This is a genomic window from Kushneria sp. AK178, assembly GCF_053903105.1.
Map to the genome: position 1 here is coordinate 2,177,202 of NZ_CP096381.1, position 56,970 is coordinate 2,234,171.

52 protein-coding genes and 5 tRNA genes (2 of these 57 running past the window's edge) are annotated in these 56,970 nt (G+C 63.8%); 30 read left to right on the plus strand and 27 right to left on the minus strand.

Going from position 1 to position 56,970, the window contains the following annotated elements:
* The 7 genes from lptB to mgtE form a co-directional block, all read left to right on the plus strand.
* Positions 1-200, plus strand: the end of a protein-coding gene (gene lptB / locus M1D97_RS09900; RefSeq protein ID WP_456267575.1) for an LPS export ABC transporter ATP-binding protein. It extends 526 nt beyond the left edge of the window; 200 of the gene's 726 nt are visible here — the last part of the coding sequence; its start codon lies off the left edge, out of view; its stop codon occupies positions 198-200.
* A gap of 119 nt (positions 201-319) precedes the next feature.
* A complete protein-coding gene (locus M1D97_RS09905; RefSeq protein ID WP_456267576.1) occupies positions 320-1,732 on the plus strand; it encodes an RNA polymerase factor sigma-54 in 1,413 nt (470 codons plus the stop codon).
* 164 nt (positions 1,733-1,896) lie between these two features.
* On the plus strand, positions 1,897-2,208 hold the full coding sequence (hpf, locus tag M1D97_RS09910; RefSeq protein ID WP_115853448.1) for a ribosome hibernation-promoting factor, HPF/YfiA family: 312 nt from the start codon (positions 1,897-1,899) through the stop codon (positions 2,206-2,208).
* A gap of 3 nt (positions 2,209-2,211) precedes the next feature.
* Positions 2,212-2,685 carry a PTS sugar transporter subunit IIA gene (locus M1D97_RS09915; RefSeq protein WP_456267577.1) on the plus strand — a complete coding sequence of 158 codons (474 nt, stop codon included), beginning with the start codon at positions 2,212-2,214 and terminating at the stop codon, positions 2,683-2,685.
* An 11-nt stretch (positions 2,686-2,696) separates the two neighbouring features.
* The gene (rapZ, locus tag M1D97_RS09920; protein WP_456270207.1) at positions 2,697-3,593 is read left to right on the plus strand and encodes an RNase adapter RapZ; all 897 of its coding nucleotides are present in this window, start codon (positions 2,697-2,699) and stop codon (positions 3,591-3,593) included.
* Positions 3,580-3,849, plus strand: coding sequence for an HPr family phosphocarrier protein (locus M1D97_RS09925; protein WP_456267578.1), 270 nt, complete (start codon positions 3,580-3,582; stop codon positions 3,847-3,849). Before rapZ ends, M1D97_RS09925 begins: the two co-directional genes overlap by 14 nt.
* Positions 3,850-3,937: 88 nt before the next feature.
* The gene (gene mgtE, locus M1D97_RS09930; protein WP_456267579.1) at positions 3,938-5,290 is read left to right on the plus strand and encodes a magnesium transporter; all 1,353 of its coding nucleotides are present in this window, start codon (positions 3,938-3,940) and stop codon (positions 5,288-5,290) included.
* A gap of 45 nt (positions 5,291-5,335) precedes the next feature.
* Here the strand turns inward: mgtE and pmbA are convergent, their stop codons facing one another.
* Positions 5,336-6,673, minus strand: coding sequence for a metalloprotease PmbA (gene pmbA, locus M1D97_RS09935; protein ID WP_456267580.1), 1,338 nt, complete (start codon positions 6,671-6,673; stop codon positions 5,336-5,338).
* A gap of 121 nt (positions 6,674-6,794) precedes the next feature.
* Here pmbA and yjgA point away from each other — a divergent pair, with 121 nt between their 5' ends.
* The gene (gene yjgA / locus M1D97_RS09940; protein ID WP_456270208.1) at positions 6,795-7,328 is read left to right on the plus strand and encodes a ribosome biogenesis factor YjgA; all 534 of its coding nucleotides are present in this window, start codon (positions 6,795-6,797) and stop codon (positions 7,326-7,328) included.
* 16 nt (positions 7,329-7,344) lie between these two features.
* On the opposite strand, the gene tldD is transcribed toward yjgA, so the two are convergent.
* From tldD to M1D97_RS09975, 7 genes are all read right to left on the minus strand, one after another.
* Entirely contained in the window at positions 7,345-8,814 is a 1,470-nt protein-coding gene (tldD, locus tag M1D97_RS09945) for a metalloprotease TldD (RefSeq protein ID WP_456267581.1), read from the minus strand.
* Positions 8,814-12,692 carry a YhdP family phospholipid transporter gene (locus M1D97_RS09950; RefSeq protein ID WP_456267582.1) on the minus strand — a complete coding sequence of 1,293 codons (3,879 nt, stop codon included), beginning with the start codon at positions 12,690-12,692 and terminating at the stop codon, positions 8,814-8,816. Before M1D97_RS09950 ends, tldD begins: the two co-directional genes overlap by 1 nt.
* 2 nt (positions 12,693-12,694) lie before the next feature.
* Positions 12,695-14,155: a ribonuclease G gene (gene rng, locus M1D97_RS09955; RefSeq protein WP_456267583.1), complete on the minus strand. Its 1,461-nt coding sequence runs from the start codon at positions 14,153-14,155 to the stop codon at positions 12,695-12,697.
* Positions 14,152-14,766, minus strand: a complete 615-nt coding sequence (locus M1D97_RS09960) for a Maf family protein (protein ID WP_456267584.1) — start codon at positions 14,764-14,766, stop codon at positions 14,152-14,154. The genes rng and M1D97_RS09960 overlap by 4 nt, the downstream gene beginning before the upstream one ends.
* Positions 14,767-14,850: 84 nt before the next feature.
* Positions 14,851-15,327, minus strand: coding sequence for a rod shape-determining protein MreD (mreD, locus tag M1D97_RS09965; RefSeq protein WP_456267585.1), 477 nt, complete (start codon positions 15,325-15,327; stop codon positions 14,851-14,853).
* The gene (gene mreC, locus M1D97_RS09970) at positions 15,324-16,193 is read right to left on the minus strand and encodes a rod shape-determining protein MreC (protein WP_456267586.1); all 870 of its coding nucleotides are present in this window, start codon (positions 16,191-16,193) and stop codon (positions 15,324-15,326) included. The genes mreD and mreC overlap by 4 nt, the downstream gene beginning before the upstream one ends.
* Before the next feature lie 103 nt (positions 16,194-16,296).
* Positions 16,297-17,334 (minus strand): rod shape-determining protein, encoded by a 1,038-nt coding sequence (locus M1D97_RS09975; protein ID WP_456267587.1) that lies wholly within the window; start codon positions 17,332-17,334, stop codon positions 16,297-16,299.
* Between the two features lie 222 nt (positions 17,335-17,556).
* Here M1D97_RS09975 and gatC point away from each other — a divergent pair, with 222 nt between their 5' ends.
* From gatC to gatB, 3 genes are all read left to right on the plus strand, one after another.
* Positions 17,557-17,844 (plus strand): Asp-tRNA(Asn)/Glu-tRNA(Gln) amidotransferase subunit GatC, encoded by a 288-nt coding sequence (gene gatC, locus M1D97_RS09980; RefSeq protein ID WP_456267588.1) that lies wholly within the window; start codon positions 17,557-17,559, stop codon positions 17,842-17,844.
* 87 nt (positions 17,845-17,931) lie between these two features.
* On the plus strand, positions 17,932-19,383 hold the full coding sequence (gatA, locus tag M1D97_RS09985; protein WP_456267589.1) for an Asp-tRNA(Asn)/Glu-tRNA(Gln) amidotransferase subunit GatA: 1,452 nt from the start codon (positions 17,932-17,934) through the stop codon (positions 19,381-19,383).
* 6 nt (positions 19,384-19,389) lie between these two features.
* Positions 19,390-20,844, plus strand: a complete 1,455-nt coding sequence (gene gatB / locus M1D97_RS09990; protein ID WP_456267590.1) for an Asp-tRNA(Asn)/Glu-tRNA(Gln) amidotransferase subunit GatB — start codon at positions 19,390-19,392, stop codon at positions 20,842-20,844.
* Between the two features lie 135 nt (positions 20,845-20,979).
* Here the strand turns inward: gatB and M1D97_RS09995 are convergent, their stop codons facing one another.
* Positions 20,980-21,678: an SDR family oxidoreductase gene (locus tag M1D97_RS09995; RefSeq protein WP_456267591.1), complete on the minus strand. Its 699-nt coding sequence runs from the start codon at positions 21,676-21,678 to the stop codon at positions 20,980-20,982.
* Positions 21,679-21,975: 297 nt separating this feature from the next.
* Here M1D97_RS09995 and M1D97_RS10000 point away from each other — a divergent pair, with 297 nt between their 5' ends.
* The 5 genes from M1D97_RS10000 (at position 21,976) to M1D97_RS10020 (ending at position 27,909) form a co-directional block, all read left to right on the plus strand.
* The gene (locus M1D97_RS10000) at positions 21,976-22,896 is read left to right on the plus strand and encodes a polyprenyl synthetase family protein (RefSeq protein ID WP_456267592.1); all 921 of its coding nucleotides are present in this window, start codon (positions 21,976-21,978) and stop codon (positions 22,894-22,896) included.
* The gene (crtI, locus tag M1D97_RS10005) at positions 22,893-24,362 is read left to right on the plus strand and encodes a phytoene desaturase family protein (RefSeq protein ID WP_456267593.1); all 1,470 of its coding nucleotides are present in this window, start codon (positions 22,893-22,895) and stop codon (positions 24,360-24,362) included. The genes M1D97_RS10000 and crtI overlap by 4 nt, the downstream gene beginning before the upstream one ends.
* A complete protein-coding gene (locus M1D97_RS10010; RefSeq protein WP_456267594.1) occupies positions 24,359-25,291 on the plus strand; it encodes a phytoene/squalene synthase family protein in 933 nt (310 codons plus the stop codon). Before crtI ends, M1D97_RS10010 begins: the two co-directional genes overlap by 4 nt.
* On the plus strand, positions 25,288-26,424 hold the full coding sequence (locus M1D97_RS10015) for a lycopene cyclase family protein (protein WP_456267595.1): 1,137 nt from the start codon (positions 25,288-25,290) through the stop codon (positions 26,422-26,424). Before M1D97_RS10010 ends, M1D97_RS10015 begins: the two co-directional genes overlap by 4 nt.
* Positions 26,425-26,523: 99 nt before the next feature.
* Complete coding sequence (locus M1D97_RS10020; protein ID WP_456267596.1) at positions 26,524-27,909, plus strand: glutamine synthetase family protein; 1,386 nt, start codon at positions 26,524-26,526, stop codon at positions 27,907-27,909.
* A gap of 19 nt (positions 27,910-27,928) precedes the next feature.
* Here the strand turns inward: M1D97_RS10020 and M1D97_RS10025 are convergent, their stop codons facing one another.
* The 13 genes from M1D97_RS10025 to hemA form a co-directional block, all read right to left on the minus strand.
* The gene (locus M1D97_RS10025) at positions 27,929-28,771 is read right to left on the minus strand and encodes an EamA family transporter (protein WP_456267597.1); all 843 of its coding nucleotides are present in this window, start codon (positions 28,769-28,771) and stop codon (positions 27,929-27,931) included.
* A 31-nt stretch (positions 28,772-28,802) separates the two neighbouring features.
* Positions 28,803-30,110 (minus strand): NAD(P)/FAD-dependent oxidoreductase, encoded by a 1,308-nt coding sequence (locus tag M1D97_RS10030; protein WP_456267598.1) that lies wholly within the window; start codon positions 30,108-30,110, stop codon positions 28,803-28,805.
* A gap of 41 nt (positions 30,111-30,151) precedes the next feature.
* Positions 30,152-31,243: a polyamine ABC transporter substrate-binding protein gene (locus M1D97_RS10035; RefSeq protein WP_456267599.1), complete on the minus strand. Its 1,092-nt coding sequence runs from the start codon at positions 31,241-31,243 to the stop codon at positions 30,152-30,154.
* A 53-nt stretch (positions 31,244-31,296) separates the two neighbouring features.
* Positions 31,297-32,664: a glutamine synthetase family protein gene (locus M1D97_RS10040; protein ID WP_456267600.1), complete on the minus strand. Its 1,368-nt coding sequence runs from the start codon at positions 32,662-32,664 to the stop codon at positions 31,297-31,299.
* Between the two features lie 74 nt (positions 32,665-32,738).
* Complete coding sequence (locus tag M1D97_RS10045) at positions 32,739-33,809, minus strand: ABC transporter substrate-binding protein (protein WP_456267601.1); 1,071 nt, start codon at positions 33,807-33,809, stop codon at positions 32,739-32,741.
* Between the two features lie 64 nt (positions 33,810-33,873).
* Positions 33,874-34,668 (minus strand): ABC transporter permease, encoded by a 795-nt coding sequence (locus M1D97_RS10050; RefSeq protein ID WP_456267602.1) that lies wholly within the window; start codon positions 34,666-34,668, stop codon positions 33,874-33,876.
* Positions 34,669-34,677: 9 nt separating this feature from the next.
* Complete coding sequence (locus M1D97_RS10055) at positions 34,678-35,592, minus strand: ABC transporter permease (protein WP_456267603.1); 915 nt, start codon at positions 35,590-35,592, stop codon at positions 34,678-34,680.
* Positions 35,589-36,764: an ABC transporter ATP-binding protein gene (locus M1D97_RS10060; protein ID WP_456267604.1), complete on the minus strand. Its 1,176-nt coding sequence runs from the start codon at positions 36,762-36,764 to the stop codon at positions 35,589-35,591. The genes M1D97_RS10055 and M1D97_RS10060 overlap by 4 nt, the downstream gene beginning before the upstream one ends.
* Positions 36,765-36,832: 68 nt before the next feature.
* On the minus strand, positions 36,833-38,104 hold the full coding sequence (locus M1D97_RS10065; protein ID WP_456267605.1) for an NAD(P)/FAD-dependent oxidoreductase: 1,272 nt from the start codon (positions 38,102-38,104) through the stop codon (positions 36,833-36,835).
* Between the two features lie 223 nt (positions 38,105-38,327).
* Complete coding sequence (locus M1D97_RS10070) at positions 38,328-39,077, minus strand: HesA/MoeB/ThiF family protein (protein WP_456267606.1); 750 nt, start codon at positions 39,075-39,077, stop codon at positions 38,328-38,330.
* 19 nt (positions 39,078-39,096) lie between these two features.
* Positions 39,097-39,963 (minus strand): peptide chain release factor N(5)-glutamine methyltransferase, encoded by an 867-nt coding sequence (gene prmC / locus M1D97_RS10075; protein WP_456270209.1) that lies wholly within the window; start codon positions 39,961-39,963, stop codon positions 39,097-39,099.
* A 10-nt stretch (positions 39,964-39,973) separates the two neighbouring features.
* Positions 39,974-41,065, minus strand: coding sequence for a peptide chain release factor 1 (prfA, locus tag M1D97_RS10080; protein WP_456267607.1), 1,092 nt, complete (start codon positions 41,063-41,065; stop codon positions 39,974-39,976).
* Positions 41,062-42,333 (minus strand): glutamyl-tRNA reductase, encoded by a 1,272-nt coding sequence (gene hemA / locus M1D97_RS10085; protein ID WP_456267608.1) that lies wholly within the window; start codon positions 42,331-42,333, stop codon positions 41,062-41,064. Before hemA ends, prfA begins: the two co-directional genes overlap by 4 nt.
* 265 nt (positions 42,334-42,598) lie before the next feature.
* Between hemA and M1D97_RS10090 the strand changes: the two genes are divergently transcribed.
* The 10 genes from M1D97_RS10090 to M1D97_RS10135 all read left to right on the plus strand — a co-directional run bounded on the left by M1D97_RS10090 (position 42,599) and on the right by M1D97_RS10135 (position 50,794).
* Positions 42,599-44,404 carry a tetratricopeptide repeat protein gene (locus M1D97_RS10090; RefSeq protein ID WP_456267609.1) on the plus strand — a complete coding sequence of 602 codons (1,806 nt, stop codon included), beginning with the start codon at positions 42,599-42,601 and terminating at the stop codon, positions 44,402-44,404.
* A complete protein-coding gene (gene lolB, locus M1D97_RS10095; RefSeq protein ID WP_456267610.1) occupies positions 44,401-45,033 on the plus strand; it encodes a lipoprotein insertase outer membrane protein LolB in 633 nt (210 codons plus the stop codon). The genes M1D97_RS10090 and lolB overlap by 4 nt, the downstream gene beginning before the upstream one ends.
* Positions 45,030-45,935, plus strand: coding sequence for a 4-(cytidine 5'-diphospho)-2-C-methyl-D-erythritol kinase (ispE, locus tag M1D97_RS10100; RefSeq protein WP_456267611.1), 906 nt, complete (start codon positions 45,030-45,032; stop codon positions 45,933-45,935). Before lolB ends, ispE begins: the two co-directional genes overlap by 4 nt.
* A 33-nt stretch (positions 45,936-45,968) precedes the next feature.
* A tRNA-Gln gene (locus tag M1D97_RS10105) sits at positions 45,969-46,043 on the plus strand.
* Between the two features lie 73 nt (positions 46,044-46,116).
* Positions 46,117-47,058, plus strand: coding sequence for a ribose-phosphate pyrophosphokinase (locus tag M1D97_RS10110; RefSeq protein WP_456267612.1), 942 nt, complete (start codon positions 46,117-46,119; stop codon positions 47,056-47,058).
* 106 nt (positions 47,059-47,164) lie between these two features.
* The gene (locus tag M1D97_RS10115; RefSeq protein WP_456267613.1) at positions 47,165-47,839 is read left to right on the plus strand and encodes a 50S ribosomal protein L25/general stress protein Ctc; all 675 of its coding nucleotides are present in this window, start codon (positions 47,165-47,167) and stop codon (positions 47,837-47,839) included.
* A gap of 128 nt (positions 47,840-47,967) precedes the next feature.
* Complete coding sequence (gene pth, locus M1D97_RS10120; protein ID WP_456267614.1) at positions 47,968-48,555, plus strand: aminoacyl-tRNA hydrolase; 588 nt, start codon at positions 47,968-47,970, stop codon at positions 48,553-48,555.
* A gap of 34 nt (positions 48,556-48,589) precedes the next feature.
* The gene (locus M1D97_RS10125; protein ID WP_456267615.1) at positions 48,590-49,468 is read left to right on the plus strand and encodes a DMT family transporter; all 879 of its coding nucleotides are present in this window, start codon (positions 48,590-48,592) and stop codon (positions 49,466-49,468) included.
* 95 nt (positions 49,469-49,563) lie between these two features.
* A complete protein-coding gene (gene ychF, locus M1D97_RS10130; protein ID WP_456267616.1) occupies positions 49,564-50,655 on the plus strand; it encodes a redox-regulated ATPase YchF in 1,092 nt (363 codons plus the stop codon).
* A gap of 62 nt (positions 50,656-50,717) precedes the next feature.
* Positions 50,718-50,794, plus strand: a tRNA-Met gene (locus tag M1D97_RS10135).
* Between the two features lie 75 nt (positions 50,795-50,869).
* On the opposite strand, the gene M1D97_RS10140 is transcribed toward M1D97_RS10135, so the two are convergent.
* Positions 50,870-52,177: a M18 family aminopeptidase gene (locus M1D97_RS10140; RefSeq protein WP_456267617.1), complete on the minus strand. Its 1,308-nt coding sequence runs from the start codon at positions 52,175-52,177 to the stop codon at positions 50,870-50,872.
* A 140-nt stretch (positions 52,178-52,317) separates the two neighbouring features.
* Between M1D97_RS10140 and M1D97_RS10145 the strand changes: the two genes are divergently transcribed.
* Positions 52,318-54,525 (plus strand): carboxy terminal-processing peptidase, encoded by a 2,208-nt coding sequence (locus M1D97_RS10145; RefSeq protein ID WP_456267618.1) that lies wholly within the window; start codon positions 52,318-52,320, stop codon positions 54,523-54,525.
* A gap of 126 nt (positions 54,526-54,651) precedes the next feature.
* Here M1D97_RS10145 and M1D97_RS10150 read toward each other — a convergent pair whose 3' ends face one another.
* Positions 54,652-54,846 (minus strand): hypothetical protein, encoded by a 195-nt coding sequence (locus tag M1D97_RS10150; protein WP_456267619.1) that lies wholly within the window; start codon positions 54,844-54,846, stop codon positions 54,652-54,654.
* Between the two features lie 162 nt (positions 54,847-55,008).
* Between M1D97_RS10150 and M1D97_RS10155 the strand changes: the two genes are divergently transcribed.
* Complete coding sequence (locus tag M1D97_RS10155) at positions 55,009-55,308, plus strand: hypothetical protein (RefSeq protein WP_456267620.1); 300 nt, start codon at positions 55,009-55,011, stop codon at positions 55,306-55,308.
* 26 nt (positions 55,309-55,334) lie between these two features.
* Here M1D97_RS10155 and M1D97_RS10160 read toward each other — a convergent pair.
* The 3 genes from M1D97_RS10160 to M1D97_RS10170 form a co-directional block, all read right to left on the minus strand.
* Positions 55,335-55,410: transfer RNA gene (locus tag M1D97_RS10160), tRNA-Asn, on the minus strand.
* Positions 55,411-55,432: 22 nt separating this feature from the next.
* Positions 55,433-55,508, minus strand: a tRNA-Asn gene (locus M1D97_RS10165).
* A gap of 103 nt (positions 55,509-55,611) precedes the next feature.
* Positions 55,612-55,688 (minus strand) — tRNA-Met (locus M1D97_RS10170).
* Positions 55,689-55,947: 259 nt separating this feature from the next.
* Between M1D97_RS10170 and betI the strand changes: the two genes are divergently transcribed.
* Together betI and betB are read left to right on the plus strand one after the other, a co-directional pair.
* Complete coding sequence (betI, locus tag M1D97_RS10175) at positions 55,948-56,544, plus strand: transcriptional regulator BetI (protein ID WP_456267621.1); 597 nt, start codon at positions 55,948-55,950, stop codon at positions 56,542-56,544.
* A gap of 50 nt (positions 56,545-56,594) precedes the next feature.
* Positions 56,595-56,970, plus strand: partial view of a betaine-aldehyde dehydrogenase gene (gene betB / locus M1D97_RS10180; protein WP_456267622.1) — the start only. It continues 1,094 nt past the right edge of the window; only the first 376 of its 1,470 coding nucleotides appear in the window; the start codon lies at positions 56,595-56,597; its stop codon lies off the right edge, out of view.

A 56,970-nucleotide genomic window follows, 5' to 3' on the forward strand; every position in this document is an offset into this window, starting at 1 on the left:
TCAAGGGCATCATCCGCCAGCTCCGCACCCGCGGCATCGGCGTGTTGATTACCGATCACAACGTGCGTGAAACGCTCGACATCTGCGATAACGCCTATATCGTCGGCAGCGGCCTGATCATTGCCGAAGGCGATGCCAACGCCGTGCTGAACAACCAGCACGTCCGCGATGTCTATCTGGGCCACGAGTTTCGCCTTTGACCTCATCGGCTTACCGACCGATGGCACGGTATTTGCAACATGTAACGCCTTCAGCACTTGCAAGGTCGCCGCGGACTGGATAGCGTGGCATCAAACGTTGGCGACCGGGCGTTATAACCATGATGAAACCCGCCTTACAGCTACGCACTGGCACCCAGCTCACCATGACGCCGCAGCTGCAGCAGGCCATCCACCTGCTGCAGCTGTCCACGCTGGATCTGCAGCAGGAGCTTCAGATGGCGCTGGAGAGCAACCCGCTGCTGGATGTCGAGGAAGAGCAGAGCATCGAACCGCCGGAAACGCCGGCAGACCGGGAGGACTGGGCCGACAGTATCCCCGAGGAGCTGCCGCTGGATGCCCGCTGGGACGATGTGTATACCAACGGCCCCGCGCCGGGCGCCGCGGAAGACGGCTGGAATATCGAGCACAACGCCGTGGCCACCGATCTGGCCTCGCACGTGCGCGAGCAGATCGCGCTGATGGACATGGACGCGCGCGAGCAGCTGATCACCGATACCCTGCTGGACGCACTGGCGCCCAGCGGCTATCTCGGCACGGACCTGGAGGAGCTGGCCGGCGGGCTGCGTCAGCAGGGCCTGAACGATCTCGTCCAGACCGAGATGGAGCACATGCTGGCGCGACTGCAGCAGTGTGACCCCACGGGCGTCTTTGCCCGTGATCTGCGCGAGTGTCTGCTGCTGCAGCTCGATCAGTTACCCGCTGACACGCCCTGGCTTGCCCAGACCCGCCGCATGGTCCGCCAGTTTCTCGAGCCGCTGGGACAGAATGATCGCCGCCTGCTCAAGCGTCGCCTGAACCTCGACGACCAGGCGCTCGATGACGTGATCGCCACCATACGCGCGCTCAATCCGCGTCCCGGCGCGGCCTTTGAAGATGTCGATCAGCATCTTGTGACCCCGGATCTGATCCTGCGACATCACCCCCGCCACGGCTGGCAGGTCGAGCTCAATCAAAACGCCCTGCCGCGGCTTCGTATCCAGCCCGACTATGCCGCCCTGGTGCGCCGCGCCGACAAAAGCGAGGACAACACCTTTCTCAAGCAGCATCTTCAGGAGGCGCGCTGGCTGCTCAAGAGCCTGTCGAGCCGCAATGATACCCTGCTGCGCGTGGGCCAGGAGATCATGACGCGTCAGGCAGACTTTATCGAACACGGGGATGAGGCCCTCAAGCCCATGGTTCTGGCCGATATTGCCCGGGCCGTGGACATGCATGAATCCACCATTTCGCGCGTGACAACCCGCAAATACATTCATACCCCGCGCGGCGTCATGGAGCTCAAGTATTTCTTCTCGAGCCATGTCGGCCAGGAGGGTGATGCTCACGCCAGTACGGCCATTCGCGCCCGGATACGCAAGCTCATTGGTGATGAAACACCGCGACGTCCGCTGTCCGATGCCCGGCTGGTACAGCTGCTGGCCGACAGCGGCATCATGGTGGCCAGACGCACCGTGGCCAAGTATCGCGAGGCGATGGGTATTCCCTCCTCCAGCGAGCGCAAGCGACTGGCCTGAATCACGTGATATGACATGTCCGACAGTCCTGGAACAAATAACGCCACGATTCAGGGTTTGCGCCAACGGGAAAAGCGTTACAATCTGATGGTAGCCGGAGAGGCTTGCAGGTCCGGCAGCCTGGCCAGGCTGTCGGTTATCCGTTTCGATTCAGGGAGCATGCCATGCAGGTAAATATTACCGGGCACCACGTCGAACTGACCGATGCACTGCGCGAGCACGTCAATCAAAAGCTTGCCAAACTGGAACGCCACTATGACAACATCACCAACGTCCAGGTGACCCTGTCTGTCGAAAAGGAGCGCCAGCAGGCTGCGGCCACGCTCCACGCCGCCGGTGCCGAGCTTCACGCCCAGGCCGAGCAGGAAGACCTTTATGTTGCCATCGACGCCTTGACCGAGAAGCTTGATCGTCAGCTGCTCAAGCACAAGGAAAAAACACAGGCCCGCTCCCAGGGCAACGGCAAATACCTGTAACCCATGACACTTGACCAGATACTCCCTTTCGACCGAGTCCTGTTTGATGTGGAAGGCGGCAGTAAAAAGCGTGTGCTGGAATTTTTCAGCGGGTTCATCTCACAAAACATTCCCAGTCTCGACAGTCAGGAAGTCTTTACCCGTCTGATCAGCAGGGAACGTCTGGGGAGCACCGGCGTGGGGAATGGCGTGGCCATTCCCCATGCACGCAACTCGCACTGCCGTCAGCCGCTGGCCGGATTCATGCGTCTTCAGCAGGCCGTGGATTTCGATGCCATCGATGGCGAGCCTGTCGATCTGCTGTTTGTCCTGCTGGTCCCTGAAACCGCCGAGGACACGCACCTGTCTCTGCTGGCACAGATTGCTGAAGTCATGAACGCCGCCGAGACCCGTCACGCCCTGCGTAATGCCCGGGATGCGCAGGAACTTCACGACATCCTGATGCAGGCCATCAGCCAACTTTCCACGCGAGTATAAGCCGCATGGCCATGGAACTTGTTATCGTCAGTGGACGCTCCGGTTCCGGTAAATCCATTGCGCTGCAGGCGCTGGAAGATCAGGGCTTTTACGCCATCGACAATCTTCCGGCGATGCTTCTCTCTGCCCTGGTCGACGAACTTCAGGCCGGCAGTCCACACCGCAATCGGGTCGCGGTCAGCATCGATGCCCGCAACCTGCCCGACGCGCTCGAGCGCTTTCCGGAGCTTCTGGAAGCCCTCTCCACACGCGGCATTCACTGCCGGGTGGTCTATCTGACGGCAGACTCCCGCGTCCTGCTGGAGCGCTATGCCGCCACCCGACGACGTCATCCGCTCACGCGGGAGACCCAGATGACACTGGCCGAGGCGATCGAGGCGGAGCATCAGTTTCTCTCTCCCCTGCGCCATACGGCCGATCTGATCATCGATACCTCCGCTCAGTCGGTGCACGATCTAAGACGCCGTGTGGCCGAGCAGGTGGCGCGTCACGACATCAACGATCTGACGCTGACCTTTGAATCCTTCGGTTTCAAGCGCGGCGTGCCGCTGGATGCCGACATGGTGTTTGACGTGCGCTGTCTGCCCAACCCCTACTGGGATCCGCGCTATCGAACCCAGACCGGGCAGGACGATGACGTGATCGCCTTTCTGGAGGCCCACGATGAAGTCAGGGCGATGTTCGGCGACATCTGTCAGTGGCTGGAACGCTGGCTGCCCTCCTACCTGGCCAGTCATCGCAGCTATCTGACCGTGGCCATTGGCTGTACCGGCGGCCAGCACCGCTCGGTCTATCTGGCCGAGCAGCTTGGCGAGCACTTTGCCGACCAGTTCCCGGCCGTGCGCATTCGCCATCGTGAGCTGACCATCCAGCGCGCTGTCAGCGAGGCGGGTGATGCTTCAGCGTGACCTGACACTGACCAATCGTCGCGGACTGCACGCCCGGGCTGCCACACGGCTGGTGCAGTGCTGTCAGCCCTTTGAGTCGCGTGTCACGGTCTGTCATGGCGAGAGATGTGCCGATGCCGCCAACATCATGTCCCTTCTGATGCTGGCCGCGCCCTGTACCAGCGTGGTCCGGGTTCAGGTCGAAGGCGAGGATGCCGAAGAGGCGCTGGCCGCCATCGTGGCGCTGTTTGATGCGCGCTTTGACGAAGATCAGTAGCCCTTTCGGGCATTCACGAACATTATTCGGCTCTAAACTGGCATACGGCGCCCGAACGGGCTGACACAGGGACAGGGACGTCACGGCAATGAGCAATGAGCAGCAAGGAGGCCAGCCTCGTCTGGAGCGCCTTGAACACGCGCTGGCGCGTCGGGAAATGGATCAGGTACGCCGCCTGCTCCGTCGCGGCCTGCCCCCCGCCGACATCGCCCGGCTGCTGGAGTCCACGCCGCCGCGCGAGCGTGACATTCTCTGGGAACAGGTCGACCATCACGCCAAGGGCGAGATCCTTCAATACCTCAATGATGACATCCAGACCGAATTTTTGACCCGGATGGATGCCTCACAGCTGCTGCTGGCCACCCAGCAGCTCGATAACGACGACGCCGCCGACCTGCTGCAGCGTCTACCCCACACCACGCTGGAAGACATCCTGTCGATGATGACGCCCGACCGCCGGGCGCGCATCGAAATGGTCCTGTCCTATCCCGAGGACACGGCCGGCGGTCTGATGGACACCAATACCATCACGATTCGCCCGGATGTCACCCTGGACGTGGTCCTGCGCTATCTGCGTCGGCACACGCGGCTGCCCGAATCCACGGATAACCTGCTGGTGGTGACGCGTCACAATGAGCTGATCGGTGCCCTGCCCATCAACCGCATTCTGGTCAGCGCTCCGGGCATCAGCGTACGCGAGATCATGGACACCGATGTGGTCACCCTTACGGCACTGATGCATGAAGATGACGTGGCCAGCCTCTTCGAGCGCCGGGACCTGATCTCGGCACCGGTGATCAGCGCCGACAATCGGCTGCTGGGGCGCATCACCATCGATGACGTGGTCGATGTCATTCGCGAAAACTCGGCGCGCACCATGATGAGCATGGCGGGTCTCGAGGATGAGGAGGACACCTTCGCCCCGGTGCTGCGCACCAGTCGCCGACGCGCCGTCTGGCTGGGCATCAATCTGGTGGCGGCCACGATCGTGTCGATCGCCATCGGCTTTTTCGAGGACACCATCCAGCAGATCGCGGCCCTGGCGGTGCTGATGCCGATCGTCTCCAGCATGGGCGGCATCGCCGGTTCGCAGACCCTGACGGTGCTGATTCGCGGCATCGCACTGGGGCATGTGTCAGGGGCCAACGTGCGCTGGCTGGTCGTACGCGAGATCCTGTCCGGCATGATCAACGGCCTGCTCTGGGCCGGGGTCGTGGCCGTCATGGCCGCAGCGCGCTTTCATGACACGACACTCAGCGCCATCATCGCCATGGCCATGATCATCAATCTGCTGGTCGCGGCACTGGCCGGTACCCTGATCCCGGTGGTGCTGAAAAAGCTCTCGATCGACCCGGCCCTGTCAGGCGGCGTGCTTCTGACCACCATCACCGATGTGGTGGGCTTTGTGGCCTTTTTGGGACTGGCGACCGCCCTGTACTGAAACGCCTCCGGGGCATCGCTGCGCCCCGAAGGCCGGTCGCCATTTTTATCCGGCAACCATCATGTCATCGATCAGCCAGCTGCCGGTATGCACGCTGCTGCGCCGGTCGATATCATCGCCCAGTCCGGCCAGATTGCGGAACATGTCGCGCAGGTTGCCGGCAATAGTGAACTCCTCCACCGGTGCCACGATCCGGCCCTTCTCGATAAGAAAGCCGGCCGCCCCGCGGGAGTAGTCCCCCGTCACCGTGTTGACCCCCTGTCCCATCAGCTCGGTCACCATCACGCCGCGCTCGATGCCGCCCAGCAGCTCCTTTTCAGGCGTCAGCGGCGCCTGCAGCCGCACGTTGCGCGCCCCGCCGGCATTGCCGGTGGTGACCAGCCCCAGCCGCCGCGCGCTGTAGCTCGACAGCATCCAGCTCGCCAGCCGCCCCTCCCTGATGAAGTCGTTGTCACGGGTATAGACGCCATCATCGTCATAGGCGCTGCTGGCCAGGGCGCCGTACTCCCGCGGGCGTTCGCCAAGGCTCAGCCACTCGGGAAACAGCGGCGCGCCCATGGCATCACACAGAAAGGAGGCGTCACGGAAAATGGCGCCGCCGGCAATGGCGTTGAGAAAGTGCCCGATCAGCGAGCGCGCCATCGTCGGTGTAAAGAGAACGGGCATTCTGCCGGTATCCATCGTCCGCGCGCCCAGCCGTGCCATGGCCTGCTCCGCCGCTACCCGACCGACGGCCTCCGGCTCGCGCAGGCGGGCGGCATCACAGTTGACGGTATAGTCATGATCACGCTGCATCCCTTCACTGTCGCGGGCGATCATCATGCATGACAGCGCATGATGGCTGGCGCGCGTCACGCCCATGAAACCGTGGCTGTTGCCATAGACGCTGACGCCCTCGCTGGTGGTCAGCGAAGCACCATCGCTGCTGTCGATGCCCGCCACCGCCAGGCCGCCCTGCTCGCAACGTCTGGCCAGTTCGATGCCTTCGTCGGGCTCGAGTGCCCAGGGGTGATGGACGCCCATATCCGGCAGCTCGCGGGCCAGAAGTGCCGGGTCGGCAAGTCCCGCGGCCGGATCCTCGGCGGTATAGCGGGCAATGTCGAGCGCGCGCGTGACGGCGTCCATCAGCGAGGCACGGGTGGCATCACTGCTGGAGACGCTGGCGCGACGCTGCCCCAGATACAGCGTCACGCCAATGCCCTGATCACGCGCCATCTCCAGCGTTTCGACGCTGCCCCGGCGGACGTTGATCTCCATGCCCTGCTGGACGCTGGCGCCGATTTCACAGGCGTTTGCGCCGGCGTTGCGGGCGTGTTCCAGCGCCTGCGCCACGGCCGTCTCCAGCGCCCCTTGTTGCTCATCAATATCGAATGTGCTCGCCATGGCGCTCTCCTGTCTGCCCTGGAGGGGGAACGAGCCTGATATACTCTCCCACCCTATTCATTTGTTCTTCGCTCGCCGGAGTCCCTGCATGTCACCACGAAAGAAAGCCCGCACGCCCTCCATGGAGGAGACGCCTGCCGGGACCGACAGTCCGCATGACGCGTTTCATCATGACAACGGCCGTCCCAACAAGACCCGCCTGAAACAGGAAGCGCAGGATCTCAAGGAACTGGGCGAACAGATCATCGCCATGTCCGCCGCCGAGCGCGCGCGCCTGCCGCTGTCCGATGACCTGCTGGATGCCATCGAGGAGACCCGACGCATCACCTCGCGGGAAGCCCGTCGCCGCCACATGCAGTATGTCGGCAAGATCATGCGCCGTGAACAGCTTGACGAGATCCGCGCCGAATTCGATCTCATGGCCCGCGAAAAGCGCCAGCGCGAACTCGGCTTTCACCACCTTGAGCAGTGGCGCGATCGCCTGATCGACGGCGATCAGGACACCATCACGGCCTTTATCGACGAATATCCGGACGTGGACCGCCAGGCGCTGGGTCAGCTGGTACGCAACGCCCGCGCCGAGCGCGCCGCCGACAAGCCGCCGGCCAGTGCCCGCAAGCTCTTTCGCCTGATCCGGGATACCGCCGGACTCTAGCCCCCCGACCCTGCCGTTAGCCCTGACTGTTGGTACCGCCGATCGTCATGGCATCCAGTTTCAGCGTGGGCTGTCCGACGCCGACCGGCACGGACTGCCCGTTCTTGCCGCAGATGCCCACGCCGCTGTCCAGCGCCAGATCATTGCCGATCATCGAGATCCGCCCCATGGATTCCGGGCCGTTGCCGATCAGGGTGGCGCCACGCACCGGGGTGGTAATCCGGCCGTTTTCGATCAGATACGCCTCGCTGGCCGAGAAGACAAAGCGCCCCGAGGTAATGTCCACCTGCCCGCCGCCAAAGCTTGCGGCATAAATGCCATGATCCACCGAGGCGATGATCTCTTCCGGGTCATGGTCGCCCGGCAGCATGTAGGTATTGGTCATGCGCGGCATGGGCAGATGCGCGTAGGATTCGCGTCGGCCGTTGCCGGTCGGCGCCATGCCCATCAGCCGCGCGTTGAGCCGGTCCTGCATGTAACCGGTCAGGATGCCGTCTTCGATCAGCGGCGTGTACTGGCCGGGCGTGCCCTCATCATCCACGCTCAGCGACCCCCGACCGCTGTCGCAGGTTGCGTCGTCCACCACGGTGACCCCCCGTGCCGCCACCTGCTCGCCGATCCGCCCGCTGAACGCCGAACTGCCGTGGCGATTGAAATCGCCCTCCAGGCCGTGCCCGACCGCCTCGTGCAGCAGTACGCCCGGCCAGCCGTTGCCCAGCACCACCGGCAGCTGCCCGGCCGGGGCATCCACCGCCTCCAGGTTGACCAGCGCCTGACGCACGGCTTCTCTGGCATACTGCTCGGCCACGTCATCGCACACGAACTGCGTCAGCGAAAAACGACCGCCGCCGCCGGCGCTGCCGCGTTCACGGCGTCCGTCGCGTACGGCAATGACCGAGACGTTAAAGCGCACCAGCGGGCGCAGATCCAGCGCCTGAGTGCCGTCACTGTTTTGCACCATGACGACATCATAAGAGGCGCTCAGGGAGACGCTGACCCGGGCCACGGCCGGATCCGCCGCCCGCGCCACCCGATCGGCGTGCTGGAGCATGGTCACCTTGTCCTCGGCCCCCAGCGAGTCGAGCGGGTTGTCACTGCCGTAGCAGGGCACCACCGACACCGGGGCACCGACCGCGACCGGCGGCGTACGCGCTCCGGCGCGCACGATCAGCGATGCCGTATGCGCCGTACTGGCGATGGCTTCGCGACTCAGCTGATTGGAGTAGGCAAAGCCGGTCTGCTCCAGGTGCTGCGCCCGGATACCCAGACCGCTGTCGATGCTGTAGCCGGCTTCCTTGACCTCACCATCCTCCAGCGCCCAGGACTCGCGCCAGCTGCGCTGCAAAAAGATATCGGCAAAGTCGACGCCGGGGCCCATGGCGCTCTCGAGGCCCTGATAGAGCGCGGCATCGTCGAGCCCGTGCGCCTCGAGCAGCAGGGCGCGGGCATGCTCCAGGCGCGTGTCCGAAAGGGATGGCGTTGTCATCAGCGCGTATGCTCCAGCTTGACCTGTGGCGACGCCCAGGGGCCCGCCACGTGATAATGAACCTGCGATACCCGGTCGAACCAGGGCTCGAACAGCCAGTGTAATAGATAGAGTACGCCACCCACCTGGGGGGCGCCCACCAGCACCGCAGCCAGCGGCAGATTCTGGGATACCGGCACGGTCACGCCCAGATGGGCATCCAGCGTATTTTCCGGGATATCGACCTGCCCCCGCACGGAAAAACGGGTGGCGGCGCCATCAAAGCGCACGGGCTCCACCGTGCGCACCACGCCGTCGTGCAGCGTCGTACGCGCCTTGACCGACTTGAAGCCGATGCCGGAGCGGGTCACGTCCGAGAAATTGAGCTGGAGGCGCCGAATCAGGTTGTCCAGATTCAGCAGCGAGACGAGATTGGCCCAGCGCGACTGCACAAAGGTCAAGCGTCCGCTGCCCAGATCAGCATTGACACTGCCGTTGACGCTTTCGACATCGAACTGCCAGGGCGCTCCCGGCCAGGCCAGCTTCGTCTCGATGGTGCCCTGGTCGGTCTGCAGCACGTTATCGACGCCCAGCGACGCCATGGTCTCCCCCAGATTGCCGGCGCTGGCGTCAAGGCGCAGACGACTGAGGCTTGGCAGGCTGCCCGCCCGCTCCCAGACCAGCTGCCCGTCGGCGTCCAGCTCCCGCATGCGAATCTGCAGCGGCGAGATATCAATACGCTCGTCATTCGAATGCCAGCGCCCCGAGACGCTGCCGAGCATGTTGCCGTCAAGACGTACCTGGTCGATGGTGAATTCGCCGTCGCCCAGACTCGCCAGACCTTCCGGATAAGCCGTCAGCGTCGTGCCGGCACCCTGGCCGTCGGCAGTCTCCTTGCTGCGCCGGGCCTCGGTCATCAGCGGGGTAAGATCCACCCAGTCGACATGAACCGACACGGGCAGCTCGGGATGGTCACGCCAGTCCGCCGTCGCGCTCAGAAAGGAGCTGTCGACCCTGGCGTGCCAGTCGTTGCCGCGGACCTCCCCCAGCCCCCGGGCGCTGCCCAGGCAGGTGACGCCGAACAGCACGCAGTCGGTCTCCACCGCAATGCGCTCGATGGGTGAAATCTTCTGCGAGGGCGCATCCGGTCGACGCCGGCGGCTGTTGTCATCAGCCGTATCGGAGAGCTGCGAGATGGCCAGCTGCCAGGCGACCAGGTCCAGCCGGTCCGCATGCCAGTTGACCTGCCAGTGCTCCTGATCGGGCCACTCGACGTCTTCAGGGGGCATCTCCTCCAGCCAGACCTGGCCCTGATCGCTGTTGTGCCGCCAGCGTGCGCGAACCAGATCGCCGGCCCGCAGCTCGCCGGCGCCGCTGCCGACACTCACATCCAGCGTCAGCGGCAGCGGCGTATCAGGGGATTTCTGAAACGGCTGGGGCAGCTGCAGCGACAGGCCTTCAAGCGGGGTCTGCACGTGAATCTGCGCCCCGTCGTCGCCCAGCATGATCTGCGCTGTGTAGTCGATCGGACCGTGCACGATGGGAATGATGTTCTCAAGCCCCAGCCAGCCCGCCACCCCTTCGGCGTAGCCACGCCCGGAGATATCAATGCCGCCGTCCATCAGATGCAGGCGCGCCCTGACCGGCCCCTCGAAGACGCGGGCATCCAGCGTGCCGGTAATACTGCTCTGCTGATGGCGATAGCCGTAGTGCACGTTGCCTTCGACATCGGTGACGGTCAGATCCGACTCTTTCGAGTACAGCGTACCGCCATCCAGCCGACCGTCACCGCGGATCGTGACCGCTTCCGGGTCGGTGGTCGGCAGCGAGACATTGACCGAGCCGATCAGACTGCCGCCGGTGCGCCAGGTGTTGAGCGTTTCGCTGAGCGAGCGATCCTCCAGCGGTGCCTGCTGCAGCAGCTCAAGCAGGTTGCCGGCATCACCGGTCACCAGCGCGGACAGGGTAAACCGCTGATCCTTGAGCGACGCCCTTGCCCCGCGTGACACCATGCCCATCAGATTGGCGTGGGTGATCTCGGCATCGAAATTGTTGCCCGCCATGGTGAACCGGCCATCCAGGTCGGTGACCGGCGGCCACCCCTCCTGCCAGGTCATGCTGACGTTACGGGCCTCGACCGACAGTTTGACCCTGTCTTCATCGGGCGCTTCGGGTCGGTCATCGTTGAATACCAGCCGCAGCGCCACCTGCCCTTCGGGAATGTCGGCGCGATGAATGCGCTCATCCAGCCAGACACGCACTTCGGGATCATCAATGGCGTTGACGGGCAGCCACTCCCGCGGGCGCTCGGCCGAAACGTTGTCAAAGGCGACATCCATATTGAAACGCTCCGGCCGACCCGGCGGCGCCGTCAGGGCGAAATCGCCGCGGGCCCGGGCACCGCGACGCTCAAGCTCGATGTCGCTGCCGCCAAAGCGAATCCCGCCATCGTCGTCGACATTGAAGGCAAGCCGGCCGCTGACGTTGTCCAGCGTCCAGGGGGTCAAAAAGACTTCCGGCAGGTTCAGTTCGGTTCGGCGCGCGCCGAACTGCAGCCGTGCATTGAGTCCTTCGGCCGTCAGCCAGCCATCGATCGGCCCGAAGCCGGGAATCTGCTGTACCGGCTGACCCGAGACGTTTTTGAGCGCCGCGCGCGTCTCGACCGGCCCGCCTGCACGGCGGCGAACATTGATACCATCCACACGGCCCGTGAGCGCCATTCCCGACAGCATCCGGCGGCTCTCGTCATCCGGTAGCGGTATGAGATCGGCAATGGCGGTGATGTCATCAAGCGCGAAGGCCGTGGTAGTGACACTGAAGTCGGCAAAATCGTGCGATGCCTCCAGTTGGACCGCCTCGGGCAGCAGCGAGAGCGCACGCCCCTCCCGTGACAGCCCCAGTCGTTCGACGCCGCCGCGCCACTGCCCGCTGTCAGTGCGCTCGAGCCCGGCCTCGAGCGTCAAGTCATTGAGGGTGAACGCCGCATCGCGGTGGCTGCCGACAAGCTCGGCCACATCCAGCGACAGGCGTGTACTCGCCATGTCACCGTCGTGCCAGCCGGCCCACAATGATGCCCCACCGCGGGCACTCAACAAGGCATATTCGGGCCAGAGACCGCCCCAGAGTGCGGCCAGCCGCCGCCCCTGCTCGGCATCGGCCTTGAGCTGCAGTCGTCCGTTCAGCGCTTCGATGTCGTCAAAGCGGCCCGCCAGCGTCATGCCGGGCTCATCGCTGTCCGCCCAGTGCGCCGAGGCCGTCAGGGTTCGTGTGTCCCGTCGGCTGCCGGCAGTGGCCACCCGGTCGATCAACAGCGAGGACGTGGTGACAGCCTCCTCCTCGATGCCGGTCTCGTCGGCCTCCTGCGCCGGCAGACGGGCGTGAAAGTTGATGCGCCCGTCCTGCAGGTCAAGGGACTGCTGCATCAGCGTCTCGACCCAGTCGGTCAGCTGCTCCGGCGTGATATCGACGGTGCCATCGTCGTCATCCTCGCGCGTGGCAGCGCCCCAGCCCCACTGCCCCGGCGCGGTTTCATAAAGGTCGAGGGTGATATCCCGGGCTTCAAGCGATGAGCGTGTCGGTGCCAGCCCCCTCAACAACTCGATGACATCCAGATGGGCGTCCAGCGTGCCCACCGACATCAGCGAGCGGGCGCCCTCGTCGCCATTGAGGTTCAGGTTGCGCAGCGCCACCACCAGCTCGCGCCCGTCCAGCTCGAGTCGCATGTCCTGCCAGCGCACATGGTACTGCGACGGCAGGTCCAGCAGCTCGATTACCTGCTGTTGCAGGGTCGGCTGATTGAGCACGCCAAGGCGCAGCGAGGTGGTCACCGCCGCCAGCAGTACCAGCATCATCGCTACCAGGGTCAGTAGCCAGCGCATCAGGATTCGCAGCGAAGACATGATCACATCAGTACGATGTCGTACTGCTCCTGGCAATAGTGCTGTTCCACCTGAAAGCGGATGGTCTTGCCGATGAAACTCTCCAGATCCGCCACCGCCGTTGACTCCTCTTCATGCAGCCTGTCTACCACGCTCTGGGCGGCCATGACCAGATAGGTCTCCGGCGAATAGGCCCGCTCCTCGCGCATGATTTCACGAAAGATCTCGTAGCAGACGGTCTCCGGCGTCTTGAGGGTGCCGCGCCCCTTGCAGACCGGACACGGCTGGCACAGCACATGCTCCAGACTCTCCCGGGTGCGCTTGCGCGTCATCTGCACCAGGCCCAGCTCGGTCACGCCCGACAGCCGGGTGCGGGCATGATCGCGCTCAAGCGCCTTTTCCAGCACGCGCAGCACCTGTCGCTGATGGTCGCTGTCGAGCATATCGATAAAGTCGATGATGATAATGCCGCCGAGATTGCGCAGCCGCAGCTGTCGCGCAATGCTCGTGGCCGCCTCGAGATTGGTCTTGAAGATGGTCTCCTCGAGGTTGCGATGCCCTACAAACGCACCGGTATTGACATCGATGGTGGTCATGGCCTCGGTCTGATCGATGATCAGATAGCCGCCGGATTTCAGATCGGCGCGGCGCTCCAGCGCCCGCTGCAGCTCATCCTCGACCGAGAAGAGATCGAAGATGGGGCGCTCGCCGGGATAGTACTCGATCCGGGATTCCAGCGCGGGCATCAGTTCCCGGGCGAACGCGCACAGTCGCTCATGATTTTCCCTGGAGTCGATGCGGATACGCTCGATGCCTTCACGCATGACATCACGCAGCGTCCGGGTCGGCAGCGTCAGGTCTTCATAGAGCACGGCCGGCGGGCGCGTCCCGCGCCGGGCCGCATCGATCTTGCGCCACAGCCGGAGCAGATACTGCATGTCGGCGGCCAATGAGGCCTCATCGACGCCTTCGGCCGCCGTGCGAATGATAAAGCCGCCGACCAGTCCATCCCGGGCGCCGGCCTGGGCGTTGACCATGTCACGAAGCCGCTCGCGCTCGGCGTCGTCCTCGATGCGCTGGGAAACCCCGGTATGAGCGGCCCCCGGCATATAGACCAGATAGCGCGAGGGAATGGAGAGCTGGGTGGTCAGCCGCGCCCCCTTGGTGCCCATGGGGTCCTTGATGACCTGAACCACCAGCGACTGCCCTTCGTGGGCCAGTGTTCGGATCGGCGCGGCCTCCTGTCCGGGATGGCCGGCCGGCATCAGCTCATGGGCGTGAATGAAGGCGGTACGGCTCTGACCGATTTCGACAAAGGCCGCCTGCATGCCCGGCAGCACCCGCACGACCTTGCCCATGTAGATATTGCTGACGATGCCCCGGCACTGATCCCGCTCGATCCAGGCCTCCTGAAGCACGCCGTTTTCGACCACCGCCACGCGGGTTTCCATGGGCGTCATGTTGATCAGGATTTCACCGCTCATGACGTCCCCTCCCCGCTGCGCTGACTGTCGGCAAGCCACGGGGCGACCCCCTGACGGGCCAGCAGCTGCGCCGTTTCACAAAGCGGCAGCCCCACAATGCCCGACCAGCTGCCCTCGATGCGCGACACGAACATGGCTGCACGCCCCTGCAGGGCATAACCGCCGGCCTTGTCGCGCCCCTCACCGCTGGCAACATAAGCGCTGATCTCGCGTTCTTCCAGCGCTCGAAAATGAACATCGCTGATCACGCAGGCCGCCAGCAGCCCGGCCGGGCCGGTCACCGCCACGGCACTGATCACCTGGTGCGAGCGTCCCGACAGGTGGCGAAGCCACGCCCGGGCCTGCTCATCGCTCGCCGGCTTGCCCATGATCCGGTCGTCCACGGACAGCGCGGTATCGCCGCCCAGCACCGGCAGCGGCGTGGCAGATGCCTGTTGCCCGGCCAGCGCCTTCTCCCGGGCCAGACGCATGACGTAGTCCTGCGCCGGCTCATCGGGATGCGGGGTTTCATCCAGGTCCACCGGGCAGGCACGGCAGACCACCTCCAGGGTGGCCAGCAGCTCGAGGCGCCGGGGTGACGCCGAGGCGAGAATCAGATCAGGCGATGACATGCGCATGGGGTATCCGAAAAAGGGGGCCGAAAACGCACCCTGATCCACCGAACGGCACTGCGTCTGGCAAACGCGAACGGACAATCAAAGGGAGGCAAAGCGTCGGCGTATGATCTGCATCAGCGTAAACAGCCAGGGCCATAGTATGCCACCCAGCACGGCGGCATAGACAAATTCGAGATGCAGCGGGGCGTTCAGCAACAAGGCCCGCAGCCACTGCTCGAACAGCTGCATCAGTGCCAGCACCAGCGTGACCAGCAGCGCCTGTCGCCAGAGGGCATAGATCCGCATGCGCTGATAGAGCAGCAGCGTCAGAAAGGCAATAATGGCATACATCAGCGCACTCTCCCCCAGCGGCGTGCCCTGCAGCAGATCGATCAGGATACCGACCAGAAAGCCGTGAAAGACGCCCACGCGATACGGGGCAATGATGCACCAGTAGATCAGCACCAGCCCCACCCAGTTGGGCCGCCACAGGAGCCACTCCTCGGGCAGGGGCATGACCTGCAGCATCAGGGCACACAGAAAGGAGAGCGGAATGATCGCGGAATAGCCTCTCATGGACGCGCCTCCCGTCGCGCGGCACGCGCTACCTGAAGCGCGGCATCCACCGCCTCCTGACTCAGCCGGTGACGGGTGCGCTTGAGCTGATCATGGGTAAAGAGCAGCAGGAAATTGCGGCTGCGATCGAGCCGGGCAATGGGCAGCACTTCCACGGTGGCAAAGGGCGTGCCGGCATTGCGTACGACGCGGTTGACGCGCGCCACCGGATACCCCTCGGGAAAGCGACCGGTCAGCCCCGATGTCACCAGCAGATCGCCTTCCCGGATATCGGTGTTGTTGGGCACGTTGTCCAGCGTCAGACGATTGGCCTGGCCGGCACCGCGGGCAATGAAGCGCAGCCCGTTGCGATTGATCTGCACGGGCACCGAATGACTGGCATCGGTAATCAACAGCACCCGGCTCGAATAGCGCGACACCGAAATGACCTGACCGACAAGGCCTGCCGAATCCACCACCGGCTGGCCGTTGTAAACACCGCTTTGCTGGCCGCGGTCAATGATCATCTGCTGCAGAAAGGGATCGTTGTCGAGGGTCAGAAGCCCCGCCGTAATCCAGGGAATCTCCTGGCGCGGCGTGGCCTTCAAGAGATCGCGCAGACGGGCATTTTCTTCGGAGAGACTGGCCATGCGCTGCACGCGCTGTGACAGCGTCAACAGCCGTTCGCGGAGCTGGCGATTGTCGTTGACCAGCCGGGTCTGATCGCTCAGGGCCAGGGATGCCAGACTCAGCCCCCGCGCCGGCAGGCTCACGATCCACTGTACCGGTGCCACCACGGTCGATATCTGGGCGCGCACGTCTTCCATCCAGCTCATGCGCTGATCGGCGAACATCAGAAAGGACGCCAGAATAACGCACAGGATCATTCGGTAGCCGGGAATGGGACCGTGCGAAAAAAGCGGTTTGATAGGCCTTCCTCCCGCGAACCGAATGCAGCCGGCGCAGGGTGTGCGCCGGCTGCCGCTGACATCAGTCGGTCGACAGCAGTTCGAAGGTGTGCTGATCGATCATCTCGAGCGCCTTGCCACCGCCGCGGGCCACGCAGGTCAGCGGTTCTTCGGCAATGATGACCGGCAGGCCGGTTTCCTCGGCGATCAGCTTGTCGATATCGCGCAGCAGACCGCCACCGCCGGTAATCACCAGACCGCGATCGGCGATATCGGAAGCCAGCTCCGGCGGCGACTGCTCCAGCGCGCTCTTGACGACCGCCACGATCGAGGAGAGCGGCTCCTGCAGGGCATCGAGGATCTCGTTGGAGTTCAGGGTGAAGCTGCGCGGCACGCCCTCGGCGAGATTGCGCCCGCGCACGTCGATTTCACGCAGTTCACCGCCCGGCCAGGCGCTGCCGATCTCCTCCTTGATGCGCTCGGCCGTGGCCTCGCCGATCAGGCTGCCGTAGTGGCGGCGCACATAGGCCGTAATGGCCTCGTCAAAGCGGTCGCCGCCCACGCGCACGGATTCGGAGTAGACCACGCCGGACAGGGAGATGATGGCAATTTCGGTCGTGCCGCCGCCGATATCGACCACCATCGAGCCGGTGGCTTCCTCGACCGGCAGACCGGCGCCAATGGCTGCTGCCATCGGCTCCTCGATCAGAAAGACTTCACGGGCGCCCGCCCCTTCGGCGGACTCCTTGATGGCACGGCGCTCGACCTGCGTCGACATGCAGGGAACACAGACCAGGACACGGGGGCTGGGCGTTAAAAAGGTGCTTTGATGCACCTTCCTGATAAAATACTGCAGCATCTGTTCGGTCACGGTGAAGTCGGCAATGACGCCGTCCTTCATCGGACGAATGGCCGTGATGTTGCCGGGTGTGCGTCCCAGCATCCGCTTGGCATCGAGACCGACAGCGGCCACGCTTCTCATGCTGCCGGACTGGCGGATGGCCACGACCGAGGGCTCATCGAGCACGATACCGCGACCACGTACATAAATCAGCGTGTTGGCTGTTCCCAGATCGATCGACAGATCATTGGAAAACAACCCCCGTAAACGTTTAAACATGAAAGTCTTTCACCTGGGCCAGACCGGAACTTGTGCGGATGCAAACGGTATCATCGCCGTCATGATGCGGCAAGCAGCCCGCCTGCCATGCCGCCGCCGCTTATGATACCTTCTTCCTACCACGTGGCCCTGCTTCTTTTTGTTGCTTTATGCAGCCGGATCAAAAGCCGGACAGCCACGCTTTTGCCATCAACCCCTGCATCGTTCAAAGGTAGAACCGCCATGGCTATTGAACACGCCAATGTTCTGCGCGCTGCGCATCTGGCTCGTCTGGGCGTGACCGATGCCCAGGCCGAACGCTACGTCGATGATCTGTCCCGCATTCTCGAGATGGTCGACCGGCTTGCCGAAATCGATACCGACGGCGTGGCGCCGCTGTCCCATCCGCTGGACGCCACCCAGCCCCTGCGTGCCGACGAGGCGATCGAGGCCGACCGCCGCGACAGCTTCCAGCGCATTGCCCCGGCCACGCAGGACGGGCTCTATCTGGTACCGCGCGTGGTCGAATGATCGACCCGAGCGCACCTGACCGGCCCGAGACCCGACAGATCATGGACGCTGCCCCGACCAGGGGCGGCCAAGGAGTAACAACCCCTCATGCATGACAAGACACTTGCCGAACTGGCCCGCGGCCTGGCTGCCGGTGATTATTCCAGTCGCGAGCTGACGACCTCGCTGCTCGAGCGCATCGAGCGCCTTGACCCGGCGCTCAACAGCTTTATCACGGTCACCGGCGAGCAGGCGCTCGACGCCGCCGATGCCGCCGATACCCGACGCCACCAGGGCGAGGCCGGCATTCTCGACGGCCTGCCGCTGGCCTACAAGGACATCTTCTGCACCGAGGGCGTGCGCACCAGCGCCGGCTCGAAGATGCTGGACAATTTCATTGCGCCCTATAACGCCACGGTCGTCGAAAAACTGCGCCACGCCGGCACGGTCAGCCTTGGCAAGACCAACATGGATGAGTTCGCCATGGGCTCCTCCAACGAAAACAGCTTCTACGGCCCGGTCAAAAACCCCTGGAACCCGACGCTGGTACCCGGCGGCTCCTCGGGCGGCAGTGCGGCCGCCGTGGCAGCCGGTCTCGTGCCGGCCGCGCTGGGCACCGACACCGGCGGCTCGATTCGCCAGCCGGCCGCGTTTTGCGGCATTACCGGGCTCAAGCCCACCTACGGGCGCATCTCGCGCTACGGCATGATCGCCTATGCCTCGAGCCTGGATCAGGCCGGCCCCATGGCGCGCACGGCCGAAGACTGCGCGATGCTCATGAACGCCATGGCCGGCCACGATGCGCGTGATTCCACCAGCGTTGCCCGCAACGTCCCCGACTACACCCAGGATCTGGACAAGCCACTTCATGGCCTCAAGATCGGCCTGCCGGTGGAGTATTTCGGCGAGGGTCTGACCCCCGAGATCGAAACGGCCATCCGCGAGGCCGTGAAGGTCTACGAGTCGCTCGGCGCGCAGGTCATTGACGTCAGCCTGCCCCATACCCGCCTGGCGATTCCGGCCTACTACGTCATTGCGCCGGCCGAGGCCTCCTCCAACCTGTCGCGCTATGACGGCGTGCGCTTCGGCCATCGCTGCGAGGACCCGACCGATCTCGAGGATCTTTACAAGCGCACCCGCGCCGAAGGCTTCGGCGACGAGGTCAAGCGCCGCATCCTGATCGGCACTCATACCCTCTCCGAGGGCTTTTTCGACGCCTACTACCGCAAGGCGCAGCAGGTTCGCCGCCTGATCCGTCAGGACTTTCTGGACGCCTTTGCCCGGGTGGACGTGCTCATGGGCCCGGCCGCACCGACGACGGCCTTCGAGCTGGGCGCCAAGGCCGACCCGGTGCAGATGTATCTGCAGGACATCTACACCATCGCCACCAACCTGGCCGGTATCCCGGGTATCAGCGTGCCGGCCGGTCTGGCCGACAATCGCCCGGTCGGGCTTCAGATCCTGGGGCCGCATTTTGGTGAGGCCCACCTTCTCAACGTGGCGCATGTCTATCAGCAGGCCACGGACTGGCATCAGCGCCGGCCCGAGATCAAGGAGTAATACAACATGCAGTGGGAAGTCGTGATCGGGCTTGAAGTCCACGTGCAGCTGTCGACCTGCTCGAAAATCTTTTCCGGCGCCTCGACCGCCTTCGGGGCCGAGGCCAACACCCAGGCCTGCGGTATCGACCTGGGCCTGCCGGGCACGCTGCCGGTGCTCAACGAAAACGCCGTGGCCATGGCGGTGCGCTTTGGCCTGGCCATCAATGCCGAGATTCCCGAGTACTCGGTATTCGAACGCAAGAACTACTTCTATCCCGACCTGCCCAAGGGCTACCAGACCAGCCAGATGGCGCATCCGGTGATCGGTCGCGGCGAGGTCGACATCACGCTGGGCGATGGCACGGTCAAGACCGTGCGCATTCATCATGCCCACATGGAAGAAGACGCCGGCAAGTCGCTGCACGAGGACTACAGCGGCATGACCGGCATCGACCTCAACCGCGCCGGCACGCCGCTTCTGGAGATCGTCTCCGAGCCCGACATGCACAGCGCCGAGGAGGCCTCGGCCTATATTCGCGCCCTGCACGCCATCGTGACCTATCTGGGCATCTCCGATGGCAACATGGCGGAAGGCTCGATGCGCTGCGACGTCAACGTCTCGCTGCGCCCGAAGGGCCAGGAAACACTCGGCACCCGCGCCGAGATCAAGAACGTCAACTCCTTTCGCTTTGTCGAGCGCGCCATCGCGTTCGAGATCGAGCGCCAGAGCGAGATTCTCGAGGAAGGCGGCGTTGTCGTTCAGGAAACGCGTCTCTACAACCCGGACCTGGACGAGACCCGTTCGATGCGCACCAAGGAGGAAGCCAACGACTACCGTTACTTCCCCTGCCCGGACCTGCTGCCGCTGATGCTGGATGAGGCCTATGTCGAGCATCAGCGCTCGCTGCTGCCGGAGCTGCCCAGCGAAAAGCGCCAGCGCTTTGTCGATGCACTGGGGCTGTCGCCCTACGACGCTGACGTTTTGACCGGTTCGCGAGCGCTGGCCGAATATTTCGAAGCCGTGCAGCAGCACTGTGGCGATGCCAAGCTGGCCGCCAACTGGGTGCAGGGCGATCTGCTCGGCCGGCTCAACCGTGACGGCCTCGACATTACCGAAAGCCCGGTCAGCGCCGAACAGCTGGGCGGTCTGCTCATGCGCCTGGTGGATGACACCATCAACGGCAAGGCGGCCAAGCAGGTCTTTGCCGATCTGTGGGAGTGCAGGGGCGAGACGGCCGACGAGATCATCGAGTCCCGCGGCCTCAAGCAGGTCACCGATACCAGCGCGATCGAATCCCTGTGCGATCAGGTCATCGCCGACAATCCGGTGCAGGTCACCCAATATCGCGAGGCGACCGAGGACAAGCGCGGCAAGATGATCGGCTTTTTCGTCGGCCAGGTCATGAAGGCCTCACGCGGCACGGCCAACCCGCCGCAGGTCAACGCCATGCTCAAGGAAAAGCTCGACGCCCTGCTCTGACCCCACCGTGCCGGGTCGTTGACATTCCCGGCCGTCAATGTGGAACGTCAAGTCAAAAAAAGGGGGCGCCCATCGGCGCCCCCATTTTTGATTACCCTGATCGACACACTGTCGAGTGACGTGCGCTCTGCCGTCTTACTCCTCGACGGGCGGCGTCGGCAGAATGCACATGTCGTGCACTTCCACGCTTTTGGGCTGGGTAAGCGCGAAGATCACCGACCGCGCGATGTCATCCGATGTCAGCGCATCCTCCTGCGGATCATCGAAAAAGGGCGTATCCACCACGCCCGGCTCGATCAGCGTGACCCGCATGCCGCTGCCCTTGACCTCTTCACGCAGGTTGTAGGCCATGCTCTGAACAGCGCTTTTGGTCGCCCCGTAAAAGGAGCCCGGCATCACCCGACGCCCGGCGACCGAACCGGTAATCAGCACGTGCCCGCGCGTCTTTTTCAGTTCGGCCATGGCGGCCCGTACCGTCAGCGCCGGCCCCAGCACGTTGGTCAACAGCACTTCGCGCCACTCTTCCGGGTCGCTGCCGCCATAGCCGCGCCCTTCAAGACCGCGCCCGGCGTTGGCAAAGACCGCATCCAGCCCGCCAAAATGCTCGACGACCGACGCGACCAGCTGCTCCTGCGCCTCCCAGGACTGCACGTTGCAGGTAAAGGCCATTGAGCGCACGCCATACTCCTGCTCGATCGATTCGGCCAGCGTCTCGAGGCGTTTGGTACTGCGTGCGGCCAGGGCCACATTGTAACCGGCCTGTGCCGCGTGGCGGGCGCTGGCCTCACCGATGCCGGTCGAGGCGCCCGTAATCAAAAGCGTTGGATTGGCCATCTCTGTCTCCTGTGCGTTCAGGTCAATATGATCCGGCTGTCGTATCATGTGCCCCGAGTCTGGCAATCCGGGCTCGAGGGCGCCACCCGGAATGTGACTCTGCCGGCTCGCACCGGGTGACATCACGCCGCGCCGTTGTGCCCTGCCACCATGACAGCGACGGTGCTTTTCAGCTATCCTGGTGTAACCCGTTTTATTGCCCTGTATCAATCAATGACCTGTCGTTCACACCGGGACCGTCAGGTGACCACAACAATGGATGTCGGTCGCAACCGCGCGTCAGACAAGGAGAGATTCATGACCGGCCTGACGTCTCCGATCGTCGAACGCCAATCCGCACGGGACTACCCGGCCGCCTCGCTCAACGAGGCCCTGCATGCCACCCTGGTGCACGCCCTCGAGGATGAGGGGCACAAGGGCATGATCCGTGATGCCATCGATCATCACCTGGCAGCCGCCGGCGGCTATCTGCGCGCACGGCTGGGCTATCACACCGGCCGGGCCCTGGGACTGGCCCATGACGAAGCCCTGACCTGCGCCTGCATCAGCGAGCTTTTGCACAACGCCTCGCTCATCCATGACGATGTGCTGGATCACGACAGCATGCGTCGCGGCCAGCGCAGCGTCTGGCGCGTCTGGAACGAGGGCGTGGCGATCTGTCTGGGGGATCTGTTCATCTCGGCCGCCTACGGCCTGATGGCCGGACTGAGCGGGCGCGCCGCCCATCTGCCCGCGCTGCTGTCGTGCGTGCACGATCACGTGCAGCACACCATTCACGGCCAGGCCGACTGTTTCGGGCTGGCCCTGAACGCCGAGGCCGATTTCGAGCAGTGCAGCCGGGCCGCCTGCGGCAAGTCCGGCCCGCTGTTTGCGCTGGCGCTGGAAGCACCGCTGCTGCTGACCGGCCATGACGGTGCGGTCGACAGCGCCCGGCAGGCGGCGCTGTCGTTTGCCACCATCTACCAGCTCATCGATGACATCGAGGATTTCGACAGCGACATGACCGACCAGCACCAGGGGGCCTGCAACATGCTTCACGCCCTGAGCCGACGCGGCGATGCCGCGCCCATGGCCTCGGCCCGGGCCTACGGCCGTCACCATCTGGACCGGGCACGCCAGCTGGCCGACACCCTGCCCGAGGGCTGCGGTCACGCCCTGACCGACGAAGCCCATCTTCTCGAGGAGAAACTGATGCGCGTGACGGGAGACGCCTCATGAGCCGGGCACTGGTCATCGGCGGCGGCTTCGGCGGCATGGCGGCCGCCCTGCGCGCACGCAAAAAGGGCTACGACGTTACGTTGATCGAGCGCTGCGACGCGCTGGGCGGTCGTGCCCAGGTCTTTACCGATCAGGGCTTTCGCTTTGATGCCGGACCCACGGTCATCACCGCGCCCTTTCTGTTCGAGGAGCTCTTCGAGCTGTTCGGCAAGCGGCTGGCAGACTATGTCGAGATGGTGGCGCTGGATATCTGGTATCAGTTCTATTTCCAGAATGGCCGCACCTTTGACTACGGCACCGACATGTCGGCAACGCTGGCCAGCATTCGTCGCTTCAACGAGCGCGACGTTCAGGGCTATCAGAACCTTTTGAAGACCTCGAAGGAGATCTTCGAGATCGGCTTCGAGCAGCTGGCCGACCGCCCCTTCCATCGATTCTCGACCATGGCCGAGCAGATCCCGGCGCTGTTGCGACTGAAAAGCTATCGCTCGGTGTGGCAGATGGTCTGCGCCCATATCGAGGACGACAGCCTGCGCCAGGCCTTCTCGATTCCACCGCTGTTGGTCGGCGGCAACCCGTTTCGCACCACCAGCATCTACGGCCTGATCCCCTGGCTGGAGCGCAAGTGGGGCGTACACTTCCCGATGGGCGGCACCGGCGCGCTGGTGGCGGCACTCGAAAAGCTGATGCGCGATGTCGGCATCACCATCGAGACCGGCACCACTGTAAAACGCATTCTGAGCGAGCACGGTCGCGCCAACGGCGTCGAGCTTGAAAGCGGCGAGAAGCTGCCGGCGGAGGCGGTCATCAGCAACGCCGATGCCGCGCATCTCTACACCCACATGGTTAATCAGGTCTCGACCAGCGCGAAGCTCAAGCTGGCCGGCGCCCGCTACTCGATGGGCCTGTTCGTGCTTTATGTGGGCACCAACCGCCAGTTCCCCCAGGCCGAGCACCACACCATCTGGATGGGAGCGCGCTATCGCGACCTGCTCGAAGACATCTTCGAGCATCGCGTGCTGGCCAGCGACTTCTCCCTCTACGCGCATCGCCCGACCGCCACCGACCCCTCCTTTGCCCCGCCCGGGTGTGACTCGTTCTACATCCTCGCCCCGGTGCCCAACCTGCAGGGCGATGTGGACTGGTCGCGTGAAGGCGACAGACTCGGGGATGCCATTATCGATGCGCTGGATCGCACCACCATGCCGGGCTTTCGCGAATCGATCGTCACCCGTTTTCACATGACGCCGCAGGATTTCAGCGAGCGCTACCTGTCGATGCACGGCACCGGCTTTTCGATTGCGCCCATCTTCCGTCAGTCGGCCTGGTTTCGCTTTCACAACAAAAGCGAAGTGCTGGACAATCTCTATCTCACCGGGGCCGGCACCCACCCGGGCGCGGGGCTGCCGGGCGTGCTCTCCAGCGCCCGGGTCGTGGATCACCTGCTGCCGGAGGCCGGTTCGTGACGGCACAGCCCGACACCGCCGAGGCCATTCTGGCGCGACACGGCAAGTCGTTTCGCTTTGCCAGCTACTTCATGGAGCGCGACGATGCCCACGACGCCGCGCTGTTGTACATGGCCTGTCGCGAGCTGGATGATCTGGCCGATCAGGACATGCCCACCGAGGCCGAAAACGCCGGGGCACACCAGCGCCTGATGATGATTCGTCAGGAGCTGCTGGCCGGCGCCGGCAGCGACCCGATCACCCATGTGCTGATCGATCTGCGCGAACGCCGCGGCCTGGATACCCGCGCCGCCGTGGCCCTGATCGACGCCCTGATCGAGGACGTGCGCACGCCGGCCCTGATTCAGGATGAGCGTGGTCTGATGCGCTACTGCTACGGCGTCGCCGGCGCCGTGGGCGTATTGATGTGCCCGGTGGTGGGCGCCGATGACAGCGCCATCCCGCACGGCATCGATCTGGGCCTGGCGATGCAGATGACCAACATCGCCCGCGACGTGCGCGAGGACGCCGAGATGGGCCGGCGCTACCTGCCGGCCGACTGGGTCGGCCATCTAACGCCTGAGGAACTTGCTCATGCCGACAGCGAGCAGCGCGAGCGGGTCGCCCACGCGGTGGATCGTCTGCTGACCCGGGCCGAGGCCTACTACACCAGTGCCGCCGATGGCTTTAACCGCATCCCGGGCAGGAACCGGCGCGCCATCGCGGTGGCCGCCGACGTGTATCGTGCCATCGGTTGTCGCCTGCGCCGCGAGCGGCTGGCCTGGTGGCAGGGCCGTGTCCATGTCTCCCTGCCCGGCAAGCTGTGGCTCGCTACGCGCCGCCTGAGTGGCCGCGGCACCATTCAGGGCAGCGGCACTCACGGTCACGACGCCGAGCTGCATCGCCATATCAGCGATCTGCCCGGCGCCCACGCGCCCGGCGGGTCATGAGTTTCCAGCACTTCGATCTCGTGATTCTCGGCGGCGGCTGCGCCGGGCTGAGTCTCGCCTATCGACTGGCCCGTCACGATCGGCCGCCGCGTACGCTGATCATCGACCCGCGCAGTAACTACACCAACGACCGTACCTGGTGCGGCTGGCCGGTCACGACTCACCCCTTTCAGGACGAGATCCGCGAGCGCTGGCACCGCCTGACGCTGCATACCCAACAGGGCAGCACCACCGTGGAAAGCCGGCGCTACCCCTACGAGATGCTGGAAGCCGAGCGCTTTTATGCGCGCACGCTTGCGGCCATCGACGCCCATCCGGACATCACTCGACTCAAGGGTCGCGCTGTAGGGATCGAGGATCGCGATGACGGCGTGACCGTGACGCTGGAAAGCGGTGAGACGGTTCAGGCGCGCTTTGGCGTGGATACCCGGCCGCATCCGCAGCCGCTGGTCTCGCCCTGGCTGTGGCAGGACTTTGCCGGCATCAACGTCCAGGCCGACAACATGCCCCGGCACGCCGAGCTGATGGATTTTCGCGTGGGGAATGATCCGCACGCCGGCATCGATTTTCTCTATGTGCTGCCCTACGCCCCCGATCAGGCGCTGTTTGAGTGGACCCGCTTTGGCCGACCGCCCACCGACCCGGCCACGCTCGAGCGCAAGCTGGAAGCCCATCTCGATGCACGCTTTGGTGCGGACGGCTGGCAGGCCCTGCGCCGGGAAACCGGCACGCTGCCCATGGCGCCGCCCACGCGCGTCAGCGGCCGCTCGATGGTCGCCGCCGGTGCCTACGGCGGCGCCATGCGCGCCGCCACCGGCTACGCCTTTCACGCCATTCAGCGCTGGGCCGATGACTGCGTCGAAGCCCTGCTGGCCGGTCAGCCGCCGGTGGGCGCCCGGCCGGGGCGTATCCTGCCGCATCTGGATCGCATCTTCATGAGCACGCTGGCGCGCCACCCCGAGCGCGCCCCCGAGTTCTACCGGCTGCTGTTTGAAAACGCCCCCACCGACCGTCTGATCCGCTTTTTGAGCGGCGTACCCGGCGTGTGGGATACGCTGCGCGTCATGAATGCCCTGCCCTGGGCGCCGCTGATCGGAAGCACACTGCGCCATGCCCTGCCTGCCAGAGCATGAGTGGCCCCTCCCGAGCCTCTATCCCGGGTGGCGCTGCAATTTGCGACGCGCTTGCGTAGTATCAACCGATATTTCCAGCCCCGTCAGAGCCGCTCGACCATGACCGACACCCCTGCCCCCGGCATCGCCGAGGCACGCCAGTTTCTGGACGCCCACCCCGACATCACCCGGATCGATGTACTGATCAGCGATCTCAACGGCGTGTTGCGCGGCAAGCGCATCCCCCGCGCGAGTCTGGAAGCGGCCTATACCAGCGGCGTCAATCTGCCCGCCTCCATCTTCGCGCTGGATATCACCGGCAATACCGTGGAAGAGACGGGGCTGGGGCTCGACAGCGGCGATGGCGATCGCGCCTGCCTGCCGATTCCCGGCACGCTGGTGCCGGTGTCGTGGCATCAGCGCACGCCCACCGCGCAGCTTTTGATGACCATGGTCGAGCCGGACGGCAGCGGCTGGCACGCCGATCCGCGTCAGGTGCTCTCGCATGTACTGGAAGGTTTTACCCGGCAGGGGCTGACGCCGGTGGTGGCCATCGAGCAGGAATTCTATCTGCTGGATACCGAGCGCAACGACCGCGGCCGGCCCCAGCCGCCGCGCTCGCCGCTGACCGGTGAACGGGCGCGCTCCAGCCAGCTCTACTCGATCAGCGAGCTTGATGAGTACGCCGATTTCATCGATGCCATTCACGACGCCTGCGACCGCCAGGGACTGCCGCTGGATACCGCACTCAAGGAGTGCGCGCCGGGCCAGTTCGAGATCAACCTGCGCCACCGCAATGACGCCCTGCGCGCCTGCGATGATGCCGTCATGCTCAAGCGCGCCATCAAGAGTGTGGCGCAGCAGCAGGGGTTTGAAGCGACCTTCATGGCCAAGCCCTGGGGCGATGAGGCCGGCAGCGGCACCCATGTTCACGTCAGCCTGCTGGATGAAAACGGTCGCAACGTCTTTGCCGCTGCCGACGGCGACCCGATGGGCAGTCAGGCGCTGCATCAGGCGATTGCCGGCGTGCTGGATCTGATGCCGGCCTCGATGGCGGTCTGTGCGCCCAACCTCAATGCCTTTCGCCGCTTCCAGCCCGGCCTTTACGTGCCGATGGCGCCCTCCTGGGGGTTCGATAACCGCTCGGTCGCGGTGCGCATTCCGTCAGGGCCGACCGCGGCCACGCGGCTGGAACATCGCGTCGCCGGGGCGGACGTCAACGTCTATCTGCTGTGCGCGGTGCTGCTGGCCTCGATGGCCCACGGCCTCGACGAACGACTCACGCCGCCGCCGGCGATCGAGGGCAACGCCTATACGCAGCTCGACGCCACCCTGCCGGACGCCTGGGGCGTGGCGCTGGCGCTCTGGATGGAAAATGAGGTGCTTGGCGAGCGGCTCGGCCAGGATTTTCAGCATATCTACTACGCCAACCGCCAGGCCGAGCGGTCGCTGGCACAGCGCACCGTCAGCGCGCTGGAGTACGACTGGTATCTGCGGCTGGTCTAGACGTCGATATTGCTGTCCTCTATCCCAGACGCAGCAGCACGACGCCAGTCAGGATGATCACCCCCGCTGTCAGGCGCTGACGGCTCAGCCGTTCGCCCAGAAAGAGCGTCGAAATGGCCAGCGCAAAGAGCACGCTGGATTCACGCAGCGCCGCCACCAGGGCGATCGGCGCCTGACTCATGGCCCAGATGGTCGCGCCGTAGGCGGCCATCGACATGGCGCCGCCCAGCAGGCCAATGCGGTAGTGCCCGGCAATGGCGGCCAGCGTCTGCCGCCCGCGCAGCCCCCACAGCAAAAGCCCCATGCACAGCCCGTTGAGCGCGAACAGCCACAGCACATAGCCGATGGCATCACAATTGGCCCGGGCACCCAGCCCGTCACTGAGCGTGTAGGCGGCGATAAATGCCGAGGTGACCAGTGCATTGATCAGGCCCGCCCGGGGTAACCGGGTAGCGCCGGCGCCGCGTACGGCCATCCACCAGATGCCGCCACTGAGCAGCATCACGCCCGCATACCCCAGTGGTGAAGGATGATCCCCCAGCGCCAGCAGCCCCACCAGCGCCACGATCAGCGGCGCCGAGCCGCGGGCGATGGGGTACACCTGACCGAAATCACCGCGGCCATAGGCGCGCGCCAGAAACACGTTATAGCCCACATGCAGTACCGCCGAGAGCAAAAGCCAGGGCCAGGCGGCCGCATTCGGCAAACGGACCAGCGGCAGCAGGACCAGCGCCGGCACACCGGCCCCCACCTGAATGAGCGTGACCGCCAGCAGCCGATCGAGTCCGATACGCACCAGCGCATTCCAGCCGGCATGCAGGGCGGCCGCGCCCAGCACGACGGCAAAGACCTCCGGACTCATGACGCCTTACTCGACAGCCGGCATTCTGTCATCACATGCCCAGCCGGTCGCGCAGGGCGTAGTACCAGGCCCCCATGGCGGAAAACGGCACGGCAAAGCGCCGTCCGCCAGGAAACGGCAGGTGCTGGATATCGGCAAAGGCGTCAAAGCGCTCGCTGTCACCCTTGATGATCTCGCCGACCAGCCGCCCGGCCAGATGCGCGGCCGTCACGCCGTGACCGGAGTAGCCCTGGGCGTAGTAGACGTTGTGGTTGAGCCGGCCGAACTGCGGCAGCCGATTGAGGGTCATCAGGAAGTTGCCGCTCCAGGCGTAATCAATCTTCACGCGCTCAAGCGCCGGAAAGGTCTTCAGCATCTTGGGGCGAATGGCGCCCTCGATACTGGCCGGATCGCGCCCGCCGTAGGTGACGCCGCCGCCATAGATCAGACGCCGGTCGGCGGAGAGGCGATAGTAGTCGAGCAGATAATTGCCGTCCTCGACGGCGCGATCGGTGGGCAGCAGCCGCATCGCCGTGGCTTCATCAAGTACCTCGGTGGCGATCACCTGGGTACCGCAGGGCATGGAACGGTCGGACAGCTCGGGCACCACATCGCCCAGATAGGCATTGCCGGCGATGACGGCGCGCTCGGCCTCAATCACACCGCCCGCGGTATGAATCCTTACCCGTTCGCCATGTTCCAGCCGCGTCATGGGCGAGTGTTCGAAGAGTTGCCCGCCGAGCGATTCAAACGCCGCCGCCTGCCCCAGCACCAGGTTGAGCGGGTGCAGATGGCCGCCGGTGTGATCCAGCAGCGCCCCCTTGTAGCGAGGGCTGCCGATCTCGCGGTGATAGGCCTCGCCTTCCAGCAGCTCCAGCGCCCGGTGGCCGTATTTTTCCCACAGCGTCCTGTGGTGTCTGAGCGCGGCGAGCTGCCTGTCGTTGCAGGCGGCAAAGAGATTGCCGTTTTTGAGATCGCACCGAATGCCATACTGCTCGATGCGCTCGCGAATGATGCGGTTGCCCTCGAACGCCATGTCGCCCAGCGCCTGCGCCGAGGCCTCGCCAAAGCGCGCCTCGATCATGTCCATGTCGCGGCTGTAGCTGTTGACGATCTGACCGCCGTTGCGGCCGCTGGCCCCAAACCCCACGCGCTGCGCCTCGAGCACCGCGACGCGAAAGCCCTGTTCGGCCAGGTGCAGGGCGCTGGAAAGTCCGGTAAAGCCGGCGCCCACCACGCAGACATCCACATCCATCTGCCCCGAAAACGCCGGACGCTCGGGGGCAGGGTTCATGGTGGTTTCGTAGAGCGAGCGGGCATGGCCGTTGCGTTGAGTCGATTCGAAGTCAGGCTGGGTCATGACAATCTACCGTGCAGACGGCCCGAGCGGGCCGTCGGAAGTTAGCGACTGCGCATCTCATTGTTGAGCTGCGAGAGCGTGCCAAGCTGCGCCGTGTCGATCAGCGGCACAAATACCAGCCGCGAACGTTCTTCGTCACTGAGCTGCGAGGGCGGCCTTTTCAGGGCGTCATCGAGCCGGTCGAGCGCCGCTGCATTGGGCGTGGCGTAGAAGGTGTAGTTGCTGATGCGCGCGGCCACATCGGGGCGCAGGGTGTAGGCAATGAACTGCTGCGCCAGCGCCGGATGCGGCGCCCGCTTCGGGACCACCAGGGTGTCGATACCGCGCTGGCTGCCCTCTTCGGGCACGAAAAAGCGCAGATGGCCGTAGGTCTCCGGGTCTTCGGCCTGACGCCAGGCCAGATCACCGTTATAGGTCATGCCCATGGCGCTGACGCCGCGCACGATCTGATCGATAGAGGCGGTGCTGTCGGTAAAGCCGATGAAGTTCGAGCGTTTTTTGGTCTTCATCAAATGCCGCGCGCTCTCCACCCACTGATCCTGTTGCGTGCAGTCAAAGCCGTGACCGAGCGAGGCGCAGGCGGCGCCGAACAGCACCTGCGGATCGCCGCCCAGCAGGGTAAAGGGCGCATCCGGGTTCACGTCCGGATCAAACAGCGCCGACCAGCGGCGCGGCACGTCATCCAGTACCCGGCTGTCGTAGACAATGCCGGTCACGCCCCACTGATAGGGCACGCTGTAGCGATTGCCCGGATCATAGGCGGGGTCCTGAAATTCGGGCAACAGGTGCTCGAGCCCCGGAAGACGGTCATGATCCAGCGGCTGAATCAGATCTGCCGCGACCAGACGCGGCACGAAATAGTCGGTGGGCACGACGACATCGTACTGGGCGTCGCCGCCACTGCGCAGTTTGGTGAACATCTCGGCGTTGGAGGTGAAAAAGTTCTGCACGACATGCACGTCATGCTCGCGCTCGAAATCCTCAAGCACGTCGGGCGGCATGTACTCCGTCCAGTTGAAGAGATAGAGCGTATCGGCGCGCTGTTCCCCGGCATTGACGGCCAGACTTGCTCCGACCAGACCTGCCCCGGCCAGCATCAGGACACCCGCCCGCCACCAGCGTGATCGTGTCATTGTGGTTTCTCCCTTGATGATCCCTTTACGGGTCTTGTTGTGTGGTTCAGGGCCTAGACGCGCAGCAGCAGATGCTCCCGCTCCCAAGAGCTGATCACCCGGTAGTAGGCCAGATGCTCGGCGCGCTTGACGGCCAGGTAGCTCTTGACGAAGCGCTCGCCGAGCACCTCCGCCAGCGCGTCACAGGCATCAAGGGCATCCAGCGCCGGGCCGACATCGTTGGGCAGCGCAATGCCACCGTTCCAGGCCCCGCCGGTCAATGGTGGACGCGCCGCGAGCTGCTGCGTCATGCCCAGATAGCCACAGGCCAGCGAAGCGGCCATCACCAGATAGGGATTGGCATCGGCGCCGGGCAGGCGATTCTCGACCCGCGTGGCCTCGGCATTGCCCACCGGCACCCGCAGCCCCACGGTGCGGTTGTCGTAGCCCCACTCCACGTTGGTCGGCGCCGAGCCGCCGTACTCGTTGGGCATCAGCCGCCGCCAGGAGTTGACGTTGGGCGCGAAAAACGGCATCGCCGCCGGCATATGGGCCTGCAGCCCGCCGATGTAGTGCATGAAGAGCTCGCTGGGCTGGCCGTTGTCGCCGGCAAACAGATTGGCGCCGCTGTCGCGATCCACCAGGCTCTGATGCAGGTGCATGGCGCTGCCCGGCTCGTTGGCCATGGGCTTGGCCATGAAGGTGGCGTACATGCCGTGGCGCAGCGCCGTTTCGCGCAGGGTGCGCTTGAAGATCACCACCTGATCGGCCAGATAGAGCGGATCGCCGTGCTGGAAGTTGACTTCCATCTGTCCGGCGCCCTCCTCGTGAATGAGGGTGTCGATGTCGAGCTGCTGCGCCTCGCAGTAGTCATACATCTCCTCGAACAGCGGGTCGAACTCGTTGACCGCATCGATGGAAAACGACTGCCGCCCGCTCTCCTGACGACCGGAGCGGCCGATCGGCGGCTCCAGCGGATAGTCCGGGTCGGTGTTGGTCTTGACCAGATAGAACTCGACTTCCGGGGCGATGACCGGCTTCCAGCCGCGCGCCTCATAAAGCGCCAGCACGCGCTTCAATACATGGCGCGGCGCGATCTCGACCGGCTCGCCGTTCATGTAGTAGCAGTCATGAATGATCTGGGCAGTGGGGTCCTCCGCCCAGGGCACCAGATAGGCCGCGGCCGGGTCGGCAATCAGCTGCATGTCGAGCTCGGCGGCGTTCCAGAAGCGCAGGGCGCTGTCATCGGGATAGCCGCCGGTCACCGACTGGATAAAGATCGAGTCCGGCAGGCGCGGCCGGCCACCGTTGAGATACTTGCCGGCGGGCATGATCTTGCCCTTGAGAATACCGGTCAGGTCGCTGACCAGACACTCCACCTCGGTGATGCGGTGCTCTTCGAACCAGTCCGTCAGTACCACCGGACGATGCTTTAGCGTCATGTCGGCCTCCTCAGCCGAACCTGATCACAGCCATGCAAAGGCGGCCCGTCCTCGGGCAGACAGCCCCTGCCCCTTTATCGGGACTGCACCTCATTCCACAGCTGCTGATAGCGCTGCAGATCCTGTCCGGACAGCGTCGGCGTGAATTTAAGCCGCGCCATGTCCTCATCGCTGGGCTGGGATGGCGGCGTCTGCAGCACGTCATCAAGATGCTCGACGGCGGCCTCATTGGGGGTGGAATAGAAGGTGTAGTTGGCAAGCTGCGCGCCGACCTGAGCCTCCAGAATGAAGTTGATGAACTCGTGCGCCAGCTCCGGATGCGGGGCACGCGCCGGAATCGCCATGGAGTCCACCCACAGCTCCGAGCCCTCTTCCGGGATCACGAACTCGGTGTTGGCGTAGCCTTCCGGGTCATCCTCGCGGTACTGGAGATAGTCGCCGTTGTAGGTCACGCCGAGTGCGTTGACCCCGCGCGTGACCTGGCCCAGCACCGGCGTGGAGTCGGTAAAGCCGGTGAAGTTGCGGCGATGCTTGGTCTTGAGCATCAGTCTGGCAGCCTCGACCATGTCCTCCTGCGCGGTGCAGTCATAGGGCTTGCCCAGAAACGCACAGGCCGCCCCGAACATGACCTGGCCATCCTTGAGCATCGAAAACGGCTGATCATCGTTGACCGACTCGTCAAAAATCATCGACCAGCTCGGCCGGGCGTCCGGGAAGGTGTCGGTATCCACGATCAGCCCGGTCGAGCCCCACAGATAGGCGGCGGTGTACTCATTGCCCGGGTCATAGGGCGGATCGACGAAGCGCGCCATGAGGTTGTCCATGTTGGGCAGCTTCGAGCGGTCCAGCGGCTGCAATAGTCCGGCCTCGATCATGCGCGGCACGAAATAGTTCGACGGCATCACGACGTCGTACTGCGACACCCCACCGGCCTGCAGCTTGGAGTACATTTCGCCCAGCGAGCCGTAGTAGTTCTGCACCACCTCAACGTCGTATTTCTCCTCGAACGCCTCGATGATCGCCGGGTCCATGTAGTCGGTCCAGTTGAAGACGTAGAGGCGGTCGGCCGCGCCGGCATGGCCGGAGAACATGACGGCGGCAACAGCACCGGCCAGCAGGGCCGGGCGGGGTGAGAAAAGCGTCATTGGCAGTGTCCCTTCAATGATGGTGATGATTGATTTTGCAGTTTTTATGGTACCGCCGCCCCGCTCAGGCGCGGCGACGGTTGAACAGCAGACTGAGTACGGCCACCAGCGCCACCGAGGCGATCATCAGCGTGGCGATGGCGTTGATCTCCGGCGAAATCCCGCGGCGGATCGCGCCCCAGATATAGATCGGCAGCGTCGCGCTTTCCGGCCCCGCCGTAAAGAAGCTGATGACGAAATCATCCACCGACAGCGTAAACGACAGGAAAAACGCCGACAGCAGCGCCGGCTTGAGCGTGGGCAGAATGAAATGGATCACCCGCTGCGCGGGGCTGGCGTAGAGATCCTTCGCGGCATCAAAGAGCGTGGCATCCAGCCCCACAAAGCGGGAATAGACGATCAGCGCCACAAACGGGATCTGGAAGGTGACATGGGCGATTACCATGGTCGCAAGCCCCGGCGACAGCAGCCCGGTGAGACGATTGATCTGCACGAAAAACGCCATGTCGGCGATGCCGAAGACGATGTCGGGCATCACGATCGGCAGATAGATCAGGATGATCAAAAGCCCGAGTTGGCGGGCACGATGCTTGTAGAGGCCGTAACCGATCATGGCGCCCAGCACGACGGCAATGATGGAGGAGATGACCGCCAGCAGCAGCGTATGGCCGATGGCGCCGATCACCACCTCGTTGCTGACCAGGCGTTCGTACCAGCGCAGTGAAAAGCCACCCCAGCGCGCCGAGGTGTTGATGGCGTTGAACGAAAACACCATCACCACCAAAAGCGGCGCGTAGAGAAAGATCAGTGTCAGCCACCAGAAAACGGCCAGGCCCTTCTTGAATGTCCGGTGTTGCATGCCGCCCTCCTAGATCACCATCTCGGTACCACCGCCCAGGCGGCGACCCAGACGACGCAGTATCACCAGCCCCATGAAGGTGGCCAGCAGCATCAAAAGCGCCCCGGCCGCGCCCAGCGGCCAGTTGGCCGCCTCGCCGAACTGGCTGGCAACCAGATTGCCCAGCATCTGCGAGCGCCCGCCGCCCAGAAGCTCCGGGATGACGTACATGCCAAAGGCCGGAATGGCCACCAGCACCGACCCCGCCAGCAGGCCCGGCAGGGTCTGCGGCAGCACGGCGACAAAAAAGGTGCGCAGCGGCGAGGCGTAAAGATCGCGCGCCGCCTCGATCTGGGCGTGATCGAGCTTTTCAAACGCGGCGTACAGCGGCAGCACCATAAAGGGCAGAAAGTTGTAGACCAGCCCCAGCGTCACCGCGAAGTCGGATGGAAAGAGCCCCATGTTGGGCGCAATCATTCCCAGACGGGCGGCAATGTCCGACAGCGGCGTGCCCGGCGAGAGCAGGTTCATCCAGCCGAAGGCGCGGATGACCTGATTGGTCCAGGACGGTACCACCACCGCCAGCAGCATGATGCCGCGCAGTCGCGGCCGGCACATCGAGATGTGCCAGGCCACCGGATAGGCCACCAGCACCACCAGCCCCAGCGAGATGACAGACTGGAATATCGAGCGCCACAGCGTGTAAAGATTGCCCGGGCTCCAGCCCAGAAAGCCGAAACCGGCCAGATTGCGAAAGGCATCCAGCGTCAGCGGCAGCTGCGGCTGGCCAAAGCCGCCGTTGGTCATGAAGGCCACCGACATCAGATAGGCGCTGGGCAGCACCAGAAAGATGAATATCCACAGCGCCCCCGGCAGCACGGTCATCAATAGATGGCGGGTTTCCCGGCGACGGCGGCGTCGCCAGACCGGATCAACCCGACTCATGCGCCCTCCTCGTCATCGCCGAGCATGATGACGTCTTCCGGGTAGATCTCGACCTTGACCTCATCCCCGACGCGAAACAGGCGCTCGCCGGTGTTGGAGATTTCGGCGATCAGCTCGATGGAGTGCTCGCCACTGCGGTGAGAGAGCCGGTATTCGACGTTGCTGCCGCGATAAAAGCGCTCCACCACCCGGCACATCAGGGCGTTGAGCTGCTTGCCCGGCTCCACGCTCGGCGCTCCGGGCGAGGTCAGCTCCAGCGTTTCCGGACGAATCAGCGCCACCCTGCCGTCGTTTTTGTCCTCGGTTTCCAGCGCCCCGATGGGCGTTTGAACCGTCATGCCCTCTCTTGCCGATATCGAGAAGAGATTGTCATGCCCCATGAAGCGGGCCACGAACAGGTTGGCCGGGCGCTCGTAGACCTCCTGCGGCGTGCCGATCTGCTGGATGACGCCGTCGCTTAACACCGCAATGCGATCGCTCATGACCATCGCCTCTTCCTGGTCATGGGTGACGAACACGAAGGTCATGCCGAGCCGCTTCTGGGTACGCAGCAGCTCGACCTGCAGCTGGCTGCGCAGACCGGCATCGAGTGCCGACAGCGGCTCATCCAGCAACAGCACGTCGGGTTCACAGATCAGCGCGCGGGCCAGCGCGATGCGCTGGCGCTGGCCGCCGGAGAGCTGATCGACACGGCGATCCACCAGCGAGCCAAGCTTGGTGAACTCGGCGATCTCGACCACCTTCTGCTCGCGCTCGGCGCGCACCATGCCGCGCATCTTCAGGCCGAAGGCGATGTTGTCGCGCACCGACAGATGCGGAAACAGCGCATAAGACTGAAACACCGTATTGACGCTGCGCTTGTGGGGCGGCGTGTCGGTGACATCCACCCCGCCGATGGAGAGCGTGCCGGCGCTGGGTTCGTCCAGACCCGCCAGCATGCGCAGCAGTGTCGTCTTGCCGCAGCCGGAAGGCCCCAGCAGGGTAAAGAATTCGCCGGCACGGATATCGAGATCAACGCTTTCCAGCGCCACCACCCCGCCCGGGTACTCCTTGCGAACGCCTTTCAGACTGATGGAGGACGCCTCTCGCGCCGTACCGGCCTCGCTACCCGTGGTGCTCTCGGCTGCTGACAATGGCCCGCCGGGTGCGGCGGTCGGTGCGCGTTCTGCCATCGAACGGGGTCCTCCTGAAGATTGTCTGTCTGTGTTGTTCGGGGATCGAATGTTCGAGCACTTGTCTTCTACAGTCGATCCCTCAATCGATAAAGGGTGGTCGCCAGTACCAGCAGCGGGGTTCGAAACCGCGGGCCGCCGGGAAAGTCGAGGTGCTTCATGCCGGCAAACAGATCAAAGCGCTCGGAGTGCCCGGCGACGGCCTGCGCCATCAGCTGACCGGCCAGCCCCGCCAGCGCCATGCCGTGCCCGGAATAGCCCTGTACAAAGTGGATATTGTGCCCCAGCTGCCCGAAGTGCGGTGCCCGATTGCGCGTGATCGCCACCCGGCCGCCCCAGCGATAGTCGATCGACACGTCTGCCAGTACCGGAAAGAGAGTCTGCATCTTGCGCTGCATCAGCGCGACCAGACCGCGCGGCTCGCGCCCGCTGTAGCTGACCTGACCGCCGTAGAGTAACCGACGATCGCGGGAGAGCCGATAGTAGTCCAGCACAAAATTGGCATCCGAAACAGCATCCCGCTGCGGCAGCGTCTGCGCCATCTGCTGCTCGGTGAGCGCCTCGGTGGCAATGATATAGTTCACCACCGGCATGATCTTGCGCTCGATCGCCGGGAGCAGCCCGCCGAGATAGGCGTTGCCGGCCACCAGCAGATGATCGACGTCGATATAGCCCCGCTCGGTGGCCACCCGTACCGGCGTCCCCCGCGTTACGTCGGTGACGCGGCTGTGTTCAAATATCACGGCGCCGGCGCGCTGGGCAGCACGGGCCAGTCCCAGCGTATAGTTGAGCGGATGCAGATGCCCTGCCTCACGCTCATACAGTCCGCCGGGATAGGCATCGGTGACCACATGGCGTTTGAAGGCATCACCTTCCAGCCACTCGAGCCCCTCGTAGCCGTAGTTCGAGGCCATCTCGTCCCGCCAGGCCTTCATGGCGCGCTCATGCCGCGGCTTGATCGCCGCGTGAAGATACCCGCGGGAATACTCGCAGTCGATGGCGTAACGCGCGATCAGTGATTCGGTCAGCTGCACCGCCTCACGGCTCATGTCCCAGATCTCGCGTGCGGCCTGATGGCCGAGCGATTTTTCGATCACCGACAGCTCGGTGCCCAGCCCCGGCAGAATCTGCCCGCCGCTGCGCCCCGACGCCCCCGCACCGATCTCCCCGGCCTCCAGCAGTGCGACCCGATAGCCCTGCTCGGCCAGATGCAGCGCCGCGCTGCAGCCGGTCACCCCGCCGCCGATGACCGCCACATCAAGACGCTGCGCCCCCTTTAAAGGCGCCGTATTGTCCAGCGTGATGTTGCGGGAGTGGGCATACCAGGAGTGCTCGCTCATCGGGACAGCTCATCAGGCAGATCGGAACAACATTATGGCGGGAAAGCGTACCGGGAAGCCATGAACCGGCGCAGTTGACAGGATCCCGGCCTCGGCCCGGCCCGTCAAAAACGACCCTGTCGGGCGCCACACCACTTTCAGAACAGCCTGCAGCTGACATCCTGCCAACGCAGGTGCATCAAAAAACCGCGCTCGAAGCGCGGCTCTCACGATACGTTCGCCTTTACCGGCGCGACAGGCACACCGGGCAGTGCGGATCGCGCCCCAGCCCGAAATGTCGCCACTGTCCGTTCAGGCCGTCAAAGGTGGAAAGCCCCTGGTGCGGGGTGCCGCAGCCGCTCAGGAGCTTGAGGGCTTCGAGCGCCTGATAGCTGCCGATCATGCCGACCAGTGGGGCAATCACGCCGCTTTCGGCGCAGGTCAGCGGGTCTTCGTCGGCGCTGTCGCCGTACAGGCAGGCGTAGCAGGGCGCGGCCGGGTCGCGCAGGTCAAAAACGGCGAGCTGGCCCGAAAAGCGAATGGCCGCGCCGGAGACCAGCGGCGTGCCGGCTTCCACACAGGCACGGTTGATGGCGTCCCGGCTCTCGAAGCGATCCGTGCAGTCGAGCACGATGTCAGCGTGTTCCACGGCCTGCTGCAATCCTTCCCCCTGCAGCCGCTCGGTCATGACCTGCGTGCGGCAGTGGCGGTTGATGGCCGCGATGCTCTCGGCCGCCGACTGCGCCTTGAAGCTGTCGATGTCCACCTCGCCGTGGGCGATCTGGCGCTGCAGGTTGGAGAGGTCGACCCGGTCATCGTCGGCCAGCGTGAGCGTGCCGACGCCAGCGGCTGCCAGATAGAGCGCCGCCGGCGAGCCCAGCCCGCCCAGGCCGATGATCAGGACATGACTCGCCATCAGGCGTGTCTGCCCCTCGTAATCCAGCTCGTTAAGCATGATCTGACGGCTGTAGCGCAGAAGCTGCTCGTCGTTCATGAAGACTCCGGTACTGCGATCAGGAATTCGGGGTGACACAAGACCACTGCCCCATGGTGACTCGCTCGCGCCCGCCCAGATCATGACAGGTGCTGACGGTCGCATAGCCGGCCTCTATCAGCGCTGTTCTGACAGCGCCGCCCTGCTGATGGCCATGCTCCAGCAGCAGCCAGCCTCCGGGGGTCAGAAAGTCACGGGCCGTTTCGATCAGGTGGCGCAGGTCGGCCATGCCATTGTCCTTCGCCACCAGCGCCGAACGCGGCTCGAAACGCACATCGCCCTGCCCCAGATGCTCATCCAGCTCGTCGATGTAGGGCGGGTTGCTGACGACCAGTTCAAAACGGGCCGAAGCCGACAGGGCCGAGAAGAAATCGCCCTGCTCGAAGCCGGCATTGGTGATGCCCAGGGCCTCGGCATTGTGCTGCGCCAGGGCCACCGCTTCCGCGACGATATCGATGCCCGTAATCCGCCAGCCGGGGCGCTCATTGGCCAGTGCCAGCGCAATGGCACCGCTGCCGGTGCCCAGATCAAGCGCCCGCACGCCGGTGGTCGGCAGGTGCGACAGCGCCTGCTCGACCAGGGTTTCGGTATCGGGGCGCGGAATCAGGGTGTGAGGCGACACGGCCAGCCGCAGGCCGAAGAATTCACGATAGCCCAGCAGCCAGGCGACCGGTTCGCCCTGTGCACGGCGCTCGATCAGGGCGTGGAACTGCTCGAGCTGACCGGGCTCGAGCTCGCGGTCGCCCCAGGTATACAGCCAGGTGGTTGAACGCCCCAGCACGTGGGCCAGCAGCAGCTGGGCATCCAGCCGGGGGGTGGCGGTGTCGTCGGTGGCGTGACGGGCCAGACGGGACATGCCGTCCGCCAGGGCCCGGTCAATACGCATGGCGGTGGCGTCAGCCATTGTCGCCGGTCATGGCCGCCAGCTGGTCGGCCTGATATTCATGCACCAGCGGGTCGATGATGTCATCGAGCGAGCCGGTCACGACATCGCCGAGCTTGTAGAGCGTCAGGTTGATGCGGTGGTCGGTGACCCGGCCCTGCGGGAAGTTGTAGGTGCGGATGCGCTCGCTGCGATCGCCCGACCCGACCAGCGAGCGGCGCGTGTCGGACTGCTGCTGCTGCTGAGCGCTCTCGGCACTCTGCTTGAGACGTGCCGCCAGCAGCGACATGGCGCGAGCGCGGTTCTTGTGCTGGCTGCGCTCGTCCTGGCACTCCACCACGGTGCCGGTCGGCAGGTGGGTGATACGGATCGCCGAGTCGGTGGTGTTGACGTGCTGACCGCCGGCGCCGCTGGCGCGAAAGGTATCCACACGCAGATCGCCTGAGTTGAGCTCGACCTCGGCGACCTCATCGGCCTCGGCCATGACGGCCACCGTGCAGGCCGAGGTGTGGATGCGCCCCTGGGATTCGGTGGCCGGCACCCGCTGTACGCGGTGGACACCGGACTCGAACTTGAGCCGGGCGTAGATGTCGCCGCCGGCCACGCGGGCGATGATCTCCTTGAAACCGCCCTGCTCGCCGTGGCTGGCGCTGACGGTCTCCATCTTCCAGCCGCGGTTTTCGGCGTAGCGTGAATACATGCGAAAAAGATCGCCGGCAAACAGCGCCGCCTCATCGCCGCCGGTGCCGGCGCGGATCTCGAGATAGACGCTGCGCTGATCGTCCGGGTCCTTCGGGATCAGAAGCTGAAGCAGCTGCGGCTCCAGCGTCGCCAGCGTGTCATCGATTTCAGCGATCTCGTCATGGGCCATGGCGCGCATGTCGGGGTCGCTGTCCTCGAGCATCTGACGGGCGCTGTCGCGATCGGCCTCGAGCGAGCGATAGCGTGTCCACTGGCCGACCAGCGCTTCCAGATCGGCGTACTCGCGCGAATAGTTGCGAAACCGGGTCTGATCCCCGATGACCCCCGGGTCGGACAGCAGTCTGGAGAGTTCTTCAAAACGTTCGGCAAAGCCGTCAAGACGGTCTCTGAGCGAGGCCTTCATGGCGATTCCCGGTGCAGCGCGCTGTCGTCGATCAAGAGTTCCTCCGCAGCCTGAATGAGGTCCACCCGCTCGGCACCGGAGGCCGCGCGAATGCGTGACGTCGTGCCATGCAGCAGCCGATTGGTCAGCTGCTGCGTCAATTTCTGGATGACCCGCTCGGGGTCCTGTCCGCGTGCCAGTGCCGCCAGCGCCTCGCTTTCGGCCTCGGCGCGCAGGCGCTCGGCCTGATGGCGGTGCCGCCGGATCAGGTCACCGGCGTTGCGCACCCGGCGCTCGTGCTGCCAGGCCGAGACGTTGGCCAGAATCATCTCTTCGGCCTGGTCGGCGGCGGCCTGACGCGAGCGGCGATTTTCACTGATGACCTCGTTGAGGTCATCGATGCTGTACAGGAAGATGTCGTCAAGTTCGCCCACCTGCGGCTCGATATCCCGCGGGATGGCGATGTCCACCATGAAAATGGGGCGATGCTTGCGCGTTTTCAGCGCCGATTCCACGAGCCCCTTGCCCAGCAGCGGCGTGGGGCTGCCGGTCGAGGAGATCACGATATCGGCGCAGACCAGGGCGTTTTCCAGCTCGTCCAGCCCGATCGCCACGCCGTTGACCTCATCGGCCAGCGTCTGGGCGCGCTCGCGTGTGCGATTGGCCACGATGATGCCCTGAATGCCGGCATCGCGAAGGTGGCGGGCGACCAGCTCGATGGTTTCACCGGCCCCGATCAGAAGCGCCCGGGACTGGCGGATGTCATCGAAGATGCGACCGGCCAGGTTGACCGCGGCGTAGGCCACCGACACCGGGTTTTCGCCGATGCCGGTTTCGGTGCGCACCTGCTTGGCGACGGCAAACGTATGCTGGAAAAGGCGCTCGAGATCACTGCCCAGGGTGTGATGGGTTCTGGCCAGCTGGTAGGCACTCTTGATCTGGCCCAGAATCTGGGGCTCGCCCAGCACCATGGAGTCCAGTCCGCAGGCCACGCGCATGAGATGGCGCGCCGCTTCGCCGTCCCGGTGCCAGTGCGCACAGTGTTCCAGCGACGCCACGGGCAGACGGTGGAAGTGCCCGAGCCACTCGAGGATCAGGCGCTCATCGCCGCCGTCGAGCCGACAATAGATCTCGGTTCGATTGCAGGTCGACAGGATGACGGCCTCTTCGACCTCATCACGCGACGTCAGATCTTCAAGCGCCAGCGCCATCTGACTGGCAGAGAAAGCGACCTGCTCACGAACCTCAAGGGTCGCACTCTTGTGATTGATGCCTAGGGAAAGAAGCATCGTGATACCGTATTAGCTATAACGTTCGTGTAGAACGCTGAAACATGACTAGGTAAGGTGTCCGGTACCCGGGTCTGTCAGGTCAGGTCCGTTATCGGTGATACCGTGCGACGATCGTGCCATGAGCGGCACCGCCGGATGGCCCACTGCCCATGGTGCTCGCACTTCATTGCCGTGCATTCTAACATAGCGCCGGACGCCGTGGGATGTAACGCTTTCATCAGCGTCATAGTCCCGGCAGGGTTCGCCATCAACGAGGACACGGATGCGCCAACGCACACTATGGCTATCGATGGCAGTCCTGCTGCTGCCCTCGGCACTCTGGCCGACTTCTGTCGCAACTGCCGAGTCTCAAACGGCGCCGTCGACATCCCATGACGTCAGCACTCCGACACCGGAGACGCCCGCTCGCGAAGGTTTGGACGGCGCCACCTTCGGGGCACTGCTGGGCGCCGACATTGCCGCCCAGCGCGGCGATACGGGACTGGCCGCCCGCACCTATCTCCAGCAGAGCCAGCGCCACGACGATATCGCGCTGGCCAGGCGCGCCACGCAGATGGCGCGTCTGGCCAACGACCCGCAGCTGGTCGTGGCCGCTGCCAATCACTGGGCAGCGCTGGACAGGGACAGCGCCACCCCCCGACGCATCCTTGCCGCTGCCGCCGCCGAACAGGGCGAGTGGGCCACGGCCATGGCGCTGCTGCTGGAAATCGATGCCAGCGGCCAGGATGCCGGTCTCGAGACGTTTCTGGAAGATGCCGTTACCAGCGGTGCCGGCCCCGAAGAGTTGCTGGCCCCGCTTGAAAGCTACATCACGCGCCATCCCGACCGGCCCCATGCACTGATCACACGCGCCCTGATCCACTCGCTCCAGGGCAATAACGACGCCGCCGGGCGCGACCTTGAGCGCGCGCAGGCACTGGATGCCGATCTGCCGGCGCTATGGCTGGCCCGCAGCCAGATTGCCCTGGATCAGGACAGGGCCGCCGATGCGCTGAAAGCCGCCCGGCGCGGCCATGAGTTTGCTCCGCAGGACAACCGTTTCATTCTGGCCATGGCGCAGGCCAACCTGGCCATGGACGATGTCGACACGGCCGAACAGCAGTTTGACACCCTGATGCAGGACATGCCGGACAATCGTCAGCTGCGCCTGGCACTGGCCCAGCTCTATCTGCGCAACGACCATCCGGACGCCGCCCGGCGGCTGCTGACGCCGGCGCTGGACAGTGACAGCGCCTCTTCCTCCGGCGAGCTTTTCCTGCTGGCAGGGCTTGCCAGCGAACGACTCGATGATATCGACCGGGCGCTGGCGCTGTACGCCCGGGTGCCCGAAGGCGAGCAGTTCATGACGGCGCATGCGCGCGGTGTCCAGCTTCTGGCCGAACACCAGCGCATCGATGACGCTCTGGACTGGCTGCAGGAGCAGGCCGACGCTCACCCCGACCAGTCCGCCGCACTCATGGAGCTTTCACTGTCACTGCTGGATCAGAACGACCAGCGCACGCGCGCCGACCGGCGCCTCGATAGCGCCATCGAACAGCAGGCGCCCGACAATGACGACCTTCTATATATCAGGGCCATTCGGGCCATCGAACACCAGGATCTGGCGGCCATGGAGCGCGACATGCGCACCCTGCTCGAGCGCGATCCCGATAACGTCGATGCGCTCAATGCGCTGGGCTATACGCTGACCGAGCAGACCGACCGCCACGAGGAAGCCCTTGAGCTGATCGAGCGCGCCCACCAGCTGGCGCCGGAGTCGCCGCCGGTCATCGACAGTCTGGGCTGGGTGCACTTTCACCTGGGCCAGCTGGAACGGGCCGTGGCGCTGCTCAAGCAGGCCTACGCCCTGATGCCGGATGAGGAGGTCGCCGCCCACCTGGCCGAAGCGCTCTGGGCCAGCGGTGACAGCGAGCAGGCGCGGCGCATCATTGCCGGTGCCACGACGCGTTTTCGCAGCCACCCCACCATCGATGACCTGCTGAACCGCTATCCGCTGCTGACACCGCTCAGCCCGCTGCCCCAGCCAACGAATTCAACGACTGCCACTTCTGCGGAGAATGACTCATGACATCAGGCACTGCGACCGGTCGCACGCTGCGGCTTCTGACCCTCGCCCTGATCACCCTGCTGGCCGGCTGTGCCACCCAGGCCCCTTCACAAAAGGAAGACCGCTACCCCGGTGACTGGTCTACCCAGCAGTCCCGGCTCGAGGCCCTTGATACCTGGACGGCGGCCGGCAAGGTCGGCATTCGCACGCCGGAAGACAGCCAGAGCGCCAACCTCGACTGGACCCAGCGCGCCGAGCAGTATCGCATCTCGGTCAGCGGCCCCTGGGGCACCGGGCGCAATACGCTGGAAGGGGATGACCGACAGGTCACGCTGACCAACGGTGATGGCACTTTCCGGGCCGCCACGCCCGAGGCGCTGATGGCCCAGCAGATGGGCTGGTCGCTGCCGCTCTCCTCGCTGGTCTACTGGGTGCGCGGGCTACCCGACCCGCGCGGCCCGCACCGCATGAGCGAAGATGATATCGGCTTCCCCGCCACGCTGGATCAGGCCGGCTGGCACATCGACTATCGGGACTGGAGCCGGGCGGACGGCCTGTGGCTGCCGCGCCGTATCGTCATGACCTATGACGATATTCGCACCACTCTGGTCATCAACCGCTGGCAGCCGGGACAGGCAGAACTGCCATGACAGATAACGCCCCGCTGACCCTGCCGGCGCCGGCCAAGCTCAACCGCATGCTGCACATCGTGGGCCGGCGCGACGATGGCTACCACGAGCTGCAGACCCTGTTTCAGTTTCTGGATCATGGCGACACGCTGCATTTTCGCCGGCGCAATGACGACGCCATCACCCTGTCACCGCAGATTGAAGGCGTCAGCACCGACGACAACCTGATCGTTCGTGCCGCCCGCCTTCTACAGGAGACGGTCGATCACCCGCTGCCGGGGGTGGATATCACCCTGGAAAAGAGACTGCCCATGGGCGGCGGTCTGGGTGGCGGCAGCTCCAACGCCGCGACCACCCTGCTGGCGCTGGATCACCTCTGGCAGCTCGAGCTGGGAACGGAGCATCTGGCCACGGCCGGACTGGCACTGGGCGCGGATGTTCCCGTCTTCGTGCGCGGCTTTGCCGCCTGGGGCGAAGGCGTGGGAGAACGGCTGGTGCCGGCACCGCTGGATACGCCCTGGTTTGTGGTGGTTCACCCCGGCACGAGCGTGTCGACGGCCGGGGTCTTCGGCCATCCGCAATTGACACGTGACACCCCCTCGATTAGTATGTCGCGCGCCCTGCAGGGAGGTCATAACGACTGCGAGGCCGTGGCGCGACGACTGGAGCCGGGCATCGGTGAAGTCATTGATCTGCTTCGCCAGTACGGCCCTGCCATGCTGACCGGAACCGGCGCCTGCGTGTTCTGTCCTCTGGAGACCGAGACGTCAGCGCTTGAACTGGAAAGGGAGATACTTTATGGTATCGCCCGGCATGCGTACCCGGAGCGCTGGAGCGTTTTCAGGGCGCGCGGCTGTAACATCTCTCCCCTGCATCAGGCTCTGAACAGGCTTCGGGTACCATCAAGTACCGGAGTATCATGAAGCATCGAGCGTCAGTGCTTGCATCAAGGTTACTGGGGTATAGCCAAGTGGTAAGGCACCGGTTTCTGGTACCGGCATTCCCAGGTTCGAGTCCTGGTACCCCAGCCATCTCTTTTCGATGTCACTCACGTTTGACTTTACACCACCCCGATTTTCTACAAGCGTCCAAAGGTGGCTGCGCGTGTCTAAACTGATGGTCTTCGCGGGGAACGCCAACCCCGAGCTTGCCCGCAAGGTGGCCGAGAGCCTCGATAATCGTCTGGGCCATGCCACGGTCGGTCAGTTCAGCGATGGCGAGATCGCGGTCGAGATCAACGAGAACGTGCGTGGCAAGGACGTTTTTATCCTCCAGTCGACCTGTGCACCGACCAATGACAACCTGATGGAACTCATCCTGATGGTGGATGCCCTGCGTCGGGCCAGTGCCACCCGCATTACCGCCGTGGTCCCCTACTTCGGCTATGCCCGTCAGGATCGCCGCGTGCGTTCGGCCCGCGTGCCGATCTCGGCCAAGGTCGTCGCCGACATGATGGTCAAGGCCGGCGTGGATCGCGTCATGACCATGGATCTGCACGCCGATCAGATTCAGGGCTTTTTCGATGTTCCGGTCGACAACGTCTACGGCTCGCCCATTCTGCTGGATGACATCGAGCGCCAGAACTACGACGACATCGCCATCGTCTCGCCCGATGTGGGCGGCGTCGTGCGAGCCCGCGCCATCGCCAAGCAGCTCAACGCGGATCTGGCCATCATCGACAAGCGGCGCCCGTCGGCCAACCAGGCGCAGGTGATGCATATCATCGGCGACATCAAGGACCGCACCTGTGTGCTGGTCGACGACATGGTCGATACCGCCGGCACGCTGTGCAAGGCTGCCGAAGCGCTCAAGGCGCACGGCGCCCGTCGCGTACTGGCCTACTCGACCCACGCCATCCTGTCGGGCCCGGCAGTCGACAATATTACCAAATCCCAGCTCGATGAGCTGGTAGTGGCTGACACCATCCCGCTGGCCGAGCATGCCCGTCGCAGCGGCAAGATTCGCCAGCTTTCGGTGGCCGGTCTGATCGCCGAGGCGATCCGGCGTGTCAGCAACGAAGAATCCGTCAGCGCGATGTTTCACTGACATCGCGCCGGTACTCACCTTCGCATGATGCGAAGGATTGATAAAACGGCACAGGTCTGGTCGCGGGCCGTGTCGTTTTCGACTTGAACCAATGAGGGTCCAACCCATGAAACATGATTACAAACTGACCGCTGTCGCTCGTACGGCGCTGGGGAAAGGTGCGAGCCGCCGCCTGCGTCGTGCGAACGAACGTGTCGCGGCCATCATCTATGGCGGCACCGCCGAACCGCAGCCGATCGCCATCGACAAGCCGGCCTTTTACAAGGCGCTCGAAGATGAAGCCTTCTTCTCTTCCATCATCAACATCGACATTGATGGCACCACCGAGCAGGTGGTGATTCGTGATCTGCAGCGTCATCCCTACAAGGAGCTGATTACGCACGCCGACTTCATGCGCGTGGATGCCACTCACGAGCTGACCATCACCGTGCCGCTGCACTTTGCCGGCGATGAAGAGTGCAAGGGCGTTCGCGAACAGGACGGTGTCCTGCACGTGCTGGCCAACGACGTGGCCGTCAGCTGCCTGCCGGCCGATCTTCCCGAGTATCTGGAAGTCAACGTGGCCGACATGGATCTGGGCGATACCCTGCACCTGTCCGATATCCCGCTGCCGAAGGGGGTCACCATCGTGGCGCTGACGCACGGTGAAGACCATGACATGGGTATCGTGACCGTCACGCATCCGGATCGCGGCACCGATGACGCCGAAGGTGAAGGCGAGCCGTCCACCGATGTCGATCGCACCGATGCCGACAACGGCGGCGAGGGCGAGCAGGTCTAAAAATAGCGCCTGCCATTCGATGCCTGACGGCCGGTCGGGCCGGGCCATGTGCCCGGGCCGCCCGGCCGTTGTGTTGTATGGCCTGCATGTACCGCAGGGCGTTGTGCTCACACTAGCGAGAACACCTCATGAGCGATATCAAGGCGATCATAGGGCTGGGCAATCCGGGCGCCCAGTACGCGCAGACCCGTCACAATGCCGGCTTCTGGCTGATCGATGCACTGGCCGGACGCTATCACACCACGCTGCGCAGTGAGCGCAAGCTGCTCGGGCATTATGCGCGCGCCACCATCGAGGGGCAGGACATCCACCTGCTGGCCCCCACGACATACATGAACCACAGCGGTCAGTCGATCGGCGCCCTGGCGGCCTTTTACAAGCTGCCGCCCGAATCGCTTCTGGTGGTCCATGACGAGCTGGACCTGCCCCCGGGCCAGGCCCGCTACAAGCAGGGTGGCGGGCATGGCGGCCACAATGGCCTGCGCGATACCCTCAACGCTCTGAGCCAGAACAAAAACTTTCATCGCCTGAGAGTGGGCATCGGCCATCCCGGCAGCGCCAGCCAGGTGGTCAATTATGTCCTGGGATCGCCGGGCAAGAACGAGCGCCGGGCCATCGATGAGGCCATCGACGCATCGCTCGAGACCCTGCCGCTGGCCCTGTCCGGCGACTGGGCGCGCGCCATGAATCAGCTTCACAGCTTCAGCGCCGCCTGACCCTGCCCGGCCATCGCTGCAGGAGCCTTTTGTCATGACGCTTGAACGTCTGGTACCGCTGACCTTCGTGGGCATCTGGTCCACCGGCTTTATCGCGGCGCGGCTGGTGGCACCCTGGACCGATCCACTGACCTTTCTGAGCTATCGATACCTGCTCAGTGCGCTGGTGTTTCTCATGATCGCGCAGGCGGTCGGCGCCCAGTGGCCGCGCGGGCGTACGGCCTGGACGCGAGCGCTGCTGGTCGGCATTCTGCTGCAGGGGCTCTACCTGGGGGGCGTGTTCTGGGCGGTTGATCGCGGCCTGCCGGCAGGCGTGGCCGCACTGGTGGTCGGGCTGCAGCCGCTGGCAACCACCCTGCTCGCCACCTCGATGCTCGATGAACGGCCCGACACACGCCAGTGGCTGGGGGTCCTGATCGGCCTTGTCGGCACCCTGCTGGTACTGCTGCCCGGACTACAGACGGATTTCGGCGAGATCGATCCGCTGCCGCTTGTGGCCGTGCTGATCGCCATGCTGAGCATCACGCTGGGCACCATCTGGCAAAAGCGCACCGGTCCGGGCGCCGATCTACGCACCAACGCGGCCATTCAGTTCATCGGCGCCTTCGTGGTCACGCTGCCGCTGGCACTGGCCACCGAAAACCTGCGTTTTGAACCCACCTGGCAGGCCTGGACCGGTCTTTTATGGTCGGTATTCGGTCTGTCGGTCGGCGCCATCTCCCTGCTGCTGGTGCTGATACGCCGTGGTTCGGTATCGAGTGTGGCCTCGCTCTTTTATCTGGTGCCCCCAGTGGTAGCCCTTTTGAGCTGGGGCCTGTTTGACGAAACGCTGGGACCGCTACAGATCAGCGGCATGGGGCTTGCCGCCTGCGGCGTGGGCCTGGCCGGTCGCCGGAAATCGTCCGGGCGGTAGCGACCCGGGCGCGGCAGCAGGTAAACTTCGCGCCATATCGGCCCGCGCGTCGGGCCGGATTGAACACATCGCCCTACACTGCAGGATGCACATCCATGGGATTCAATTGCGGTATTGTCGGCCTGCCCAACGTGGGCAAATCGACGCTTTTCAATGCCCTGACCAAGTCAGGCATCGATGCAGAAAACTTCCCCTTCTGCACCATCGAACCCAATACCGGCATCGTACCGATGCCGGACCCGCGCCTTGAGCGTCTGGCTGGAATCGTCAGGCCGGAAAAGGTGATTCCGACCACCATGGAGTTCGTCGATATCGCAGGCCTGGTGGCCGGTGCTTCAAAAGGCGAAGGGCTGGGCAACCAGTTTCTGGCCAATATCCGCGAGACCGACGCCATCGCACACGTGGTGCGCTGCTTCAATGATGACAACGTCATTCACGTCTCCAACCAGGTCGATCCGCGTGTCGATATCGAAACCATCAATATCGAGCTGGCCCTGGCAGATCTGGACAGCGTCGAACGCGGCCTGCAGCGTCTGGCCCGCACGGTCAAGAGCGGGGACAAGGACGCCGCGGCCAGCAAGGCACTGCTGGAGCGCATCCAGCCACATCTGGCGGAAGGCCAGCCGCTGCGCAGCTTCGGGCTGGATGACGACGAGAAGAAGCTGCTCAAGAGCTATGGCTTTTTGACGCTCAAGCCCACCATGTACATTGCCAATGTCGATGAAAACGGGTTCGACAACAATCCGCATCTGGATGTGGTCAACGCCATCGCCGCCGAGGAAGGCGCCGTGGTCGTGCCGGTCTGCAACAAGATCGAGGCCGAAATTGCCGAGCTCGAGGAAGAAGAGCGCGCCATGTTCCTCGATGAGCTGGGGATGGAAGAGCCCGGGCTCGATCGCGTGATTCGGGCCGGCTACGGCCTGCTGGGGCTTCAGACCTACTTCACCGCCGGCGTCAAGGAAGTCCGCGCCTGGACGGTACCGATCGGGGCAACCGCACCGCAGGGGGCCGGTGTCATTCATACCGACTTTCAAAAGGGCTTCATCCGCGCCGAAGTGGTCGCCTATGACGACTTCGTGTCACTCGGCGGCGAACAGGGCGCCAAGGAAGCCGGCAAGTGGCGTCTGGAGGGCAAGGAGTACGTGCTCAAGGACGGCGATGTGGTGCATTTTCGCTTCAATGTCTGACAGCGCCGGCACAGGGGCTTGACGCATCAACGGCCTTTGCGTAGTATGCGCTCGCATTAAACGGCTACGTAGCTCAGCTGGTTAGAGCACATCACTCATAATGATGGGGTCCCCTGTTCGAATCAGGGCGTAGCCACCAGATACGAAAAAACGGCATCCTCGGATGCCGTTTTTTTATGCCTGCCCGCTGCCTCCGGGCGTGGGCGCTGTCTTCTCAGACCAGCTGCTCACGATTGCAAAACGCCGTCAACGCGCGGATCAGATAGTCGGGATCATGCGCCCCTGCCGTTTCACGGATGGAGTGCATCGCCCACTGCGCCAGGCCGATATCCAGCGTGGGCACCCCGGTGCGCGTGGCGCTCAGCGGCCCGATGGTGGTGCCACAGGGCATGTCGGCGCGGCTGACAAAGGTCTGTACCGGCACATCAACCTCCCGACAGATCTCGCGAAAGAGTGCGCCGGTGGCGGCACTGGTGGCATAGCGCTGGCTGGCATTGACCTTGATCACGGGTCCCTGGTTGAGCGCCGGCTGATGGCGCGCGTCATGCTTGTCGGGATGGCTCGGGTGTACGGCGTGGGCGTTGTCGCAGGAGATCAGGCGTGAAGACTGCAACAGCCGGATACGCGCTTCGGCGCCGCCACTGCCCTGCGCCTCGGCCAGTCGTGACACCACATCGCCCAGCAGCGTGCCCTGCGCCCCGCCGGTGCTGCCGCTACCGATCTCTTCGTGGTCATTGGCAACGAACAGTGCGCCCTGTGTGCCGTCACTGTCGATCAGCGCGCGCAGGCCGCAGTAGCACGACAGCAGATTATCAAGGCGCATCCCACTGATCATTTCTCCGTCAAGCCCCGTCTGTGACGTCGGCTGCGCATCATAAAGGCTCAACTCATGATCAACGATGCCGATATTCTCGAGACCATGCTGCTCGAAGAGCCAGCGCTTGAGCAGCGACTCGATCGAAGGCGGCTCACGCTCGGGACCGGCCTGCCAGATTACGGGCGCCATCTGCGTCTGGGCGTTGAGCGCCCTGCCCTGATTGGCCTCGCGGTCGAGATGAATGGCAAGACTGGGAATGACGGCCACCGGTCGGTCCACCTGAAAGAGCTGCTCCCTGAGCCTGCCCTCCCCGTCGCGCAGATGGACGCGCCCGGCAACGGCCAGATCACGATCGAACCAGGGCGCCAGCAGAGCACCGCCATAGACCTCGACGCCCAGCTGCATCCATTGCGAGGCCATCTGAACGGGCCGGGGTTTCAGACGCAGCGCGGGGCTATCGGTATGCGCGCCCACCATGCGCAGCGCGTCAAGCGGCCCGTCGGGCAGTTGAAAGGCGATCAGGGCACCGCCGGCGCGTGTGCAGTAGTACCGCTTGCCGGGAACGAGCTGCCACGGCTGCGTTTCATCCAGCGCCATGAAACCTGCCGACTCGAGACGCGAAGCCATCTCTTCGACCGCGTGCCATGGCGTAGGGGAACGCTTGAGGAAATCGAATAAATCAGTAATTGTCGAGGAATGAAACACGTAATTCTCCCATACTACCTATCGGTGATAAGCACGTCGGGCTGCTACAATGCTGGCCCTGCCTGCTGACCTGCAACAGATCCTTTTAATCTCGTAATGACAGCACACAAAGTGTACATGAACCCGGGAGTGCTTCCTTGATGAGCCTGTTTGCCCCAGCCCGCAATATTGCGGTGTTCGCTCTGTGCCTTTTGACTGCCCTGCCCGCACTGGGTGATGAGGCAATCAAGCCGACCGACGAGGGGCGACAGGCGTCTCGGGAAGTCATTCAATCGCTGGAATATGGCCACTATGAGCCCGTAACGCTCAACAATGGCTGGTCGGAAAAGGTATTCGGCCGCATGCTGAAACTGCTGGATTCCCAGCATGCCTATCTGACCCGGGGTGATATCGCGCAGTTCAGCGATCTGCGCACGAACCTCGACGAAATGCTGGTCGAAGGCGATCTGGATCGCATCTATGCGTTCTATAATCTCTACCAGACACGGCTGGAAAACCGGCTCCAGTGGCTGATCGATCGACTCGAAACACGACCCGATTTCGACTTCACCGGCAATGAACGTCTGCCGACCAATCTTGAAGACGCCGACTGGGCGGAAAGTCAGAGTGAACTGGACGACCTGTGGCGCAAGCGTCTCAAGAATGCCGCCCTGACCCTGTCGCTGGCACCGGAGACATCGGACGACATGCCGGTGGTCGATACCAGTGTGCTGTCGGAAATTGCCACCGTTCCGGCCCGGGCCCCCGAGCCCGAAACGGCTGCCCCGGCCGATGACAGCGCCGGAACCATGACCCCCGAAAAAATTGCCGGACAGCTGGCCGACCGATACAAGAGCCAGCTTTCGCGGGTTCGACAGACCAATACCGAGGATGTGTTGAGCGTGATTCTCAACGCCGCCACGGGTTCCATCGATCCGCACTCGGAGTATCTCTCTCCCAGCCGCGGCGAGTCCTTTGACATTCAGATGAAGCTCTCGCTCGAGGGCATCGGCGCCCTGCTGCAGCAGGACAGCGAGTACGTGCGCGTCTCGAGTCTGGTCTCCGGCGGCCCTGCCGAGCGCAGCGGACAGCTCAAGCCTGCTGACCGCATCGTGGCGGTAGGCGATGGCGAAAACGGTGACATGATCAGCGTCATCGGCATGCGTCTGGATGAAGTTGTCGAGCATATTCGCGGCCCGAAGGGCTCGAAGGTACGCCTGGAGATCATTCCGGCGAAGGCCATTGATGTCACCCAGACACGTACCATCGAAATCACGCGCGACACCGTCAGTCTGGAAGATCAGGCCGCCAGCAGCCGCGTGATCGAGTCCACTCGCAATGGTGAAAGCCACCGTGTCGGCGTCATCAAGGTACCGGCCTTTTATGTCGACTTTGACGCCTATCAGGCGGGCGATCAGAACTATCGCAGTTCGACACGCGACGTCGCCGAGCTGATCGACAAGCTCAAGGCACAGAACGTGGAAGGCATCGTGCTGGACATGCGCGGCAACGGTGGCGGTGCGCTGCAGGAAGCCAACTCGATGGTGGGCCTGTTTATCGATCGCGGCCCCACTGTGCAGGTGCGCGATGCCCGCGGACGCATCAGCCTGTATGGCGATACCGATCGCGGGGTTGCCTACGATGGCCCGCTGGCCGTTCTGGTGGACAGGCTGTCGGCCTCGGCCTCGGAAATCTTTGCCGGCGCCATCCAGGATTATGGCCGCGGCCTGGTGCTGGGCAATCAGACCTTCGGCAAGGGCACGGTCCAGACGCTCAGTGACCTGAGCCATGGCGAGATGAAGCTGACACGCGCCAAGTTCTATCGCATTTCGGGAGAGAGCACCCAGCTGCGCGGCGTCGAACCGGACATCGCCTTTCCAGGCCTGATCGACAAGGATGACATCGGCGAAAGCGCGCTCGATTACGCCATGGAGTGGGATACGGTACGCCCGGTGAGCTATCGTACGTATGGCAAGCCCTGGCAGTTTCTTGATCAACTCAGGCAGCGACACGAGCAGCGCGCTCAGGACAATCCCAACTTCCATTATCTGACCCGCGAGGCGCAGCTGGCCGAGCAGATCCAGGCGCAGAACAACACGGTCAGTCTCAATCGCGAACAGCGACAGCGTGAAATGGAGGCTCAGGAAGCCGAACAGCTGGCGCTTGAAAATCAGCGGCGACGCGCCCTCGGCCTGCCGGAGATCGATACCTGGACCGATGCCCGCGACGAAGCACTGCAGGCTGGAGACAGCGACACGGATACCGAATCTCCCATTCAGAAAGCCGCCATGGAAGAGAGTGTCGAAATCCTGCTCGACTACGCGCTACTGCTTGATACGCGTCACTCATCGGGCAGAACAACCCCCTGACAGTTATTGCCTTTAAAAAAGGGGCTGCCTGTTCATACAGGCAGCCCCTTTTTATGGACCGGCAGACAATTTTTATATCAATGTTTAATACTGACTCAATACAATATTAAAAATATACCGGCCAAATCATGACTGCTGTATGAGTTCCAGTATTTCAATGGTGTCATGATGCGTCATTTTATAACTCTGCATCAGCGCTTCGAGCTCTGCTGAAAAATCGGGTCTGACCGACTCCTCCTGTTCGAGACCTCTCAGCATTTCGCCAAGCTGATTATCAAGTGACCATTTGTCCTTGATGGAAAGGCTTCTCTCGCGAGGCATTATTTTAAATTCCTGAAATTATTAATGTTGCGAACGGATACGATACCGGGCGGCATGAGCGGAATGGCGCTGCGACAAGCGGGCTGCACACGACGAGACGTCGATACTACCGGCCGGCCAATATAAAACGCGGAAACGAAACACGAATCTGCCGATGCCGTCATGCTGACAGCAGATAAACAACAATCATCAGTTGGCAGACGAACCTGGCAAACCGGGACAGGATATCGGGAACACAAAAACGGCAAAACCACTCACGGCGACTCGGCCAGAAGTTCTTATAGCAAACGCTATTTATCGAGTCAAACAGGCACCGGCGACATGAAACAAGGTAGCGATACGACAGAATTCAATGATCATCGTCATTTATCAATGACGCCATTGATTCAGCAGAAAGGAAATTCAGGTGAAAGAATTATCAAAAGAGAGTCATCGTTGCTTATTAATGAAAGCGACCGATGAATTGTTGCATTGATGGCAACGAGGAGTGGCTCCCTGAGCAGGACTCGAACCTGCGACCCAATGATTAACAGTCATTTGCTCTACCAACTGAGCTATCAGGGAACAGCAATGTGTCGGATGTTGGTGGCTCCCCGAGCAGGACTCGAACCTGCGACCCAATGATTAACAGTCATTTGCTCTACCAACTGAGCTATCGGGGAATATCTTTCCGAACACGCGGCGTAGTATACGTATTCTAAAAAAAACGTCAAGACCCTGAGGCCTGAGTACCAACCGCCGTCATGGTACTGCTTCGCTTGTCACTGGTGGCTACGCCCTGATTCGAACAGGGGACCCCATCATTATGAGTGATGTGCTCTAACCAGCTGAGCTACGTAGCCAGCGACCGGGCGCATTCTACAGAAGCATCACGGCCATGCCAATCCCTGCCCCACCCTGAACCCACCGACCGCGCCAGCCAGGCGCTCCCCCGGGTCGTCGCGATGGTTTTCGCCGACTCAACGCCCCGATTGCCTCACGGCTGGTCCGCCCCGGTGCCTGGCGACCGGAAGATCCCCACCCTCTTTATTGATTGATCGTTCAATAAAAAATGGATAGGCTGAATCCTGTTATCAGCGTTCCATGACAGGAGAGGGAACGGTGCCCAGAACAGGAATGGAGCCCATCCGGCGTCAGCAGTTGATCGATGCCACCATGGCCACGATTGATGATGCAGGGCTGGCCGACAGCACTGTCGTGCAGATCGCGCGCCGTGCCGGCGTCTCTGCCGGCATCATCGGTCACTACTTTGGCGGCAAGGATGGCCTTCTTGAAGCCACCATGCGCCACATCCTCGGCGACCTTGGCGCATCGGTCGCCAGAAGACGACAGGCACTGAACAGCAGCGATGCAAGGGCCCATCTCTATGCGATCGTGGAAGGCAATTTTGACCGCCGCCAGATCAGTCAGGCGGTGATGAAGACCTGGCTGGCGTTCTGGACCACCAGCATGCACAAACCCAATCTACAGCGACTGCAGCGGGTCAACGACCGTCGTCTCTACTCCAACCTCTGCCATCAGTTCAGAAAACATCTGACGCCCGCGCAGGCGCGCTCTGCCGCCCGGGGACTGGCAGCACTCATCGACGGCCTTTGGCTGCGCGGCGCGCTCGCGCCCGAAAAATTCGATACCTCGGACGCCGTGGTACTGGCCTGTCGCTACGTGGATGAACAGCTCGATGGCAGCGGCGCGGCCTGAGGCCGGATATCCCGGCCGCCGCTCACACACCCCTTTATTCGGGAGGCTTCATGGCCATTTTCGACACCCAGCAGCTTTACATCGACGGCAAACGCGTTAACGCCACCTCGGGAGAGACCTTCGAATCCATCAATCCCTTCAACGGTGATGTGCTGGCCGACGTTCAACAGGCCTCTCGGGAGGATATCGATCGAGCCGTTGATTCGGCGCGCCGCGGCCAGAAGGTGTGGGCAGCCATGACGGGCGTGGAGCGCTCGCGCATTCTCAATCGTGCCGTGGCCCTGCTGCGTGAAAGAAACGACGACATCGCCCGCATCGAATCAATGGATACCGGCAAGCCGCTGAGCGAGACCACGGCCGTGGATATCGTTACCGGCGCCGACCAGCTCGAGTATTACGCCGGCCTCGCCGCCGCCGTGGAGGGCG

Excerpts from the sequence above, each read along its gene's own strand:
- M1D97_RS09905 (WP_456267576.1), top strand. The coding sequence starts at position 320 with ATGATGAAACCCGCCTTACAGCTACGCACTGGCACCCAGCTCACCATG.
- hpf (WP_115853448.1), top strand. The coding sequence starts at position 1,897 with ATGCAGGTAAATATTACCGGGCACCACGTCGAACTGACCGATGCACTG.
- M1D97_RS09915 (WP_456267577.1), top strand. The coding sequence starts at position 2,212 with ATGACACTTGACCAGATACTCCCTTTCGACCGAGTCCTGTTTGATGTG.
- rapZ (WP_456270207.1), top strand. The coding sequence starts at position 2,697 with ATGGAACTTGTTATCGTCAGTGGACGCTCCGGTTCCGGTAAATCCATT.
- M1D97_RS09925 (WP_456267578.1), top strand. The coding sequence starts at position 3,580 with ATGCTTCAGCGTGACCTGACACTGACCAATCGTCGCGGACTGCACGCC.
- mgtE (WP_456267579.1), top strand. The coding sequence starts at position 3,938 with ATGAGCAATGAGCAGCAAGGAGGCCAGCCTCGTCTGGAGCGCCTTGAA.
- pmbA (WP_456267580.1), bottom strand. The coding sequence starts at position 6,673 with ATGGCGAGCACATTCGATATTGATGAGCAACAAGGGGCGCTGGAGACG.
- yjgA (WP_456270208.1), top strand. The coding sequence starts at position 6,795 with ATGGAGGAGACGCCTGCCGGGACCGACAGTCCGCATGACGCGTTTCAT.
- tldD (WP_456267581.1), bottom strand. The coding sequence starts at position 8,814 with ATGACAACGCCATCCCTTTCGGACACGCGCCTGGAGCATGCCCGCGCC.
- M1D97_RS09950 (WP_456267582.1), bottom strand. The coding sequence starts at position 12,692 with ATGTCTTCGCTGCGAATCCTGATGCGCTGGCTACTGACCCTGGTAGCG.
- rng (WP_456267583.1), bottom strand. The coding sequence starts at position 14,155 with ATGAGCGGTGAAATCCTGATCAACATGACGCCCATGGAAACCCGCGTG.
- M1D97_RS09960 (WP_456267584.1), bottom strand. The coding sequence starts at position 14,766 with ATGTCATCGCCTGATCTGATTCTCGCCTCGGCGTCACCCCGGCGCCTC.
- mreD (WP_456267585.1), bottom strand. The coding sequence starts at position 15,327 with ATGAGAGGCTATTCCGCGATCATTCCGCTCTCCTTTCTGTGTGCCCTG.
- mreC (WP_456267586.1), bottom strand. The coding sequence starts at position 16,193 with ATGATCCTGTGCGTTATTCTGGCGTCCTTTCTGATGTTCGCCGATCAG.
- M1D97_RS09975 (WP_456267587.1), bottom strand. The coding sequence starts at position 17,334 with ATGTTTAAACGTTTACGGGGGTTGTTTTCCAATGATCTGTCGATCGAT.
- gatC (WP_456267588.1), top strand. The coding sequence starts at position 17,557 with ATGGCTATTGAACACGCCAATGTTCTGCGCGCTGCGCATCTGGCTCGT.
- gatA (WP_456267589.1), top strand. The coding sequence starts at position 17,932 with ATGCATGACAAGACACTTGCCGAACTGGCCCGCGGCCTGGCTGCCGGT.
- gatB (WP_456267590.1), top strand. The coding sequence starts at position 19,390 with ATGCAGTGGGAAGTCGTGATCGGGCTTGAAGTCCACGTGCAGCTGTCG.
- M1D97_RS09995 (WP_456267591.1), bottom strand. The coding sequence starts at position 21,678 with ATGGCCAATCCAACGCTTTTGATTACGGGCGCCTCGACCGGCATCGGT.
- M1D97_RS10000 (WP_456267592.1), top strand. The coding sequence starts at position 21,976 with ATGACCGGCCTGACGTCTCCGATCGTCGAACGCCAATCCGCACGGGAC.
- crtI (WP_456267593.1), top strand. The coding sequence starts at position 22,893 with ATGAGCCGGGCACTGGTCATCGGCGGCGGCTTCGGCGGCATGGCGGCC.
- M1D97_RS10015 (WP_456267595.1), top strand. The coding sequence starts at position 25,288 with ATGAGTTTCCAGCACTTCGATCTCGTGATTCTCGGCGGCGGCTGCGCC.
- M1D97_RS10020 (WP_456267596.1), top strand. The coding sequence starts at position 26,524 with ATGACCGACACCCCTGCCCCCGGCATCGCCGAGGCACGCCAGTTTCTG.
- M1D97_RS10025 (WP_456267597.1), bottom strand. The coding sequence starts at position 28,771 with ATGAGTCCGGAGGTCTTTGCCGTCGTGCTGGGCGCGGCCGCCCTGCAT.
- M1D97_RS10030 (WP_456267598.1), bottom strand. The coding sequence starts at position 30,110 with ATGACCCAGCCTGACTTCGAATCGACTCAACGCAACGGCCATGCCCGC.
- M1D97_RS10035 (WP_456267599.1), bottom strand. The coding sequence starts at position 31,243 with ATGACACGATCACGCTGGTGGCGGGCGGGTGTCCTGATGCTGGCCGGG.
- M1D97_RS10040 (WP_456267600.1), bottom strand. The coding sequence starts at position 32,664 with ATGACGCTAAAGCATCGTCCGGTGGTACTGACGGACTGGTTCGAAGAG.
- M1D97_RS10045 (WP_456267601.1), bottom strand. The coding sequence starts at position 33,809 with ATGACGCTTTTCTCACCCCGCCCGGCCCTGCTGGCCGGTGCTGTTGCC.
- M1D97_RS10050 (WP_456267602.1), bottom strand. The coding sequence starts at position 34,668 with ATGCAACACCGGACATTCAAGAAGGGCCTGGCCGTTTTCTGGTGGCTG.
- M1D97_RS10055 (WP_456267603.1), bottom strand. The coding sequence starts at position 35,592 with ATGAGTCGGGTTGATCCGGTCTGGCGACGCCGCCGTCGCCGGGAAACC.
- M1D97_RS10060 (WP_456267604.1), bottom strand. The coding sequence starts at position 36,764 with ATGGCAGAACGCGCACCGACCGCCGCACCCGGCGGGCCATTGTCAGCA.
- M1D97_RS10065 (WP_456267605.1), bottom strand. The coding sequence starts at position 38,104 with ATGAGCGAGCACTCCTGGTATGCCCACTCCCGCAACATCACGCTGGAC.
- M1D97_RS10070 (WP_456267606.1), bottom strand. The coding sequence starts at position 39,077 with ATGAACGACGAGCAGCTTCTGCGCTACAGCCGTCAGATCATGCTTAAC.
- prmC (WP_456270209.1), bottom strand. The coding sequence starts at position 39,963 with ATGCGTATTGACCGGGCCCTGGCGGACGGCATGTCCCGTCTGGCCCGT.
- prfA (WP_456267607.1), bottom strand. The coding sequence starts at position 41,065 with ATGAAGGCCTCGCTCAGAGACCGTCTTGACGGCTTTGCCGAACGTTTT.
- hemA (WP_456267608.1), bottom strand. The coding sequence starts at position 42,333 with ATGCTTCTTTCCCTAGGCATCAATCACAAGAGTGCGACCCTTGAGGTT.
- M1D97_RS10090 (WP_456267609.1), top strand. The coding sequence starts at position 42,599 with ATGCGCCAACGCACACTATGGCTATCGATGGCAGTCCTGCTGCTGCCC.
- lolB (WP_456267610.1), top strand. The coding sequence starts at position 44,401 with ATGACATCAGGCACTGCGACCGGTCGCACGCTGCGGCTTCTGACCCTC.
- ispE (WP_456267611.1), top strand. The coding sequence starts at position 45,030 with ATGACAGATAACGCCCCGCTGACCCTGCCGGCGCCGGCCAAGCTCAAC.
- M1D97_RS10115 (WP_456267613.1), top strand. The coding sequence starts at position 47,165 with ATGAAACATGATTACAAACTGACCGCTGTCGCTCGTACGGCGCTGGGG.
- pth (WP_456267614.1), top strand. The coding sequence starts at position 47,968 with ATGAGCGATATCAAGGCGATCATAGGGCTGGGCAATCCGGGCGCCCAG.
- M1D97_RS10125 (WP_456267615.1), top strand. The coding sequence starts at position 48,590 with ATGACGCTTGAACGTCTGGTACCGCTGACCTTCGTGGGCATCTGGTCC.
- ychF (WP_456267616.1), top strand. The coding sequence starts at position 49,564 with ATGGGATTCAATTGCGGTATTGTCGGCCTGCCCAACGTGGGCAAATCG.
- M1D97_RS10145 (WP_456267618.1), top strand. The coding sequence starts at position 52,318 with ATGAGCCTGTTTGCCCCAGCCCGCAATATTGCGGTGTTCGCTCTGTGC.
- M1D97_RS10150 (WP_456267619.1), bottom strand. The coding sequence starts at position 54,846 with ATGCCTCGCGAGAGAAGCCTTTCCATCAAGGACAAATGGTCACTTGAT.
- M1D97_RS10155 (WP_456267620.1), top strand. The coding sequence starts at position 55,009 with ATGCTGACAGCAGATAAACAACAATCATCAGTTGGCAGACGAACCTGG.